At 69.9% G+C, this 55,886-nt stretch carries 56 protein-coding genes, 1 tRNA gene and 1 riboswitch (1 of these 58 cut by a window edge); of the genes, 17 read left to right on the top strand and 40 right to left on the bottom strand.

The window, feature by feature from the left end:
- Positions 1–1,151: 1,151 nt before the first annotated feature.
- Together AB0M51_RS06160 and AB0M51_RS06155 are read right to left on the bottom strand one after the other, a co-directional pair.
- Complete coding sequence (locus AB0M51_RS06160) at positions 1,152–2,363, bottom strand: class I SAM-dependent RNA methyltransferase (RefSeq protein ID WP_344196787.1); 1,212 nt, start codon at positions 2,361–2,363, stop codon at positions 1,152–1,154.
- On the bottom strand, positions 2,360–4,390 hold the full coding sequence (locus AB0M51_RS06155) for an APC family permease (protein ID WP_344196789.1): 2,031 nt from the start codon (positions 4,388–4,390) through the stop codon (positions 2,360–2,362). The genes AB0M51_RS06160 and AB0M51_RS06155 overlap by 4 nt, the downstream gene beginning before the upstream one ends.
- 92 nt (positions 4,391–4,482) lie before the next feature.
- On the opposite strand from AB0M51_RS06155, the gene AB0M51_RS06150 reads away from it, so the two are divergent.
- Positions 4,483–5,145: a TrkA family potassium uptake protein gene (locus AB0M51_RS06150; RefSeq protein ID WP_344196791.1), complete on the top strand. Its 663-nt coding sequence runs from the start codon at positions 4,483–4,485 to the stop codon at positions 5,143–5,145.
- Complete coding sequence (locus AB0M51_RS06145) at positions 5,145–5,819, top strand: TrkA family potassium uptake protein (RefSeq protein WP_344196793.1); 675 nt, start codon at positions 5,145–5,147, stop codon at positions 5,817–5,819. The genes AB0M51_RS06150 and AB0M51_RS06145 overlap by 1 nt, the downstream gene beginning before the upstream one ends.
- A 4-nt stretch (positions 5,820–5,823) precedes the next feature.
- Here AB0M51_RS06145 and AB0M51_RS06140 read toward each other — a convergent pair whose 3' ends face one another.
- The 4 genes from AB0M51_RS06140 to dut form a co-directional block, all read right to left on the bottom strand.
- The gene (locus AB0M51_RS06140; protein ID WP_344196795.1) at positions 5,824–6,546 is read right to left on the bottom strand and encodes a DUF3159 domain-containing protein; all 723 of its coding nucleotides are present in this window, start codon (positions 6,544–6,546) and stop codon (positions 5,824–5,826) included.
- Positions 6,539–6,928, bottom strand: coding sequence for an OB-fold nucleic acid binding domain-containing protein (locus AB0M51_RS06135; protein ID WP_344196797.1), 390 nt, complete (start codon positions 6,926–6,928; stop codon positions 6,539–6,541). Before AB0M51_RS06135 ends, AB0M51_RS06140 begins: the two co-directional genes overlap by 8 nt.
- 19 nt (positions 6,929–6,947) lie before the next feature.
- Positions 6,948–7,589, bottom strand: a complete 642-nt coding sequence (locus AB0M51_RS06130; RefSeq protein ID WP_344196799.1) for a DUF3710 domain-containing protein — start codon at positions 7,587–7,589, stop codon at positions 6,948–6,950.
- Positions 7,590–7,677: 88 nt separating this feature from the next.
- Positions 7,678–8,130 carry a dUTP diphosphatase gene (gene dut / locus AB0M51_RS06125; protein ID WP_344196801.1) on the bottom strand — a complete coding sequence of 151 codons (453 nt, stop codon included), beginning with the start codon at positions 8,128–8,130 and terminating at the stop codon, positions 7,678–7,680.
- A gap of 52 nt (positions 8,131–8,182) precedes the next feature.
- On the opposite strand from dut, the gene AB0M51_RS06120 reads away from it, so the two are divergent.
- Entirely contained in the window at positions 8,183–8,650 is a 468-nt protein-coding gene (locus AB0M51_RS06120) for a DUF3093 domain-containing protein (RefSeq protein ID WP_344196803.1), read from the top strand.
- Between the two features lie 31 nt (positions 8,651–8,681).
- Complete coding sequence (locus AB0M51_RS06115; RefSeq protein WP_344196805.1) at positions 8,682–9,008, top strand: DUF4235 domain-containing protein; 327 nt, start codon at positions 8,682–8,684, stop codon at positions 9,006–9,008.
- A gap of 89 nt (positions 9,009–9,097) precedes the next feature.
- On the opposite strand, the gene AB0M51_RS06110 is transcribed toward AB0M51_RS06115, so the two are convergent.
- From AB0M51_RS06110 to AB0M51_RS06100, 3 genes are all read right to left on the bottom strand, one after another.
- Positions 9,098–9,397: a DUF4193 domain-containing protein gene (locus AB0M51_RS06110; RefSeq protein WP_130379292.1), complete on the bottom strand. Its 300-nt coding sequence runs from the start codon at positions 9,395–9,397 to the stop codon at positions 9,098–9,100.
- Positions 9,398–9,692: 295 nt separating this feature from the next.
- Complete coding sequence (locus tag AB0M51_RS06105; protein ID WP_344196807.1) at positions 9,693–10,487, bottom strand: inositol monophosphatase family protein; 795 nt, start codon at positions 10,485–10,487, stop codon at positions 9,693–9,695.
- On the bottom strand, positions 10,484–11,569 hold the full coding sequence (locus AB0M51_RS06100; protein ID WP_344196809.1) for a ferrochelatase: 1,086 nt from the start codon (positions 11,567–11,569) through the stop codon (positions 10,484–10,486). Before AB0M51_RS06100 ends, AB0M51_RS06105 begins: the two co-directional genes overlap by 4 nt.
- Positions 11,570–11,617: 48 nt before the next feature.
- On the opposite strand from AB0M51_RS06100, the gene AB0M51_RS06095 reads away from it, so the two are divergent.
- Positions 11,618–12,817 carry an MFS transporter gene (locus AB0M51_RS06095; protein WP_344196811.1) on the top strand — a complete coding sequence of 400 codons (1,200 nt, stop codon included), beginning with the start codon at positions 11,618–11,620 and terminating at the stop codon, positions 12,815–12,817.
- A gap of 40 nt (positions 12,818–12,857) precedes the next feature.
- A complete protein-coding gene (locus AB0M51_RS06090) occupies positions 12,858–13,565 on the top strand; it encodes a MerR family transcriptional regulator (protein WP_344196813.1) in 708 nt (235 codons plus the stop codon).
- Here AB0M51_RS06090 and AB0M51_RS06085 read toward each other — a convergent pair.
- Positions 13,548–14,153, bottom strand: a complete 606-nt coding sequence (locus tag AB0M51_RS06085) for a trimeric intracellular cation channel family protein (protein WP_344196815.1) — start codon at positions 14,151–14,153, stop codon at positions 13,548–13,550. The genes AB0M51_RS06090 and AB0M51_RS06085 overlap by 18 nt on opposite strands.
- Before the next feature lie 56 nt (positions 14,154–14,209).
- On the opposite strand from AB0M51_RS06085, the gene AB0M51_RS06080 reads away from it, so the two are divergent.
- Complete coding sequence (locus tag AB0M51_RS06080) at positions 14,210–15,190, top strand: phosphotransferase (protein ID WP_344196817.1); 981 nt, start codon at positions 14,210–14,212, stop codon at positions 15,188–15,190.
- Positions 15,187–16,020, top strand: coding sequence for a formate dehydrogenase accessory sulfurtransferase FdhD (gene fdhD / locus AB0M51_RS06075; protein ID WP_344196819.1), 834 nt, complete (start codon positions 15,187–15,189; stop codon positions 16,018–16,020). The genes AB0M51_RS06080 and fdhD overlap by 4 nt, the downstream gene beginning before the upstream one ends.
- Here fdhD and AB0M51_RS06070 read toward each other — a convergent pair.
- Together AB0M51_RS06070 and AB0M51_RS06065 are read right to left on the bottom strand one after the other, a co-directional pair.
- Complete coding sequence (locus tag AB0M51_RS06070; protein WP_363748256.1) at positions 16,004–18,745, bottom strand: AAA family ATPase; 2,742 nt, start codon at positions 18,743–18,745, stop codon at positions 16,004–16,006. The two genes, fdhD and AB0M51_RS06070, sit on opposite strands and share 17 nt — an antisense overlap.
- A complete protein-coding gene (locus tag AB0M51_RS06065; protein ID WP_344196823.1) occupies positions 18,742–19,863 on the bottom strand; it encodes a DNA repair exonuclease in 1,122 nt (373 codons plus the stop codon). Before AB0M51_RS06065 ends, AB0M51_RS06070 begins: the two co-directional genes overlap by 4 nt.
- Positions 19,864–20,031: 168 nt before the next feature.
- On the opposite strand from AB0M51_RS06065, the gene AB0M51_RS06060 reads away from it, so the two are divergent.
- Both AB0M51_RS06060 and AB0M51_RS06055 read left to right on the top strand, forming a co-directional pair.
- Positions 20,032–20,583 (top strand): GNAT family N-acetyltransferase, encoded by a 552-nt coding sequence (locus tag AB0M51_RS06060; RefSeq protein WP_344196825.1) that lies wholly within the window; start codon positions 20,032–20,034, stop codon positions 20,581–20,583.
- Positions 20,576–21,067 carry an HAD family acid phosphatase gene (locus tag AB0M51_RS06055; protein WP_344196827.1) on the top strand — a complete coding sequence of 164 codons (492 nt, stop codon included), beginning with the start codon at positions 20,576–20,578 and terminating at the stop codon, positions 21,065–21,067. The genes AB0M51_RS06060 and AB0M51_RS06055 overlap by 8 nt, the downstream gene beginning before the upstream one ends.
- A 1-nt stretch (position 21,068) precedes the next feature.
- On the opposite strand, the gene AB0M51_RS06050 is transcribed toward AB0M51_RS06055, so the two are convergent.
- Genes AB0M51_RS06050 through AB0M51_RS06030 form a run of 5 tightly spaced genes read right to left on the bottom strand, consistent with a single transcriptional unit; the run spans position 21,069 to position 26,649 of the window.
- Positions 21,069–22,754, bottom strand: a complete 1,686-nt coding sequence (locus AB0M51_RS06050; RefSeq protein WP_344196829.1) for an ABC transporter substrate-binding protein — start codon at positions 22,752–22,754, stop codon at positions 21,069–21,071.
- Positions 22,751–23,734: an oligopeptide/dipeptide ABC transporter ATP-binding protein gene (locus AB0M51_RS06045; RefSeq protein WP_344196831.1), complete on the bottom strand. Its 984-nt coding sequence runs from the start codon at positions 23,732–23,734 to the stop codon at positions 22,751–22,753. Before AB0M51_RS06045 ends, AB0M51_RS06050 begins: the two co-directional genes overlap by 4 nt.
- Positions 23,731–24,729, bottom strand: a complete 999-nt coding sequence (locus tag AB0M51_RS06040) for an ABC transporter ATP-binding protein (RefSeq protein WP_344196833.1) — start codon at positions 24,727–24,729, stop codon at positions 23,731–23,733. Before AB0M51_RS06040 ends, AB0M51_RS06045 begins: the two co-directional genes overlap by 4 nt.
- Positions 24,722–25,720 (bottom strand): ABC transporter permease, encoded by a 999-nt coding sequence (locus AB0M51_RS06035; protein ID WP_344196835.1) that lies wholly within the window; start codon positions 25,718–25,720, stop codon positions 24,722–24,724. Before AB0M51_RS06035 ends, AB0M51_RS06040 begins: the two co-directional genes overlap by 8 nt.
- Entirely contained in the window at positions 25,720–26,649 is a 930-nt protein-coding gene (locus AB0M51_RS06030; protein ID WP_344196837.1) for an ABC transporter permease, read from the bottom strand. The genes AB0M51_RS06035 and AB0M51_RS06030 overlap by 1 nt, the downstream gene beginning before the upstream one ends.
- Before the next feature lie 146 nt (positions 26,650–26,795).
- Between AB0M51_RS06030 and AB0M51_RS06025 the strand changes: the two genes are divergently transcribed.
- From AB0M51_RS06025 to AB0M51_RS06010, 4 genes are read left to right on the top strand one after another with little or no spacing between them, the layout of a single operon-like run.
- A complete protein-coding gene (locus AB0M51_RS06025; protein WP_344196839.1) occupies positions 26,796–27,647 on the top strand; it encodes an alpha/beta hydrolase in 852 nt (283 codons plus the stop codon).
- Positions 27,647–28,357 carry a nucleotidyltransferase domain-containing protein gene (locus AB0M51_RS06020; protein WP_344196841.1) on the top strand — a complete coding sequence of 237 codons (711 nt, stop codon included), beginning with the start codon at positions 27,647–27,649 and terminating at the stop codon, positions 28,355–28,357. The genes AB0M51_RS06025 and AB0M51_RS06020 overlap by 1 nt, the downstream gene beginning before the upstream one ends.
- Before the next feature lie 10 nt (positions 28,358–28,367).
- A complete protein-coding gene (locus AB0M51_RS06015) occupies positions 28,368–29,879 on the top strand; it encodes a TldD/PmbA family protein (protein WP_344196843.1) in 1,512 nt (503 codons plus the stop codon).
- Entirely contained in the window at positions 29,876–31,276 is a 1,401-nt protein-coding gene (locus AB0M51_RS06010; RefSeq protein WP_344196845.1) for a metallopeptidase TldD-related protein, read from the top strand. The genes AB0M51_RS06015 and AB0M51_RS06010 overlap by 4 nt, the downstream gene beginning before the upstream one ends.
- Before the next feature lie 217 nt (positions 31,277–31,493).
- Here AB0M51_RS06010 and AB0M51_RS06005 read toward each other — a convergent pair whose 3' ends face one another.
- The 21 genes from AB0M51_RS06005 to AB0M51_RS05905 form a co-directional block, all read right to left on the bottom strand.
- Complete coding sequence (locus AB0M51_RS06005; protein ID WP_344196847.1) at positions 31,494–31,919, bottom strand: DUF805 domain-containing protein; 426 nt, start codon at positions 31,917–31,919, stop codon at positions 31,494–31,496.
- 119 nt (positions 31,920–32,038) lie between these two features.
- Positions 32,039–32,716 carry a class I SAM-dependent methyltransferase gene (locus tag AB0M51_RS06000; RefSeq protein ID WP_344196849.1) on the bottom strand — a complete coding sequence of 226 codons (678 nt, stop codon included), beginning with the start codon at positions 32,714–32,716 and terminating at the stop codon, positions 32,039–32,041.
- Positions 32,717–32,812: 96 nt separating this feature from the next.
- Positions 32,813–34,519 (bottom strand): IucA/IucC family protein, encoded by a 1,707-nt coding sequence (locus AB0M51_RS05995; RefSeq protein ID WP_344196851.1) that lies wholly within the window; start codon positions 34,517–34,519, stop codon positions 32,813–32,815.
- The gene (locus AB0M51_RS05990; protein WP_344196853.1) at positions 34,516–35,763 is read right to left on the bottom strand and encodes a SidA/IucD/PvdA family monooxygenase; all 1,248 of its coding nucleotides are present in this window, start codon (positions 35,761–35,763) and stop codon (positions 34,516–34,518) included. The genes AB0M51_RS05995 and AB0M51_RS05990 overlap by 4 nt, the downstream gene beginning before the upstream one ends.
- Position 35,764: 1 nt before the next feature.
- Positions 35,765–36,280 carry a GNAT family N-acetyltransferase gene (locus AB0M51_RS05985; protein WP_344196855.1) on the bottom strand — a complete coding sequence of 172 codons (516 nt, stop codon included), beginning with the start codon at positions 36,278–36,280 and terminating at the stop codon, positions 35,765–35,767.
- Positions 36,277–37,893 carry an IucA/IucC family protein gene (locus AB0M51_RS05980; protein ID WP_344196857.1) on the bottom strand — a complete coding sequence of 539 codons (1,617 nt, stop codon included), beginning with the start codon at positions 37,891–37,893 and terminating at the stop codon, positions 36,277–36,279. The genes AB0M51_RS05985 and AB0M51_RS05980 overlap by 4 nt, the downstream gene beginning before the upstream one ends.
- Positions 37,890–39,272 (bottom strand): pyridoxal-dependent decarboxylase, encoded by a 1,383-nt coding sequence (locus AB0M51_RS05975; protein ID WP_344196859.1) that lies wholly within the window; start codon positions 39,270–39,272, stop codon positions 37,890–37,892. The genes AB0M51_RS05980 and AB0M51_RS05975 overlap by 4 nt, the downstream gene beginning before the upstream one ends.
- A 208-nt stretch (positions 39,273–39,480) precedes the next feature.
- Positions 39,481–41,433: a hypothetical protein gene (locus tag AB0M51_RS05970; RefSeq protein ID WP_344196861.1), complete on the bottom strand. Its 1,953-nt coding sequence runs from the start codon at positions 41,431–41,433 to the stop codon at positions 39,481–39,483.
- A 31-nt stretch (positions 41,434–41,464) separates the two neighbouring features.
- Positions 41,465–41,535: transfer RNA gene (locus AB0M51_RS05965), tRNA-OTHER, on the bottom strand.
- A 14-nt stretch (positions 41,536–41,549) separates the two neighbouring features.
- A complete protein-coding gene (locus AB0M51_RS05960) occupies positions 41,550–42,848 on the bottom strand; it encodes a serine hydrolase domain-containing protein (protein ID WP_344196863.1) in 1,299 nt (432 codons plus the stop codon).
- Positions 42,848–45,688 (bottom strand): aminomethyl-transferring glycine dehydrogenase, encoded by a 2,841-nt coding sequence (gene gcvP / locus AB0M51_RS05955; RefSeq protein ID WP_344196865.1) that lies wholly within the window; start codon positions 45,686–45,688, stop codon positions 42,848–42,850. The genes AB0M51_RS05960 and gcvP overlap by 1 nt, the downstream gene beginning before the upstream one ends.
- Positions 45,689–45,759: 71 nt before the next feature.
- Positions 45,760–45,849: riboswitch (glycine riboswitch) on the bottom strand.
- A gap of 16 nt (positions 45,850–45,865) precedes the next feature.
- On the bottom strand, positions 45,866–46,726 hold the full coding sequence (locus AB0M51_RS05950) for a dihydrodipicolinate synthase family protein (protein WP_363748246.1): 861 nt from the start codon (positions 46,724–46,726) through the stop codon (positions 45,866–45,868).
- 47 nt (positions 46,727–46,773) lie between these two features.
- Positions 46,774–47,280 carry a MerR family transcriptional regulator gene (locus AB0M51_RS05945; protein WP_344197148.1) on the bottom strand — a complete coding sequence of 169 codons (507 nt, stop codon included), beginning with the start codon at positions 47,278–47,280 and terminating at the stop codon, positions 46,774–46,776.
- Positions 47,281–47,579: 299 nt separating this feature from the next.
- A complete protein-coding gene (locus AB0M51_RS05940; RefSeq protein ID WP_344196869.1) occupies positions 47,580–48,074 on the bottom strand; it encodes a bifunctional nuclease family protein in 495 nt (164 codons plus the stop codon).
- Between the two features lie 131 nt (positions 48,075–48,205).
- Entirely contained in the window at positions 48,206–48,892 is a 687-nt protein-coding gene (locus AB0M51_RS05935) for a MerR family transcriptional regulator (RefSeq protein ID WP_344196871.1), read from the bottom strand.
- Positions 48,879–49,415, bottom strand: coding sequence for an FHA domain-containing protein (locus AB0M51_RS05930; RefSeq protein WP_344196873.1), 537 nt, complete (start codon positions 49,413–49,415; stop codon positions 48,879–48,881). Before AB0M51_RS05930 ends, AB0M51_RS05935 begins: the two co-directional genes overlap by 14 nt.
- A 137-nt stretch (positions 49,416–49,552) precedes the next feature.
- A complete protein-coding gene (gcvH, locus tag AB0M51_RS05925) occupies positions 49,553–49,936 on the bottom strand; it encodes a glycine cleavage system protein GcvH (protein ID WP_344196875.1) in 384 nt (127 codons plus the stop codon).
- Positions 49,937–49,950: 14 nt separating this feature from the next.
- The gene (locus tag AB0M51_RS05920; RefSeq protein WP_363748243.1) at positions 49,951–50,742 is read right to left on the bottom strand and encodes a DUF881 domain-containing protein; all 792 of its coding nucleotides are present in this window, start codon (positions 50,740–50,742) and stop codon (positions 49,951–49,953) included.
- A 5-nt stretch (positions 50,743–50,747) separates the two neighbouring features.
- Positions 50,748–51,080 carry a small basic family protein gene (locus AB0M51_RS05915; protein WP_132285273.1) on the bottom strand — a complete coding sequence of 111 codons (333 nt, stop codon included), beginning with the start codon at positions 51,078–51,080 and terminating at the stop codon, positions 50,748–50,750.
- Positions 51,077–51,919 (bottom strand): DUF881 domain-containing protein, encoded by an 843-nt coding sequence (locus AB0M51_RS05910; RefSeq protein WP_344196879.1) that lies wholly within the window; start codon positions 51,917–51,919, stop codon positions 51,077–51,079. The genes AB0M51_RS05915 and AB0M51_RS05910 overlap by 4 nt, the downstream gene beginning before the upstream one ends.
- Complete coding sequence (locus AB0M51_RS05905) at positions 51,916–52,512, bottom strand: CDP-alcohol phosphatidyltransferase family protein (RefSeq protein ID WP_209699722.1); 597 nt, start codon at positions 52,510–52,512, stop codon at positions 51,916–51,918. Before AB0M51_RS05905 ends, AB0M51_RS05910 begins: the two co-directional genes overlap by 4 nt.
- Before the next feature lie 153 nt (positions 52,513–52,665).
- Between AB0M51_RS05905 and AB0M51_RS05900 the strand changes: the two genes are divergently transcribed.
- Positions 52,666–53,034 carry a YciI family protein gene (locus tag AB0M51_RS05900; RefSeq protein WP_344196882.1) on the top strand — a complete coding sequence of 123 codons (369 nt, stop codon included), beginning with the start codon at positions 52,666–52,668 and terminating at the stop codon, positions 53,032–53,034.
- Entirely contained in the window at positions 53,034–54,236 is a 1,203-nt protein-coding gene (locus tag AB0M51_RS05895; RefSeq protein WP_344196884.1) for a sigma-70 family RNA polymerase sigma factor, read from the top strand. Before AB0M51_RS05900 ends, AB0M51_RS05895 begins: the two co-directional genes overlap by 1 nt.
- Here the strand turns inward: AB0M51_RS05895 and AB0M51_RS05890 are convergent.
- The gene (locus AB0M51_RS05890) at positions 54,205–54,975 is read right to left on the bottom strand and encodes a class I SAM-dependent methyltransferase (protein ID WP_344196886.1); all 771 of its coding nucleotides are present in this window, start codon (positions 54,973–54,975) and stop codon (positions 54,205–54,207) included. The two genes, AB0M51_RS05895 and AB0M51_RS05890, sit on opposite strands and share 32 nt — an antisense overlap.
- 65 nt (positions 54,976–55,040) lie before the next feature.
- A complete protein-coding gene (locus AB0M51_RS05885; RefSeq protein ID WP_344196888.1) occupies positions 55,041–55,427 on the bottom strand; it encodes a VOC family protein in 387 nt (128 codons plus the stop codon).
- 57 nt (positions 55,428–55,484) lie between these two features.
- Here AB0M51_RS05885 and AB0M51_RS05880 point away from each other — a divergent pair, with 57 nt between their 5' ends.
- A protein-coding gene (locus tag AB0M51_RS05880; protein ID WP_344196890.1) for a GNAT family N-acetyltransferase crosses the window boundary here: on the top strand, positions 55,485–55,886 show its 5' portion. Its footprint extends 210 nt past the window's final position; only the first 402 of its 612 coding nucleotides appear in the window; its start codon is at positions 55,485–55,487; the stop codon falls past the right edge of the window.

Genomic DNA, 55,886 nt, shown 5'->3' with positions numbered 1-55,886 from the left:
GAGGACGGGAGTGTGTAGCCGCCCGGTGCCGGGTGGCGGATCGGGAGGCCGGAGCTGGGGGTGTCGTCCGGGATGTACGTCCCCGGAGCAGCCGGGTCGTACTGCTCTGCCGGTGGCGTCTCCTCCGCGGGCGCGTCGTGTTTGCGGCGCCGGAGCCAGCCCTGCCTCTTCCCCGGCGCCGGTTCGTCGGGCGCAGCCTCCGCCGGCGGGGTGGCTGGGATGGGTTGCCCGGTGAAGGGGCTGATGCCGGGCGGTACGACGTACGACTCCTCGTCGTCCGGCAGCGGGTTGTCTCCGGTCACGGGGGGTTCAACGACCGAGACCTCGGCTGTGTCAGGGTCTGCGGGGAAACTTGCCGGTTCTGCAAAGTTTCGGCTGAAGTCCTCTGCCGCTGCGATCCCGGCCGGCAGGTCCGGCTGCAGCGGTGAGCGCGGGTCGATCGCGAAATGCCCGAAGAACGCGCCCAGAGACTCGACCGACACCCCGGGCCCCCGGGCGGCCTGGATCAGCGCGACCCCATGCGGCCGGAGCTCGTCGAGGCCGCCGAGGTAGTCGGCCCATTCGGCCACCCACTCGATCATCTCGTCGGCGGCGGCCTCGTCGGAGGTGATCCACTGTCCGATCGGCGCGAACCCGTCGTCGACCGGCTGCCACGGATCACCCGGGTACGACGCCCGCGCCCAGGTCGCGTTGAACGCGCCGTACACGAACCCGAGCTCTCCCGCGGTCTGCCGCTGCCGCACCTCCGGCTGCCCGATCCAGTCCGGCGAACCGGCGAGCAGGTCTTCGCCGGCCGTCTGGCTGTGCTGCGTGTGGAACCCCCACAGCACGGCCCGCCCGTCGGCGAGCCGGGTCATCCGGAGCACGGACGCCGTCTCGTCCTGGTGGTGGTACCCGTCGGCGTCGGCGTACCACCGCCGGTCGAAGCCCGTGGCATGGGCGACCGCGGCGAGTGCGGTCCAGCGGGCGCGCAACTCCTCCGGGTCGTCCAGGTCAACGAGCGGCATCAGGTCTCCAAGCGCATTTGGAATCCAGGCCCAGACGCTACCCGAGCCCTCCCTGACTGGCCACTTACCGGTCATGGGGCCTCCCGTACTGGACTGAGGAGCGCAGGGAGCGTAGCGACCGGAGCGACGAGGGAAGGACGGGAGTTACAGCCCCATGACCCGCCGCGACGGAGTCGCGGCATCAGCACTGTCCACAGGCTCGAGTACGGCGACGCACTCGATGTGGTGGGTCATCCCGAACAGGTCGAACGCGCGCAGCGACGCGATCCCGTACCCGAGCCGCCCGAACGTCTTCAGGTCCCGCGCCAGCGCCGCCGGATCGCACGCCACGTACGCCACCCGGCGCGGCCCGAGCGCGGCGATCCGCCGTACGACGTCCTTCCCGGCACCGGTCCGCGGCGGGTCGAGGACGACCAGGTCGACATGTTCGAGGCCCTGACCGGCGGCCGCGTTCAGCACCCGGTCGACGTCACCGTTCTCCAGCGTGACCCCGTCGAGGTCGTGCAGGTTCCGCCGGGCGTTCCGGACGGCGTCCTTGTCGCCCTCGATCGCCAGCACCGCACAACCGGCCTCGGCCAGGAACGCCGCGAACAGCCCCACACCGGAGTACAGATCGAGGGCGGTCTCACCAGCAGCAGGCTCCAACCCGCTCAGTACGGCGTCCACGAGCATCTCCGGCGCCGCCGGGTGCACCTGCCAGAACCCGCCGGCCTCCACCAGGAACCGCCGGTCGCGGACGACCTCGACCAGCCGCTCCCCCGGATCCTGATCCGTTTGTACGGCGGTCTTCCCCTCGGACGAGACCACGGCCTGCACCGAGGACACTCCCGGCCACCGCGTGTCCAGTACGGCGGGCGTCCCCGGGTGCGCGATCAGGCACCGGTCGATCGGCACCAGGTCGTGCGAGCGGTGCGCGTACATCCCGGGCCGCCCGTCCACGACGGCGTACCGCATCCGCGTCCGCCAGCCGAGCCCGTCGTCACCGGGCGACTCCATCACGACGGTCCGCTCGATGCCGCCGATCCGGCGCAACGTGTCCGACACGACGGTCGCCTTCAGCCGGCGCTGCTCCACGATGTTCGCGTGCTGGAAGTCACAGCCGCCGCACAGGCCGGGCCCGGCGTACGGGCACGGCGGGTCGATCCGCTGCGGCGACGGTGTGAGCACCGAGACCGCATCGGCCCGCAGGTACTTGGCGGTCTGCTCCGTGATCCGGGCGTGCACCAGCTCGCCCGGCAGTGCGTGCCGGACGAACACCACCTGCCCCTCGTGCCGGGCGACACAGTGTCCCCCGTGCGCGACTGGCCCTACCTCCAGCTCGACTACCGCCCCGACCAGACTGTTTTGGTCTGTCACCGATCTCCTGACGCCTTGCGGGCACCGCGCCGTACCTGGCCGGCCACCCGTTCCACCCGGTCCTGCCGCTCCTCGGCCCCCTGCGACGAGAGCAGTTGATAAGGAACTGACGTAACCATGACACCAGGTGTGAACAAGAGCCGCCCCTTGAGGCGGAGTGCGCTCTGGTTGTGCAGCAGGTGCTCCCACCAGTGCCCGACGACGTACTCCGGGATGTAGACCATCACCACGTCCCGCGGCGACTGCCTCCGGATGTCGCGGACGTACTGCAGGATCGGCCGGGTGATCTCCCGGTACGGCGAGGCCAGCCGCTTGAGCGGGACCGGGATGCCACGGGCGTCCCACTCGGCCTGCAGTGCGTCGGACTCGTCCCGGTCGACGTCGACGGTGACGGCCTCCAGCGTGTACGGGCGGGCCGCCTTGGCGAACGCCAGCGCCCGGAGGGTCGGCCGGTGCAGCTTGGAGACCAGAATGATCGAGTGCACCCGGGACGGCAGCATCAGCGGCTCGTCGTCCTCGGCGGACATCTGCCGGCGGACCGTCTCGTAGTGCCGGTGGATGCCCTTCATCAGCAGGAACAGGACGGCCATCGCGATGATCGCGATGTAGGCGCCGAGCAGGAACTTGGTGATCAGCACGATCACCAGCACGACGCCGGTCAGCGTGAGACCGATCGTGTTGATGACCCGGGACCGGATCATCCGGGCCCGCACGGACGGGTCCTGCTCGGTCCTCAGCAGCCGGGTCCAGTGCCGGACCATGCCGGTCTGGCTGGTCGTGAACGACACGAACACGCCGACGATGTACAGCTGGATCAGCCGGGTGACCTCGGCATCGAACGCGACGATCAGCACGATCGCGAAGCCGGCCAGGATGATGATGCCGTTGCTGAACGCGAGCCGGTCACCACGGGTGTGCAGCTGCCGTGGCAGGTACCCGTCGCGGGCGAGGATCGAGCCGAGCACGGGGAACCCGTTGAAGGCCGTGTTCGCGGCCAGCACCAGGATCACCCCGGTCGACGCCGCGACCAGGTAGAAGCCGGGCGAGAAGTGATCGAAGATCCCCTTCGCCAGCTGGCCGATCACCGGGTCCTGCTGGTAGCCGGCCCCGACCGGTACGCCGTCGCGCAGCAGCTGCGTGGCCGGGTTCTCGGCGAACCGGACCTTCATCACGTTGGCCAGCGTGACCACGCTGATCACCATGGCGATCGAGATGGAGCCGAGCAGCGCCAAGGTGGTCGCGGCGTTCCGGCTCTTCGGCTTCTTGAAGGCAGGTACGCCGTTGCTGATCGCCTCGACACCGGTCAGCGCCGCACAGCCCGAGGAGAACGCCCGCAGGATCAGGAAGCCCATCGCGAGCCCACCGGCGCCGTGCGCGAACTGGTTCTCGGCCGCGATGTCGAATCCGGCGCTGGACGCCTGCGGCAGGTGACCGAACAGCAGCCGGCCGAAGCCCCAGGCCGCCATCCCGAGGATCGTGAACATGAAGATGTACGTCGGGATCGCGAACGCCGCCCCCGACTCGCGGACCCCGCGCAGGTTCATCGTGGTGAGGAACAGGACCGCGACCACGGCGGCCTCCGCCTCGTGTCCGGCCAGCGCCGGGATCGCCGACGCCGCGTACTGAGCGGCCGACGAGATCGACACCGCGACGGTGAGGACGTAGTCCACCAGCAGCGCGCTGGCCACCGTGAGTCCCGCGGTCGGCCCGAGGTTCTCGGTGGCGACCTCGTAGTCGCCGCCGCCCGACGGGTAGGCGTGGACGTTCTGCCGGTACGACAGCACCACGACCACCAGCACCACCGCCACGGCCAGCGAGATCTTCCACGAGATCGTCAGCGCGGCCAGGCCGGCGATCGACAGCGTCAGGAAGATCTCGTCGGGGGCGTACGCGACCGACGACAGCGCGTCGCTCGCGAACACCGGGAGGGCGATGCGCTTCGGCAGCAGGGTCTCACCCAACTGGGTGCTGCGCAGTTTGCGACCGAGCAGCAGCCGTTTGCCGATATCGCCTAGAGCGGGAGTCACACCGGTGATGTTAGATGGCTGAGAGGACCGTGTAGCGTCTACCTCTGCCGAAACCGACTCAGCGGCCCTACCGGGCAGGGAGTGATCACGGAGTGCACGTCGTCATCATGGGATGCGGCCGCGTCGGGTCGATGCTCGCCCGCGGTCTGGAGAAACGCGGCCACACGGTCGCGATCATCGACCAGTCGGCCGACGCGTTCCGGCGTCTGAGTCCCGCCTTCACCGGCCGGACGATCGTCGGGATGGGCTTCGACCGGGAGATTCTGATCGAGGCCGGAATCGAGGACGCCGAGGCGTTCGCGGCCGTCTCGAACGGCGACAACTCGAACATCCTGGCCGCCCGGGTGGCGCGCGAGACGTTCGGCATCGGGAACGTGGTCGCCCGGATCTACGACCCGGGCCGCGCCGAGGTGTACCAGCGGCTCGGCATCCCCACCGTCGGCACGGTCCGCTGGACCGTCGACCAGATGATGCGCCGGCTGCTCCCGGAAGGCTCCGAGCCCGAATGGCGGGATCCTTCCGGTACGGTCCGGCTGGCCGAGGTCCACGTCCACGCGGACTGGATCGGCCGGGTCGCCCTCGACATCGAGAAGGCCACCGGCGCCCGGGTCGCGTTCCTGACCCGGCTCGGCGAGGGCCTGCTGCCCAAGGCCGACACCGTCATCCAGGAAGGCGACCTGGTCCACGTCGTGATGCTGGAGCGGGACGCCGCGACGATCGAGTCCCAACTCGGCACCAAGCCTGAGGAGCTGTGATGCGGGTCGCCATCGCCGGAGCCGGGAACGTCGGTCGTTCGATCGCCGGCGAACTCCTGGAGAACGGCCACGAGGTACTACTGATCGACAAGGACCCGCGCGCGATCAAGGCCGAGTCCGTGCCGCGCGCCGAATGGCTGCTGGCCGACGCCTGCGAGCTGTCGTCGCTGGAGGAGGCAGCGCTGCAGCGCTGCCAGGTCGCGATCGCCAGCACCGGCGACGACAAGGTCAACCTGGTCGTCTCGCTGCTCGCCAAGACCGAGTTCGGCGTTCCCCGAACCGTTGCCCGGGTCAACCATCCGCGCAACGAGTGGATGTTCAACGAGGCCTGGGGCGTGGACGTCTCGGTGTCCACGCCGCGGATCATGTCCGCCCTGGTCGAGGAAGCCGTCTCGGTCGGCGACCTGGTCCGGCTGTTCACCTTCCGCCAGGGCGACGCGAACCTCGTCGAGCTCACCCTCCCCGAGGACTCCCCGATGATCGGCCAGCGCGTCGGCGACGTCGACTGGCCCCTCGACACGGCCCTGGTGGTCATCCTCCGCGAAGGCCGCGTCCTTCGCCCCGACCCCGAAGGCACCCTCGAGCTCAACGACGAGCTCCTGTTCGTCGCCGCCGACGAAACCGAGGAGCAGCTGGAAGCGATCCTCTCCCCCCACCACCTACGCGGCGAGTAGCTACCTAGGGCGCGGTGGGTGGGCGGGTCGAGGACTGCGCGGGTTCCTCGGGCTTGACCTCGGGGCGGGTGCCGCGGAGCAGGTGGGCGAAGTTGTCCTTGACCTCGTCCCACTTCTCCGCCGGCATCGAGGCGCGCAGTACGGCGTACGCGGCCCACAGCGTGACGGCGTAGAACGGGAGGCCAAGGCCGATCTTGGCGATACCCAGGGCGTTGACGTTGTGGGCGATGTAGAGCGGGACCATGATCACCAGGCGGATACCGACCTGGCTGGCGAAGACGATCGTGACCCGGTTCAGGCCGCGGAACAGGTCGGGGTCCTTACGCCAACCGAGCCACGTCTGGGTGATGACGCCGTACAGCAGGCCGAACAGCGGGTACCGGGTGACGATCGTGACCAGGTACAGCAGGCCGTAGCCGGCGTTCAGCAGGATGCCGGGCAGGAACGCGTCCTGGGCCTGGCCGGTGTGGTGCGCGGTCCAGGCCGAGATCAGCACGCCGATGAACCCGGCGATCACGCTCGCGACCGGCTTGCGCCGGATCAGCCGGTACAGCGCCACGACGCCGGCGGCCGAGATCGCGACGATCAGCGCGAGCTTGAGGTTGTGGTCGCTGAACCCGTACACCAACGTGAACGCGATCCACGGCAGGCCGACGTCGACCATCATGCCGACCCAGCTGCCGATGCCCTTCGACGCAGGCGGGGCGGCTGGAGCGGGCTCAGCCATGGGCTTCTTGGGGCCGGAGCTCGTAGCGCGGGTTGAACATCACCCGGTCGCCGTCGACGACGCCGATCCGGCCGGAGGCGATCAGCTCCGAGCCGGCGTGGATACCGCCGATCTTGCGGCGGCCGAGCCAGATCAGCTTGACCGTGCCGGTTCCGTCGTACAACTCACCCTCCAGTGCCGGTACGCCGCCGCGCGGGCTGAACGTGATGGTCCGCAGTGTCCCGTACAGCGTGACGAGCTCCCGGTCGTGGCAGCCGGTGATGGAACGCGCACCGCAGTCCTGCGCGAAGTCCTGGAGGACTTCCGCGTCCTGCTGGTCGCGGTCCCCGGCCAGGCCGCGGAAGGCGCGCTTCCACATCCCCGCGGGTTTGTTGCTGCCCATGATGTCGAGTGTAGTCCGGTCAGGCCTGCTCGGTGTCGTTCGGCTGGGCGCCCTCGGGCAGCCGCAGCGGCAGCGACTCGCGGACCGCCATCGGCTCGGTCCCGCGGACCACGACCACGTTCCGCAGGGTCTCCTCCATCGGTGCTGCGGCGTCCGGCTCGACGGCGGCGCGACCCAGGACGGTACCGCGGAGCAGCCAGCGCGGGCCGTCGACGCCGATCACCCGGGACGTCTGGCTGAAGACCTGTCCCTCCGGGTCCTCGACCGGGACCACCAGCACAAGTTCGGTACCGAACGGGCCGTCGGTCTCGGTCGCGGTCCCGCCCATCCGGGCGGCCTCGTCCATGATCTCCTGGCGTACTTCGTCCCAGATGCCGCTGGTCTTCGGCGCCGCGAACGCCCGCAGCTCGAGGGCGGAGTCGTCCAGCATCAGCAGCACGGCCTGGACGACGCCGCTCTGCTCGTCGACCTGCAGCCCCAGCTCCATCCCGGGCATCCCGGTGACCTGCAGCGCACCCAGGTCGATCCGGTCGCCGGACTCCAGGTCGGAGTCCTCGACCTCGGTCGAGTCGAACGGGCCTTCGGCACGAAGGTCCGGCGTCTCCTCGACGGTCTCGCTCGTCTCGGGCTCGTCGTTCTTGCCCTTACGGCGGAAGATCACAGCTGTTGCCTACTTCCTCGATGTTGGTCCGGGCGCTGGTGCCGCGCCGTAGTCTCGCGCATCCGGCAGGTCAAACCGGTGCACCTGATCAGCGTGTCACATCTCCGAAACCGCCGGTCGACCCGTGCCCCTGGTCGCCGCGCGCGGAGCCCGGCAGCGTGGTCACCTCGACGAACCGGGCCTTCTCCACCTGCTGGACGATCAGCTGCGCGATCCGGTCGCCGCGCCGGACGGTCACCTCGGCGTGCGGGTCGAGGTTGATCAGGTTGACCTTGATCTCCCCGCGGTACCCGGCGTCCACGGTGCCGGGCGCGTTGACGATCGAGACGCCGTGCTTGGCGGCCAGGCCGGAGCGCGGGTGCACGAACGCGGCGTACCCGTCCTGCAGCGCGATCGCGATGCCGGTGCCGACCAGGCCGCGCTCCCCCGGCTTCAGGGTCAGGTCGGCGGCCGCCACCAGGTCCGCGCCGGCGTCGCCGGGGTGCGCGTAGGAGGGCAGCGGGAGGTCAGGGTCGAGTCGCTGGATCAGTACCTCGGTCACGAGAGGCGACCCTATCGAGCAGTCTGTACGGTCCACATGCCAGGCTGGTCCCGTGGGCCTGGAACAAGAGACGTATCGCGAGAGTCTGCGGGTGCCGGTGTCGTGGTGGATCATCGCCGTCGCCACCGTGATCACCTTGTTCGTCATCGTCGCCGTGCCGGCCGGAACGCTCGCCGGCGCGATCGTCGGCGGACTCTCCGCGGTCATGCTGCTGGCGTTGTTCCTCCGGTACGGCGGGGCGCGGGTCGAGGTCGACGCGCGGAAGTTCCGCGCCGGGCGGGCCGAGATCGACCGGTCCTACCTCGGGGACGTGGAGGCGCTGACCGGTGACGCGGCGCGGACCGCGTTCGGGCGGGAGTGCGACCCGAAGGCGTACCTGGTCCTGCGCAGCTACCTCCCGGGCGCGGTCCGGGTGCAGATCACCGACCCGGGCGACCCGGCGCCGTACTGGCTGATCGCCACGCGGCACCCCGATCGGCTTGCTGCGGCGCTGAGTGGGCACAGCGTGGGAAGATCCTGACTGTCAGCAGTCTGTACGAGGAGGGTTTGCAGTGGTCGGAGCGAAGATCGGCTGGAAGCTGGTGCAGGCCGCGTTCACCATCGTGGTTGGCCTGGCCGCGAGCAAGGCGGTCAGCACGGCCTGGAAGCTGGGATCCGGCGGGAAGCCGCCGAAGGACGGCCAGGGCGAGTACCTGGAGGTCATGACCTGGGCTGCCGCGAGTGCCGCGGCCGCCGCGGCCGCGAAGCTGTTCGCGGAGCGCCGCGCCGCCGCGTACTACCTGAAGTCCACGGGCCACGCGCCGCCCGGCTACGTGCAGGACTCCAAGGCGCGGCTGATCAAGGGCACCGACACCGGTCTGGTCAAGAAAGAAGACTGAACAGGAGTCGACGCACAACAGCGGGACCTTCCCACCGGAGTGGGACGGTCCCGCTGTGCGTTGTGACGAAGTAGGGCGCCGCGACGGCTTCAGGCTGCGCAGTCGCGGCAGATCAGCTGCCCGTTCTTCGTTTCGGCGAGCTGGCTGCGGTGGTGAACCAGGAAGCAGCTCGAACAGGTGAACTCGTCGGCCTGCCGCGGGAGGACCCGGACCGCCAGCTCCTCGTGACTCAGGTCCGCGCCGGGCAGCTCGAAGCTCTCCGCGGCCTCGGCCTCGTCCTCGTCGACCTTGCCGGAGTTCTTGTCGTGACGCCGAGTCTTCAGCTCCTCGATCGACTCTTCGGAAGCGTCCTCGTCCGTCTTGCGCGGGGCGTCGTAATCAGTCGCCATGGTGTTTCCCTGCCCTCTTCGTACCCGTGGTGTTGCCTGCTGAGCCCTTGAACGGGTGGAGCGGCCGAGAAATTCCGCGTCGGAGCACCGCGCCGAATCTTCGTCCCCCGAAACCCTTGACAGCCAGGCCGGGATCGGCAATCACCGTTCCCGAGGACGGGATTGTGCCCTATAAAGGTCCGCAATGCACGACTGGGTCCAGGGTGTGGCCCGCGTGTCGCAACAAATGTCAGGACCGAACACAGGAATGCTCGTTAGTGCGCGGTACTGCGCAGAAACGAGCACTCAGGAGACTCTAAGCGCGCAATGGGTCCGCTTCGGCCAGCAAGTCATGGAACGGGCCGAAGAGCGCCGGAGCGGCCGCGATCGACATCTCGGGCGACACCGGAGCACCATGCAGGCCACCGACGGTCGCGCCGGCCTCGGACGCGATCAGGGCGCCCGCGCCGTAGTCCCACGGGTTCAGCCCGCGCTCGAACACCGCGTCCAGCCGGCCGCACGCCACGTAGCACAGGTCGATCGCGCCGACCCCGATCCGGCGGATGTCGCGGACCTTGGTGATCAGGTGCTGGATGACCTCGGCCTGCACCTGCCGGCGCGCCGGGTCGTACCCGAAGCCGGTGCCGACCAGCGCCTTCGCGAGCTCGGTCTCGCCGGACACCCGGATCGGGCTGCCGTCGGCGAACGCACCGCCACCGAGAGTCGCGGTGAACACCTCGCCCTTCGGCGCGTCCACCACCACGCCGGCGACCGTCCTGCCGTCCAGCTCGACGGCGATCGAGACGGCGTACGTCGGGAGGTCGTACAGGTAGTTGACCGTGCCGTCGATCGGGTCGACGACCCAGCGCACCCCGCTGGTGCCGACCACGTCGTCGCCCTCCTCACCCAGGAACGAGTCGTCCGGCCGGGCCTTCAGCACCCGGGCCCGGATCAGCTCCTCGGACTCGCGGTCGACCGCGGTCACCACGTCGGTGACCGTGCTCTTGGTGTCGGCGACGGTGATCGTGCCGCGGCGGCGTTCGACGATCAGCCGCGCCGCCTCCTCCGCCACGTCGACGGCGAGCTTCAGCAACTCTTCCGGGGAAGTCATGCGTGGTCCTCAACTCGAGCAGGTCGGCGCAACGGTGGGCAGCAGTCGTGGCGGCAGTCGTCCCAGCCCGGGCCGAGTGCGCCCAGGCAGGGCCGGTCGGGCTGCTCGCCGCGTTCGGCGGCGGCCCGCTCGACCACGAGGTCGCGGAGCATCGTGACGAACTTGGGGTCGGTCCCCGGGGTCGCGGCACGCGCCATCGGCAGGTCGAGCTTCTTGGCGGTGTTCGCGGCCTCGGTGTCGAGGTCGTAGATGACCTCCATGTGGTCGCTGACGAACCCGATCGGTACGACGGCCACGCCGGGCACATGCTCGGCCGCCAGCACCTCGAGGTGCTCGTTCACGTCCGGCTCCAGCCAGGGCACCTGCGGCGGGCCGGACCGCGAGCAGTAGACGAGGTCGGTCCGGCGGAACTGTCCGGTCCGACGCTCCACCTCCGCGGTGATCGAGGCGGCCACGTCGTTGTGCCAGTCGAGGTACCCGTTGCCGTCCGGGCCGCTGGTGGCGTTCATCGCGGTCGGGATCGAGTGCGTCACATACGCGATCGCGGAGCCGTCCGGGAGCTTGCTCAGCGCCTCGGCGGTGGACTCCACGAACGCTCCGACGAAGCCCGGGTGGTTCGCGTAGTGCCGGAGCTTGTCGAAACGCGGCGCGTCCGGGACCTCGCGGGCGGCGTCCTCCAGATTCTCCCGGTACTGCCGGCAGCCGGAGTACGACGGGTAGGCGGACGTGACGATCACCACGGCCCGGCGTACCCCGTCGGCCGCCATCTCGCGCACCGTGTCGGTCAGGTACGGCGCCCAGTTGCGGTTGCCCCAGTAGAGCGGCAGGTCCAGCCCGATCTCGTCGAACGACTCCCGCAGCGCGGCGAGCAGTGCCCGGTTCTGGTCGTTGATCGGGCTCTTGCCGCCGAACGCGTAGTAGTGCTCGCCGACCTCCTTCAACCGCTCGTCCGGGATCCCGCGGCCGCGGGTCACGTTCTGCAGGAACGGGAGCACGTCCTCGGGCTTCTCCGGGCCACCGAAGGAGAGCAGCAGGACGGCGTCGTACGGGGCTGTGTCGATCGGAGCTGCAGCTGGCGACATATTCCAAGCTTCTCAGACGCGGATGACCTAAGCTGCTCCCGGTCTCTCATGCTCAAGCCCTACTTCCATCTCATGCGCCGTCCCGGCGCCGGTGCGTTTTTCGCGGCCGGCATCCTCGGGCGGATGCCGATCTCGATGATCGGCCTCGGAATCGTCATCCTGATCGCCCGGGAGAGCGGCTCGTACGGTCTGGCCGGCGCGGTGTCCGGCGTGGCCGTGATCGCGGGCGCGCTGACCGGCCCGATCCAGGGCCGGCTGGTCGACCGCTTCGGTCAGCGCGGGCTGATCCTGATCGGGTCGGTCGCCTGTACGGTCGGCCTCGCCGGACTGCTCGTCGCCGTCCGTGCCGGTGCGGCCACCTGGGTGCTGTACGTGCTGTCTTTTGTTGCCGGCGGCACCCGTCCGCAGGTCGGGTCGTTCGTCCGGGCGCGCTGGACCCACCTGCTCGGCCGCGGCCGAGCGCTGCAGACCGCGTTCGCCCTCGAGGCGGTCGGTGACGAGGTCGTCTTCATCGTCGGCCCGGTCCTGGTCACCACGCTCGCGACCCAGGCCAGCCCGTACGCCGCCTTGTCCGCGGCCGGTGTACTAGGCCTGGCAGGCGGGATCTGGTTGGCGATGCTGCGCGCGTCCGACCCGCCCGGCCGCGGGAAGTCGAACGGTGCCGAACAGGCGCCGCTCCCCTGGTTGTCGATCATGCTGCTGAGCCTGATCGGGCTCGGCCTCGGGGCGACGCTCGGCGGCGCGGAGGTGATCACCGTCGCGTTCACCACCGAGAAAGGCAAGGCCGGGCTGGCCGGTGTCGTGCTGGCGATCTGGGCGTTCGGCAGTCTGCTGGCCGGGCTCTGGTACGGCTCGGTGCACTGGCGCGCCCCCGTCGAGCGGCGGCTGCTGCTCGGCACGATCGCGCTGGCGATCACACTGGCACCGCTTCCCTGGGTCAACAGCATCCCGCTGCTCGGCGTCGTGCTGTTCTGCTGCGGTATGACGATCGCGCCGACCATGGTCGCGGTCACCGCGTGCGTCGAGGAGTGGGTACCGCCGGAGCGGCTGACCGAGGCGATCACCTGGACCGTCACCGGCATCCTGCTCGGCGTCGCGCCGGGCAACGCGGCCGCCGGGCACGCGGTCGACATCTGGGGTCCGTCGAACGCGTACTGGGTCCCGTTCGGGGTCGGGATCGCGTGCGCGATCGTCGCGGCGATCTCAACCACCTTCGCACGGCCGAAAGAGCGATTCGCCCACAACTAGGCTTGTATCTCCTGTTAGGGGAGGTGTTTGGGTGTCAGGCATGGACCATTCGATCGGTGCGCTGGCCCGGCTCGGGGGTGTCTCGGTGAAGACCGTTCGGCACTACTCCGAGCTCGGCCTGCTCGCGTCCTGCCGGACCTCGGCAGGCCACCGGCGGTACGACGAGAGTGCCGTCGCCCGGCTGCGCCTGATCCGGACGCTGCGGGCACTCGACCTCGACCTGCCGACGATCAGCGCCGTGCTGCGGCAGGAGCGGTCGATCGCCGAGGTCGCCGCCACGCACGCGAACGCACTCGCGATCCAGCTCCGCACGCTGCAACGGCAGCACGCACTGCTGACGGTCCTGGTCCAGCACCCCGACCTGGAGGACCTGCACCTGATGACCGAGCAATCCGCACAGGACCGCCGCGCGCTGATCACCGACTTCCTCGAGGAGACACTGCACGGCGTCCCTCCGGCTGTCCACCAGAACCTCACCCCCGTGCTGCCGGACGACGCCACCCCGGAGCAGGTGTCCGCCTGGCTCGAGCTGACCGCGCTGATCACCGACGAGGGCTTCCGTACGACGCTCCGCAACCTCGCGAGTGGATACCACGCGCTGGCGGCCGGCAACCCGCTGCGCCCCGACCCGGAGTACCGCAGCAGCCTGATCGCGCTCCGCCGGCACGTCGACGCACGCTGGGACCGCTACGTCGAGTTGGTTGCCGTGATCAACGGCTGGACGCCGCCGTCACGGATTGCGGGGTAACGGCGCGTTCCAGCCGCGGCGGATCGCGAGCAGCCGGATCCCGAAGCACGTCAGAGCGGCGGTGATCGGGACCCACAACGCGTGGTACTCCAGCCACGCCGCGACGACCACGATGCCGGCTCCGACCAGTGCGGGGATCGCGTAGATCTCCGAACGCAGTACGACGGGGACGCGGCCGCTGAGCACGTCCCGGAGGACTCCCCCGCCGATGCCGGACAGCATGCCGAGCAGGGCGGCCGAGATCGGGGACAGGCCGAAGTCGATCGCCTTCAGGGCACCGGTGACGCAGAACAGCGCGAGGCCTGCGGCGTCGAAGATGTTCACCAACCGCTCGACGCGGCCGATCCCGGGATGCAGGAAGAACGTGATCAGGCCGGCCGCGATCGGCACGACCAGGTACCGCCAGTCGCGGAGCGCGGCCGGAGGCGTCTGGCCGATCAGCACGTCGCGGATGAACCCGCCGCCCAGGCCGGTGACGAGCGCGAGCACCTGGATGCCGAAGACATCGAGCTTCTTCCGTACGCCGACCAGCGCGCCGGTGATCCCGAACACGAAGATCCCGACCAGGTCGAGCACATGCAACACCATGGGCCGAACGCTAATCGAAAGGCGCCGCCGCTCTGTCGCTTCTATCGTTGGTGGACATGAGCCGCGCTCCCGACGTCGACTACTTCGCCACTTCGGCCCGTCCTGCGTGGGACACGTTGCCGCCGGCCTTGCACGAGGCGCTCGCGGAGGCGCTCGGCCGGCGGATCGTCGACGTGGCGGCTCCGGTGTCGTCCGGGTTCACCGGAGGGTTCGCGGCGCGGGCCCAGCTGACGGACGGGCGGCGGGTGTTCATCAAGGCGGCGCCCGAGGGAATGCATGCGTACGACGCTTACCAGCGCGAGGCCGAGGTGGTCCCACAGCTTCCGGCGCTGGTGCGTGCACCGGCCATCGTTGCGACAGCGCTGGCGGACGGCTGGTTCGCCGTGGTTTCCGAGTGGGTGGACGGGCGGATGCCAGGTGCACCGTGGACCGAGACCGACTTCGAGTTGGTGACTGCTGCCTGTGAAGCGACGGCCGACGCGATGCGTCCGAGTCCGTTGGCAGGGCTGGACGGCTTCACGGCCCTTGTCGGGGACGAGGTGACCGTCCCGGCGCAGGTGCTGGCCGGTGCGCGGGAGCTGCCGCGGGGTCTGCCTCAGTGGGTGCCCGGGATCCTGTCCGAGTTGGCCGAGTTGGTGCAACTGGCTCCCGAGGTGCTGGTCGGTGACACCGCGTCGCACTCCGACCTGCGCCCGGACAACCTGCTGATCGACGACTTCGGCACCTGCTGGACGATCGACTGGAACTGGCTGACGCTCGGCCCGCGCTGGCTGGACTGGGTCGGCCTCCTGCCGCTCGCGCAGTACCACGGCATCGACACGTTCGGCGCACTCGCCCGCAGTTCGCTGACGGCCGGCGTACCGGACGAGCACCTCGACTGCTTCGTGGCCGTCATCGCTGCGTACATGATCAAGAACACCGACGCGCCGCCGCCGCCCGGGTGCACGCCGGCGCTGCGCGAGCACCAGCGGCTGTCCGCGTGGACGTTCCTCGACTGGCTGGCCGTCCGGCGCGGGTGGCATACCGTAGACGTATGACCAAGGCGCCCACCAGCAGGTTCAAGGTCGAAGTGCTCGACGGTGACCGTACGTCACGGCGTGAGGACGTCGTCAGCACCGAGGAGCCGCTCGAGCTGCGGCTGGAATGGCCCGGCCGGCCGCCCGAGCCGCTGGTGGTCACGATGCGGACGCCGGGCTCCGACTTCGAGCTGGCCGCCGGGTTCTGCCTCGGCGAGGGGTTCGCGGTCCGCCCGGACGCGATCCGGACCGTTGCCTACTGCACCGATGTCACCCTGACCCGGGAGCAGCAGTTCAACACCGTCACGGTCAGCTTCGACGGTCCCCCGGACCGCGAGCCTCCGCAGCGGTACGGCGTCACCTCGGCGGCCTGCGGGGTGTGCGGTCAGCAGAGTCTCGACGAGCTCGCGGAACGCCAGTACGACCCGGTCGACCCGGTCGAGGTGCCGCTGGACGTCGTACGGCGGTTGCCTGAGCTGCTCCGCGAGGGGCAGCCGATGTTCAACCGGACCGGCGGCCTGCACGCTGCCGGCCTGTTCACCGCGGACGGCCGGAAGGTCATCGTGAAGGAGGACATCGGCCGGCACAACGCCGTCGACAAGGTCGTCGGCTGGACCGTCCTGAACCGGCACTCCCGCAAGGGCCTGGTGCTCGCGGTCAGCGGCCGCGCCGGGTACGAGATCGTGCAGAAGGCGGTCGCTGCCGGACTCGGCATGATCGTCGCGGTCGGCGCCCCGTCCAGTCTGGCCGTCGATCTCGCCCGGCAGTTCGGGATCACGCTGGCCGGGTTCACCCGCGGTGAGCGCTGCGTCGTCTACTCGGCGCCGGAGCGGATCATCCGTCCAGCGTGATGAACGTCGCCTTCGGGACGTACTCGTAGCGGTCCGGCATGCAGGTCAGGATGATCACCTGGCCGTGGTCGCCGGCGCGGCCGAGCAGCGCGCCCATGTCCCGCAACCGGGCCTTGTCGGACCAGCCGAGCGCGTCGTCGAAGATCACCGGGACGCTGCCCTCGCCGGTGCTGACCAGGTGACTGATCGCGAGCCGGGTGATGATGGCCAACTGCTCCTGCGCACCCGTCGACAACGCCTCGACAGGCAGCCGTACGCCGTCCAGTTCGCGCTCCGCGACGGCCAGGTCGTCGTCCAGCCAGACCCGGAACGACGGCCCGTACACGCTCCGCCCGAGCGCCTCGATCCGGCTCTGCAACGGCTCGGAGTACTTCGTCTGCGCCGCGGCCCGGTGCCGGCTCAGCGTCTCGTACACCCGGCGCGCCGCTTCGGCCCGGCGGAGCAGGCTCTCGTACTCGGTGCGGACGGCGGCCAGCTCCAGCTCGGCCAGGTCGCGCCGCGTCGCCAGCCCGTCCCGGCCGGACTGCTCCAGCCGGCCTTCCGTCGTACGGAGGGCGTCGCGCAACCGGTCGCGCTCGTCCTGCAGGCGTTTGGCGACGTCGAGCGCGGCGGCGAGCTCGTCGGCGACCTGGTCCGCGCCGGCTGCATCCGCCTGCTCCTGGACGGCGGTCAGCTCCTCGAGCACCGCCTCGACTTCGGCGGTTGCCTCGGCTTCGGCCGCAGCCACAGCCTCGTCGTCGAGCACCCCGCGCGCGGCCTCCAGCGACTCCAGCGCCGCGGTCAGCCGCTCACCGGCGAGCTCCGATCGGGCGCGCGCGTTCTGCGCCTCCGAGCGATCCTCGTCGGCGGCCTTCCGGGCCTGGGCCGCGGCGAACTCCGCGTCGGCGAGGAGCCGCTCGGCCTCCGCGAGTCCGTCGCGAGCGTTCTCCAGCGCTCGCTGTGCACCCGCGAGATCGTCCGGCTCCGGCTCGTCCACTTCGAAGCCGTCGAACAGCGTGTCGTGCGGTGACGCGAACTCCTCGAACAACGACATCTGTCCAGGCACGCCCTCGACCGCGGGCTGCTTGCCGGACTCCTCTTCGTCGGTCCCCAGCCGCGCGGTCAGCACCGCGATCCGCTCCCCCGGATCCCCTCCGGCGGTCAGCGACTTCTCCGTCCGGCGCGCCTCGTGCAGCTCCGCCGCCGCCGTGTCGGCCTTCCGCAGCAGGTCCCGCGCCGCGGCGACGTCCTTCACGCCGGCCTTCTTCAGCAGGTCCTTCTCCCGGCGGACGGCGTCATCGACCCGCGAGCGCAGCGTGGCCGCCTCGCCGCCGGCCCGAACGGTCACCTCGACCTGCCCCGGTACGCCGACCACCAGCTCGCCGGACACCAGCAGCTCGGTCGACTCGTCGAATCCGAGGTCCGCCGGTACGTCGCCCTCCAGGCCGGTCCCGGACAGCTCCACCGGCTCCGCGCCGAGCCGCCGTACGGTCACCTCGGGTACGCCGGCCGCGAGCGCGGCGCGGGCCTCGACGACCGCCGCCCGGGCGTCCTCGAGCGCGGCCACCAGCGCGTCGTCGACCTTGATCCGGTCCAGGATCGTGCCAGCGGCGGCGATCCGGGCACGGACCTCGACCAGCTCGGTCTGCTGCCCGATCAGCCGGTCCAGCTCGGCGCGGTCCACCAGCTCCGAGACCCGGCGCTCGGCCGCCTGGACCTCGGTACGCCGGACGTCCTTGAGCTCGACGACCTCCGCGAGGGCGGCCTCCGCGGCCTGCACCAGCTCGGCCGCCGTCTTCGCGACCAGCTCCGCGTCGGACCGGCGCGCGGCGTGCTCGGCCTCGAACTTGGTGAACCGCTCGACCTCCTCGAGCAGGCGCTCACGGTCGAGGCGGGTGCGGGTGTGGTTCTCCAGCCGGGCCCTTGCGGTCTCGGCACGGGACCTGACCGAGTCGCGGCGCAGCAGGATCTCGTCGGTCGCCTGCTTGCGTTCGCGCAACACCTCGACGCCGGACAGGTGGTCCGTCAGCCGGATCGACACGTCCTCCAGGTCGAGGTTCAGCCGCTCGGCGCGCCGGATGTCCGACTGCACCTCGTCCATCGCCTGCAGCGCCTGCTTGGCCGCGAGTTCGGCGGCCGCGACCGCCTTCGCGGAGCGCGCGAAGTCACCGGTCGGCTTGCCGCGCGGCGTCCAGTACCGCAGGTACTCGTGCTCGACCGCGGTCACCAGTGGCATCGACGCACCGTCGACCGGCGTACCCGACTCGGCGGTCACCGCGGTGATCAGCGGCTCCGCGTCGGCCGGTGTTGGCAGCACCAACGACTGCCCCTGGCTGACCATCAGCGTCTGCCAGAGCACCGGGTCGACGTTCTCGTGGAACAGCCGCTCGGCCTCGTTGTGCGCCTCCCGCCCGGTCCAGGACCGGCGGCGGCCGTCCGGCTCGACGATGGTCAGCTCGGTCGAGCGGTTCTTCAGCCAGCGTTTCGCGTAGGTCAGCTCGCGGCCGCCGAGGCTCAGCTCGACGGTCACCTCCGGGCCGACGTCCTGGCCGGCCGGCTGGATGTCCCGGATCCGCGTCGACTTCGAGTCGTCGGGCAGGTCGAAGATCAGCCCGAAAGCCTCGACCAGGCTGGACTTCCCGACCTCGTTGTCACCGACCACCACGGTGGTGCCGAGCGCGCGGAACCGGACACTACGGTCCTTGACGCCACGGAAGTCCCGTAGCGCCAAGCTGTGTAATCTCATCCCGCGTCCCGCGCCAATCGATGCATCAACGAGAGCGCGGCCCCGGCGTCCTCGTCTCCGCCGGCCAGCGCCTGCCGCAGTTCCTCCATCGCGGCGCGAGCCGGGCCGCTGAGTTGCAGCGACTCCAGGTCCGCCGCGTCCGGTGCGGGGCGCACCGTCCAGAACTTGGCCCACCGCTCGACGCTCGCGAACACCTCGCCCTGGGCGTCGATGATGCTGTCCAGCCGGGCCAGCAGCGGGAGCGACAGCGAGCCGTCGCCGGCCAGCCGTACGTACGTCCGCTCCTTGTCCGGGAGCTCCGCGAACCAGTCCTCGAGCGCGGTGATCGACTCCTCGTCGAACAGCTCGACGCGGTGGTCGACCATGTGCCAGGCGCCGACCCGGACCGGTTCCACCTCGATGCCTTCGCCGATGGTCACCTTGAGCACGTTGCCGGGCGCGTCCTCCTCGGGCGACGTGACCTCCTGCGTGCCGGAGAACCAGATCCGGTCCGTGACGCGCGTCGTCGAGTGCCGGTCGCCGAGGCCGACGTACTGGAGACGGCCGTCCGCGACCGCGGCTTCCAGGGCGGTCTGGTCGATCGGCGGCACTTCGGACATCCCGCCGGAGAGGCTGGTCAGCTGCCCGTGGGCGAGCAGGATCCGGATGCCGCCGGGGTCCGGCGCGAGGTCGGCGTACGCGGGCGCGGCAGGGTCCGAGAGCGGGCGGCGGGAGCGCCACGGGGCGCCGACGATCTCCACACCGGGCAAGATCCGGAACGGCGTCGTTTCGGTCAGTACCGTGACGTGCTCCGGGGCATGCGCGAGCCACTGACTCGACGTCCAGAGCGAGCCCGGCTCGAGGGCGTCGTGGTTGCCCGGGAGTAGCACGACCGGGACCGGGATCCGTTTGAGCGCCTCGCAGGCGCGCAGGATGGTCTGCCGCTCGACCTGGTTGTGCTCGAACACGTCCCCGGTGACGACCACGAACGCCGCGCCGGTCTGCTCGGCGACCTCGCCGATCCGTGCGACAGCATCGAGCCGCGCCTGACCCCACCGGGCCTGGCCGTCCGGCCCCAGGAACCGGCGCATCATTCCCAGCTGCCAGTCCGAGCTGTGCAGAAACGTGATCGAGTCCATTGCGGGAAGAACGCTAACCCGAGCCACCGACAGTCGCACACTCAACACACAGGATCGCCCCACACCGCCCACACTCCGGACACCAACACCGTCTTTGAGAAGCCACCGGCCATCCCATCGGCCCGGAAATGACTGGTGGGTTCTCAAAGACGGGTGAGAGAGTCGGGCGTGGGCGCATATCTGGAGACGGAGCGGTTGCGGTTGCGGCGGTTCAGCGCGAGCGATGCCGGGTTGCTGGTGCGGCTGGACGCGGATCCGGAGGTGATGCGGTTCCTGACCGGTGCGCCGACGCCGCGCGGCGAGGTCGAGAACGTCGTACTGCCGGAGATTCTGCAGGTGTACGCCGAGCATCCGGAGCTCGGGACCTTCGCGGCCGAGGACGCCGACGGTTTCGTCGGGTGGTTCGGGATGCAGCCGACCGCGGATCCGGCGACTGTCGGCGTCGGGTACCGGCTGCTGCGGACCGCCTGGGGCAAGGGGTACGCGACCGAGGGCACGAGGGCCCTGATCACGCACGCGTTCACCCAGCTCGGGATGACGCGTGTCGAGGCCGACACGATGGCGGTCAACCACCGCTCGCGGGCGGTGATGCGGCGCTCCGGCCTCCGCTTCGAGAAGGTCTTCCACGTGCACTTCGACGACCCGCTGCCCGGCACCGAGTTCGGCGAGGTGCTGTACTCCGTCGACCGCACGACCTGGGAAGCTGGGCACCATGGATGATCGACCGTACGCCGTCCTCGACATCGACGCGACCTTGTCCGACACCAGCAAGCGGATCCACTGGATCGAGAAGCGGCCGAAGGACTGGGACTCGTTCTTCGAGCACGCGAAGGACGACGCGGTCCTCGAGGAAGGACTCGCGGTCGCGACCACGCTCGCCGCGGACCATGTGATCGTGTACCTGACCGGCCGCCCGGAGCGCACCCGGCGCGAGACCGAGAAGTGGCTGAAGGACAACGGCTTCCCGGACGGCAAGGTCTACATGCGCGGCAACACCGACCGCCGCCCGTCGATGCTGATGAAGCTCGGCCGGCTGAAACGCCTCGCCGAGCAGCGCCCGGTCGCGGTCCTGGTCGACGACGACGCCACGGTGATCGCGGCCGCGAAGAAGGCCGGCTACACGGTGCTGAGGGCCGACTGGGGACTCGACCCCGAGTCCCAGCCGACCCTCTTCGACGCCCAGGAATCCGAAGGGCGGACCTGAGCTACTTGCTCAACCCGACAATGAGAACGTTCGGGTACGGCGGGTACGGCGGCAGGTAGAAGTTCTGCACGTTCGAGCCGTGCAGGAACGCGTTGCGGGCGTAGATCAGCGGGACGATCGGTGCGTCCTGCATGATCTGCTTGTCGATCGCGCCCCACATGCCGGCCGCCTTCGAGCGGTCCGACTCGGCGGTCGCCGCGGCGATCGCGGAGTCGACGGCCGGGTTCGAGTAGCGGGAGATGTTGTACCCGCCGTTGCCGATCTCCGAGGACGCGAACAGCGGCTGGATGTTGCCGATCGCGCTCGGGAAGTCCGGCAGCCAACTGGACACGGTCAGGTCGAAGTCGGCCTTGTTCCCGGTGATCAGGTCGGTCAGCGGGGTGTTGTCCATGGGCTTGATCGTGACGTTGATCCCGGCCCGCTTCAGCCCCTGCTGGATCGCCTGCGCAACGGACACGCCGATCACACCGCTGGACGTGTTGTCGGCGGCCAGCACGAGGTTCAGGTTGCTGACACCGGCGGCCTGCAGCATCTGCTTGGCCTTGTCGGGGTCACCGGCCGGCGGCGCCTGGTACAGGTCGTACTTGTTGTATCCGTCCATCCCCGGCGTGATCAGCGTCGACGCGATCTCGCCGCCGTACTCCGGTCCACCGACCGCGACCTGCACGGCCTGCTTGTCGACGGCGTACTGGATCGCCTTGCGTACGGCGGGATTCGACAGCGCGGGCCGCTTCGTGTTCATCGCCAGGTACGCCAGCGCACCGGACGGCGAGGTGGCGACGCGGGCCTTCACGGCCGGGTTGCCGGTGATCGTCGGGATCAGCGCGGCGGGGACCGAGACGCCCGTCGCGGCGGCGTTCTTGTCGTCGCCGGAGTCAGCGATCAGCCGCTGGTTGACCACGTCGGGCTGCAGACCCATGTCGGTGACGATCGAGTCCGGCAGACCGGTCCGGGCCTGGTCGGTCGACTTGTCCCAGTTCGGGTTCCGGGTCAGCACGAGCTTCGAGCCGGGCGTGTACGACTGCACCTGGTACGGCCCGCTGGCCATCGGCTTCTCGCCGTAGTGCGCCGGGTCGGTGTCGGCCTTCTTCGGTACCGGCGAGAACGCGGGCATGCTGACGATCCACGGCCAGTCGCCGTACGGCTTGTTCAGCTTGAAGACGATCGTGGTGTCGTCGGGTGTCTCGATCGAGGCCAGCTCGCCGCCCTTGTACGGACCGGCGTACTTGTCGCCGCCGACCAGCAGCGACTTGTGGTAGCCGAGGCCGCCGGACAGCTCCGGCGCGAACGACCGCTCGACGCCGTACTTGATGTCGGCGGCAACGATCGGTGAACCGTCGGCGTACTTGAGGCCGGACTTCAGCTTGTACGTCCAGGTCTTGCCGCCGTCGCTGACCTGTCCGGTGTCGGTGGCCAGGTCCGGGACCAGCTCGGCCGCCTTGTCCGGCGACGTCTTCCAGGAGGTCAGGCCGCGCAGCACCAGGTGGATCGTGCTGGTGCCGAGGTTCTGGCTCTTGGCCGGGTCGAGGCTGATCTCCTTCGCGGTGCTGAGCACGTGGAAGGTCCCGCCCTGCTGCGCGGCCGCCGTACTGCCGGCGCTCGGCGTGGACTTGTTGTTGGCGTTGCAGGCCGCGGCCGCCAGCGCCAGCACAGCGGCGACCGCCACTGCGCGGGATATGCGTTTCATTGGGTCCTCTCCAGGGATGGGGGCTCAGGGAAGTAGCAGGCGGCCCGATGTTCGGTCGAACCCTCGACGGGTTCCAGCACCGGTCGTTTCGTCGCGCAGACGTCCTCGGCCTTGTAACAGCGGGTCCGGAACGGGCATCCGGACGGCGGGTCGATGGGTGTCGGTACGTCGCCGGTCAGCACGATCCGATCCCGGACCACCCCCGGCTCCGGCACCGGTACGGCGGACAGCAACGCCTTCGTGTACGGATGCGCCGGCGACTGGTACACCTGTGCCGCGGGGCCTTCCTCCACGATCGTGCCGAGGTACATGACCGCGATCCGGTCGGCCACCTGCCGTACGACGGCCAGGTCGTGGGCGACCAGCACGTACGACAGGCCGAGCTCGTCGCGCAGGTCCGCCAGCAGGTTCAGGACCTGTGCCTGCACCGACACGTCGAGCGCGGACACCGGCTCGTCGCAGACCAGTAGGTCCGGTTTCACCGACAGCGCGCGGGCGATCCCGATCCGCTGCCGCTGCCCGCCGGAGAACTCGTGCGGGTACCGCTCCAGGTGCTGCTCGGAGAGCCCGACCTGCTCGAGCAGTTCGACCAACTGGCCGCGCGTCGGGCGGATCCCCTGCGCGCGGAACGGCGTACTGAGGATGGCGCCGACCGACTGCCGCGGGTTGAGCGAGGCCTGCGGGTCCTGGAACACCATCTGGATCTGCCGGCGGATCGGCCGCAGCCGACGGCCCTTGATCCTGGTGACGTCCTTGCCGCCGATCTCCACCCGGCCCGCGGTCGGGTCGAGCAGCCGGGTCGCGACCCGGGCGAGCGTGGACTTGCCGGAGCCGGACTCGCCGACCAGGCCGACGGTCTCGCCCTTGCGGACGACGAGGTTCACGCCGTCGACCGCGCGGACCGCCTGCGCCTTCTGCCACGGCACGCCGCGAAGCCCGAAGTACTTCTTCACGTCCTTGAGGTTGAGCAACTCGGTCACAAGATCACCTCAGGACGGCGGCCCAGATGGCAGGCCGCCTCATGATCGCCCTCACCTGGGCGGGGCGTGAGCTCGGGACGCTCGGTGACGCACCGCTCCCCCACCAGATGCGTGTACGCGCAGCGCGGCTGGAACGGGCATCCGGTCGTGATCGAACCGGGCGTCGGCGGGCTCCCGGGGATCGTGGTCAGCCGCGGCTTCGGCGGTACGTCGACCCGCGGCATCGCGCCCAGCAGGCCGAGGCTGTACGGATGCGCGGCCCGGAAGAACAGGTCCCGGACGGTGCCGCGCTCGGCCGCGCGGCCGGCGTACATCACGAGGACGTCATCCGCGACCTCCGCGACCACGCCGAGATCGTGCGAGATCAGGACCAGCGCCGTACCGAACTCCTCCTGGACGTCGTCGAGCAGGTGCATGATCTGTGCCTGCACGGTCACGTCGAGTGCGGTCGTCGGCTCGTCCGCGATCAGCACTCTCGGGTCGTTCACCAGAGCCATAGCAATCACGACCCGCTGCCGCATTCCCCCGGAGAACTCGTGCGGGTAGCTCTCCGCCCGCCGCGCCGCGTCCGGGATGCCGACCTTGTCCAGCATCTCGACGGCCCGGGTCCGCGCGACCTTCTTCGAGACGTCGTGGTGCAGCCGGTACGCCTCGGCGACCTGCCAGCCGACGCTGTAGTACGGGTTGAGGGCCGAGAGCGCGTCCTGGAAGACCATCGCGATGTCGTTGCCGCGGATCTTGCGCAGGTCGTCGTTCGGCAGTCCGGTCAGCTCGCGGCCGTCGAGCAGTACCTCGCCGGTGACGTCGGCGTTCGACGGCAGCAGGCCCATCACGGCGGCCGAGCTGACGCTCTTCCCGGAGCCGGACTCGCCCACGATCGCGAGGGTCTTGCCCGGCGCTACCGCGAAGTCGATGCCGTCGACGGCCGGCACCGGACCGTTCTCGGTAGCGAATGTGACGTGCAGGTCATGCACTTCCAGCACTGGCTCAGCCATGGCTCACCCTCGGGTCGAGCACACCGTGCACTATGTCCACCACCAGGTTCGCGAGGATGATCAGGAACGCCGAGAACAACGTGACCCCGACGACCACGGCCACGTCCAGCTGGCCCACGGCGCTGATCAGCAGGTCGCCGAGACCCTGCATGCTGAACACCTTCTCGGTCAGGATCGCACCACCGAGCAGGCTGCCGAGGTCGAGGCCGAACAACGTGATCACCGGCACCAGGACCCCGCGCAGACCGTGGGTGATCACCACCCGCCGCTCGCCGGCGCCCTTCGCGCGGGCCGTGGTGATGTAGTCGAGGTTCAGCTCCTCGAGCATCTGCGAACGGGTCAGCCGGATGTACGACGCGGCGTTCAGGATCGCGAGCACGATCCACGGCGTGACCAGGTGCCAGGCCCAGTCGACGGGGCTCTCGGTGAGCGGGACGTACCCGCTGACCGGGACCATGTTCAGCCAGAAGCCGAACACCAGGATCGCCAGCAGCCCGAGCAGGAACGACGGCGTCGAGACCCCGAGCAGCGCGACCCCGACCGACAGCCGGTCGAGGATGCGGCCCCGGTTCAGCGCCGCGACCACGCCGAGCGAGACACCGAGCAGCAGCCACAGGACAGCGGCGCCGAGCGCGATCGAGGCGGTGATCGGCAGCCGGTCCAGGATCAGCGTGGTCACCGGACGCCCGAGCGGGAACGAGTACCCGAAGCACGGGGCGCTGCAGTGCACCGCCGCGGTGCCGTCACCGAACGTACGGCCCGCGAAGATGCCCTTCAGGAAGTTCAGGTACTGCTGCAACGTGCTCTGGTCGAACTGCATGAAGTGCCGCGCCTGCGCCAGACGGTCCGGCGTACAGGGCTTGCCGCAGGCGAGGTGCGCCGGGTCGGCCGGGATCGCGTAGAACACCAGGTAGACCGCGAGGCTGAGCGCCAGCATCACGAGCAGCGCGGCGAACAGCCGGCGGGTGACGAACCAGAGGAGATCGGGCATCAGTTCGCCCTCCGCAGCCGCACGTCGAACGCGTCCCGGACACCGTCGCCGAGCAACGTGAAGCCGAGCACCGCGAGGAACAGCATCGCGCCCGGGAACAGCAGGAACCACGGATCGGCGCCGGTGTACACCCACGCGATCGAGTCCGAGATCGACCGGCCGAGACTCGGTGTCGGCGGTGGTACGCCGACGCCCAGGAAGGACAGCGCCGCCTCCGCACCGACGTACCCGGGGATCGCCAGCGTGGCGATCACCAGCACCGGGCCGAGCAGGTTCGGCAGCAGTTCGCGGGTGATCACCATCCAGCCGGTCGAGCCGACGCTGCGGGCCGCCTCGACGAACTCGCGGGTGACCAGCGAGCGGGCCTGGTTGCGGATCAGCCGCGCCAGGCCGGCCCAGCCGAAGACGCTCAGCACCCCGATCAGCAGCACGGTCCGCGGCACCTTCGCCGGCACAATGATGCCCAGGGCAATCATGAAGACGAGCTGCGGGAACCCGAACAGGAAGTCCAGCAGCCGGGACACGATCGCGTCGTACCAGCCGCCGAAGTACGCCGCGCTGATGCCGAGCAGGGTGCCGACCACCGTGGTGATCAGCGTGACCGTGATCGCGATCACCAGCGACGTCCGGAGGCCGAGGACCACGATCGAGAACAGGTCCCGTCCGGTCAGCGGCTCCACCCCGAACCAGTGCGTCCCGCTGATCCCGCCGGCCGCACCGCGCGGCGCGTTGCCGCGGGCCGGGTCGAGCAGGTCGATGTGGTACGTCGTCGCATCCTGACCGGCCAGCCTGACCAGCAGCGGCGCGGCGGCGGCGATCAGGATCAGCAACAGCACCACGACGAACCCGACCCGTGCACTGCGGTCGCGCCGCGCCCGGCGCATCGCTTGCCGGGTGGGCGATACGGTCCCGGCGACCGAGGTACTCACAAGCACTCCCGACTGGTCAAATAGTTACAGCCGACAAAACCTAGGCCGCATCCTCCCACCACCGTCGACGCATCTCGAATCCCGAGAATGTCGAGTCGGAAACTCTGGCTTCGGTTAGCTGCTGCCTGCTGGTTACGCTCCGCTGCATGGAAGGCTTTGTGCGGATCGGGGACCGGATCGTGCTCTACAACATCTACGGCACCGAGGGCGGCGTACCGGTGATCTCGTTCGGCGGTTCGCCGAGCACTCGGTGGAAGCGGCCGGACGCGGTTGCTGCGATCGACGCGGCCGGTGTGCGGCTGGTGCAGGCCGACCGGCCCGGGTACGGCGGGTCGACCCGGCAGCCCGGGCGTACGGTCGCGTCCGTCGTACCGGATGTCGTAGCGCTGGCGGACGAGCTCGGGTGGGAAGGGTTCGCGGTCACCGGCGGATCCGGAGGCGGACCGCATGCGCTGGCGTGCGCTGCTCTGCTGCCGGACCGGGTCACGCGCTGTGCGGTGACCGGGAGCATCTCACCGCCAATCGTGGACGGTCCCGAGCCGACCGAGGATGAGGAAGCGGCCGACCCGCGCCGCAACCGCACCTCCTGGAAGGCACTTCACGGCGATCTGCGGCCCGGTATGGAGGAAGCCGCCCGCTCGATCATGAGCGCCGTCGAAGCAGGCGGACCCGAGCTCCCGCCGGATCCCGGCGCCGCCCCGGGGCCGCCGGCCCGCGAGGACTCCGCCGCGATGGCGCGGCTCGCTGCCACGTTCGTGACCAGCCACGACGGCTGGGAGGACGACCTGATCGCGTTCGCCAAGCCCTGGGGCTTCGACCTCGGCGACATCGCCGTTCCGGTCACCCTCTGGCACGGCTCCGCCGACGAGCGCGCCGGCAAGTACGCCGACCACCTCGCGGCCGCGATCCCGCACGCCGAACGCCGCTGCTACGTCGGCGGCCACATCCCGCCGGCAAATGCGTACCGCGAACTCCTCCGGTGGCTGACACTGTCCTGATGGACCTCGCACGCGAACTCGTACTGGAGCTGTACCCGGACGCCCGAGCCGCCTGGCTCGGCGGCAGCGTGGTGCGCGGCGACGCGAGCCCGACGTCCGACCTGGACATCACGGTCCTGCAGGACGGCCCGGTCTTGCGGAAGTCGATCGAGTACGGCGGATGGCCGGTCGAGCTGTTCGTGCACACCGAGAAGTCGCTGCGGTACTTCGCCGACAAGGACCAGGCCCGCCGCCAGCCGACGATGATGCGCCTCGTCGGGGAGTCCGTCGTCCTCGTGGACACCGACGGGTCCGGCGCACGACTGCAGCAGGAGTTCCTCGCCGAGGTGGCGGCGGGACCCGAACCGTTGACCGCGGATGAGCTCAGTCTGCTGCGGTACACGATCACTGACCTGCTGGAGGACTTCGCGAGTGCGGTCGGTGACGTACGGCTGGCGGTTGCGACTGTGCTGTGGCAGCAAGCCGCCCAGCTGCTCCTGACAGGCTCGGGTCACTGGTCCGGCACGGGCAAGGGCCTGCTCCGGGAAGTGGCGGCTTACGACAGTGTGCACGGCAGCGACTACGCGGAAGCGTTGTTGGGCGGTGTGCGCGCTGAAGACTCGCGGTTGGTCGCTGTGGTGGACAGAATCCTCGCTGACCACGGTGGTCGGTTGTTCGCGGGGTTCGTCATTCTGCCTACACCGCAGGAGATTGTCGGGTTCCGTGTATAAGGTCGGGGACGTGCCCGATATCGATGCAGCGTTTCTTGCTCTTCCCCGGCAGGAGCTGGCCGCGGCCGCCCTGCAACGTGCTCGCGACCTCGGTGCGAGCTTCGCCGAGTTCCGGCTGGAGCGGATCCGTTCGGAGTCCATCTCCCTGCGCGACAGCGTGCTGGAGAGCGCCAAGGACGACGAGGATCTCGGTCTCGCGGTGCGGGTGATCCATGACGGGACCTGGGGCTTCGCCGCCGGCGTGGCGCTCACCGCGGACGAGGCGGTGCTGCTCGCCGAGCAGGCGGTGAACATGGCGCAGGTGTCCCGCCCGATCAACGCCGAGACGATCGAGCTCGCGGACGAGCCGGTGTACGACGACGTCACCTGGATCTCGTCGTACGAGATCGACCCGTTCACTGTCCCGCGCGCCGAGAAGGTCGCGCTGCTCACCGACTACAGTGACCGCCTGCTCAAGGCCGACGGCGTCGCGCACGTCGGTGTCCGCGTCGCCACGATCCACGAGTGCAAGTACTACGCGAACTCCGCCGGTACGTCGTACACCCAGCAGCGCGTCCGGATCGGCCCGTCCATCACCGCGCACGGCGTCGCCGAGGACCGCTTCGACTCGATGTCGTCGACCGCTCCGCCGGCCGGCCGCGGCTGGGAGTACATGACCGGCACCGGCTGGAACTGGGACGACGAGCTCGCCCGGATCCCCGGCTGGCTGGCCGAGAAGCTGGCCGCGCCGAGTGTCGAGGCCGGCACCTACGACGTGGTCATCGACCCGTCCAACCTGTGGCTGACGATCCACGAGTCGATCGGCCACGCCACCGAGCTCGACCGCGCCCTCGGCTACGAGGCGAACTACGCGGGCACGAGCTTCGCCACCCTCGACCAGCTCGGCACGCTGAAGTACGGCTCGCCGGTCATGCACGTCACCGGCGACCGCACCGCGGAGAACGGCCTGTCCACGGTCGGGTACGACGACGAGGGCGTCGCCGGCCAGCAGTGGGACCTGGTCAAGGACGGCATCCTGGTCGGCTACCAGGTCGACCGCCGGATGGCGAAGAAGAACGAGGAAGTCCTCGGTACGCCGCGCTCCAACGGCTGCGCGTACGCCGACTCCTCGGGCCACATCCCGATCCAGCGAATGGCCAACGTCTCCCTGCAACCCGCCGCGGACGGCCCCTCCACCGAGGAGCTGATCAGCCGGGTGCGGAACGGGATCTACATCGTCGGCGACAAGTCCTGGTCGATCGACATGCAGCGGTACAACTTCCAGTTCACCGGTCAGCGGTTCTACAAGATCACCGACGGCAAGCTCGACGGCCAGCTCCGCGACGTCGCGTACCAGGCGACCACGACCGACTTCTGGGGCTCGATGGAGGCCGTCGGCGGCCCGCAGACGTACGTCCTCGGCGGTGCGCTGAACTGCGGCAAGGCCGAGCCCTCGCAGTCCGGGGCGGTCAGCCACGGCTGCCCGTCCGCGCTGTTCCGCGGAGTCCGCATTCTCAACACCACCCAGGAGGCCGGCCGGTGACCGCCGTACAGCTCACTCCGCAGGACACCGTCGAGCGGGGCCTGGCCCTGGCTGCGGCCGAGGGCGCCGACGGCTGCGTCGTACTCGTCGCCGAGACGTCCAGCACCAACCTGCGCTGGGCGAACAACACCCTGACCACGAACGGCGCGATGCGCGGGTCGAGCGTGACCGTGATCGCCACGGTCGGCTCCGGCGAGGGTACGGCGGCCGGCGTCGTCGGCCGCTCGTCCGTCACCGAGGACACGCTCCGCGAGATCGTCTCGGCCGCGATCGCCACCGCCCGCGCCGCGGCTCCCGCCGAGGACGCGCGCCCACTGGTCGACGGTACGGCGTCAGCGGACTGGTCGCTCGAGCCGGACGAGACGACGGTCGGTGTGTACGAGAAGTTCGCTCCGTCGCTCGGGGAGTCGCTCAAGCAGGCGGCCGCCGCGCAGCGCCGGCTGTACGGGTTCGCGAACCATGAGGTCGTCACGCTGTACGTCGGCTCGTCGACGGGGCTGCGGTTGCGTCAGGCCCTTCCCCGTGGATACGTGTCCTCGACCGGGAAGGTCGACGCGCATTCGGCCTGGGTCGGTACGGCGACCCGTGACTTCACCGACGTCGACGCGCTCGCGTTGGACTCCGAGCTGACCCGTCGCCTCGGCTGGGCGTCGCGGACCGTCTCGGTGGACGCCGGCCGGCACCCGACGATCCTGCCGCCGGCCGCGGTCGCGGACCTGACGACGTACCTGTACTGGGTGCTCGACGGCCGGGACGCGTTCGACGGGCAGACGGTGTTCTCGAAGTCCGGCGGCGGGACCCGGATCGGCGAGACGCTGTCGTCGCAGCCGGTGAACCTGCACTCGGATCCGGCGCTCGCGGGACTCGAGGCGTTCGCGTTCGCGGTGTCCCGGTCGTCGGGCGGCTCGTCGAGCGTGTTCGACAACGGCCTCACGCTGGCGGCCACCGACTGGATCCGCGGCGGCAAGCTCGAGCACCTGATGACCAGCCGCTACACCGCGGACCTGATCGGCGCACCGGCGGCCACGCCCGACATCGACAACTACGTGCTCTCGGTGGACGGCGCGAGCGGGACGACCGACGACCTGGTGGCCGGCCTCGACCACGGGCTGCTGCTCACCTGCCTGTGGTACATCCGGGTCGTCGAGCCGCAGACACTGCTGCTCACCGGCCTGACCCGCGACGGCGTCTACCTGGTCGAGAACGGCGAGGTCACCGGCGCGGTCAACAACTTCCGGTTCAACGAGAGCCCGGTCGACCTGCTGGCCCGCTTCACCGCGGCCGGCGCGACCGTGCCGTCGTTCTCCCGCGAGTGGGGCGACTACTTCTCCCGGACCGCGACACCGCCGCTGCTGATCCCGGACTACAACATGTCCAGCGTCAGCCAGGCCAGCTAGGGCATGTCTCCTGATCCCACGTCGTAGCGAGGAGGTGCTCGGTGCGGTAGCTCGGCGCGCGGGGGCGAAGGGGTCGATGCGGAGCATCGTTCCCTTTGCACCCGTGCGGCGAGATGCCGTGCCGAGTGCCCCGCAGTAGGCGTGGGATTAGGAGACATGCCCTAGGGCATGCAGAACGCCCCGCCGGAACCACCGGCGGGGCGTTCTTCGTACTGCGTCAGACGGTCGGGTAACCCGGCTCCGCCGGACCCGCCTGGCCCGGGCCGCCGAACCGCTCGGCCGCCTTCGGGTCCGGTCCGTACTGGTTCTGGCCCGCGGTGCCCTCGCCGGCCGCCAGCACAATGAACCAGATGAACCCGACACACGGAATCAGGTTGATCAGGATCCACCAGCCGGACCGGTTGGTGTCGTGCATCCGCCGGATCGCCACGCCGATCGACGGCAGCAGGACCGCCAGGCTGTAGATCGTCGACAACCAGCCCGACGAGCTGCCCTTGCCGAAGTCCAGCCCGAGGATCTTGTCCAGGATCGACAAGATGATCGAGACGATCACGTTGAACAGCACGAACATCCAGTACTCCTTGCGACGGGCCCGCCCGTCGAACACGGCGTACTTCTTGAGGACGTCGATGTACCACTGCATTGCTATCTCCGATGGTCGAAGGTGAGACGCGGTTCAGAAGCCTGTCGGAACCTGCTGGGAACGTCAATCCGGCTTTTCGCTTTGGTGATCACACTGCAATCTCACACCTAGAGCCGACTTCAGCTTTCGGGCGTGGCTTTCGTCATCGTCACGCGCAGCATCAGCCGCTGCTCCTCCTGGTACGGCGTGACCTCGTCGAGGCTCCAGTTCTCGCCGAGTTCACCGATCAGTTCCTGGTCGAAGAACCGCCCGACGAACCCGTCGTGCCCGGACAGTCCGTCCTCCAGTTGCTGCCAGTGCTGCGCGCACGGGTCGTCCGCGGACCAGACGGCATACACGAAGACCCCGCCCGGGCGGAGCACCCGGTGGATCTCGGCGACCAGCGCCCGCAGCTCGGAGGGCGAGAACGCCATGTTCAGCAACAGATTCGCGAACACCGCGTTCACCGTCGCGTCGGCCGGCGGCAACGGATCCCGTACGTCGTGCAGCGCCGCCGTCACGCGGTCGTCGAGCCCCTCCCGCTGCGCCGCATGCCGCAACTGGTCGAGCGCCGTCTCACTGAAGTCGGTCGCGTGCACGCTGAACCCTCGCCGGGCCAGGAAAAACGCGTCCCGCCCGTGCCCCGCGCCCAGCTCCAGCACATCGACGATCCCCGCCGCCGCGAACAACTCGACCGCCTGCCGCACCGCCGCTGACGGCTCCGCCCCGTGCAACTCCGCCCGCCGCGCGTACGCCGCGTCCCACCGCTCCTGCTGAGCCCTCGCGAGCTCGACATTCCCAGTATTCCCAGTGTGCATTGTGGTGCTCCCCGTGGTCGTCACACCGACCTGGCCGATCGACAGACCGCGCCAGCCTACGACACAACCCTCGGAGAAGCACCCGAGTCGCACGATCTACAACCGGGGAGCCGTGTGGAGAGGGTTCGGAATCGAGCCTGTGGACGGGATCGGCGGACGGGTGTCGAGGTCGGCGTACCCGAGCGTGAGCCGGTACCCGTTGAGGGGGTAGCGCAGGAAGGACGGTCCGGTCAGCGCGGTCGCGCTCAGGCGGTCGGCATGGTGAGGGTTCGTCCGGCTGTAGAGGTCCACTTCCGCGCGGACCAGGCCCCAGAAGGTCTCCTCGGGGACGAGGGAGTGGGAGGCGAGGGGGTTGAGGACGCCCAGGAGGAGGGCGTCGACGAGGTACTGGCGGAGGACGGGCCAGGGTTTTCTGGGCAGGACCCGGGCGTGGGAGTCGGGTTCGGGGCCGCGGGCAACGATGGGGGCGGTGGAGAGGTTGATGTCGTCGACGAGGTCCTTGACGACCAGGCGGGCCGGGAGGCCTTCGGGGGTGCAGATCACGGCGAGGTTCTCGCCGTGGGGGTTGACGGTGATGCCGTAGTGGTGGAGGAGATGGAGCAGCGGGCGCAGGAGGGTGGCGATCAGGTGGGCGAGCCAGGTCTGCGGGTCGGTGCCGGCGCGGGCGATCGCAGCCTCGGTGAAGCCGGGATGCAGGACGGCGGCCAGCGGCCAGACGGTTTCGCCGTCGCGGAGGCGGGGGTCGACGGGGTCGCGCCAGATGCAGCCGAGGGTTTCGGTCCACTGGTACGGGATGCCGGGGTGGGTGCCGAGTTGTGGGTGCGGGACGGTGACGGAGGCGACCTCGCCGAGGAGCTCGGTGCCGAGGTCGCGGAACACGTCGTCGCGGGCCCAGAGGCCGCGCAGCCACTGGGTGATCATCGGGGCGGCCAGGGTGCAATGCTCCGGGATGCCGCGGTAGACCGAGGTGTTGAGGATCTTCAGCGGGAGCTTGACCTGGTAGCGCGAAGGCTTCGAGATGTTCACCATCGTGCGGATCGACTGTGTGGGCAGGTACTCGTCGGGGCTCTCCCCCAGTACGACGATCTCGCCCGTTGCGAGCTCCCGCGCCCACTGCGTCCGTACGACGTGATCCAGCTGCCACGGGTGGCACGGCAGCCACACGTACGCGTCCGGGTCGTCCAGCCGTGAACGGAACGCCTCCAGCGTCTCAGGATCCAGCTCCCGCTCCAGTACGCCGTACTCCGAGAGGTCCGGCGTACCGCGGAACTCGGCGAGACCACGCCGTACGGCCAGCCACACCAGGTGCAGCGGAGTACGGGCCTCGGAGGCGTACCGCTCGCTGTCGGCGGCTGAGAAGCCCAGGCGGCCCTTGTTGGCGACCAGGAGCGGGTGCCCGGTCAGGTGACCTTCCAGGCGGCTGTGGTGCACCTCCAGTAGCTCAGCAGCCGGTACTGCGGTAGAAGCCATCCGTACGTCGGCCGCGAGCGTGCTGGTCAGCTCAGCCACGTACCCGGCCGCCGTGGACCCGTCCACGCCCAGGACGTCGGCTGCGTCGACGAAGAACTGGATCGGGTCGGTAGCCGGCTCGCTCTCGTCGTTCCCGAGGATGCCGGCCGTGGTACGCCGGATGGACGCCGGATCGACCCGCCAGCTTCCGAAACCGCCACGGGTCGCCGCGAACGTGTACGACACCGCACCGAACGAAAGGCTGTTCTCGACCGGTTCCAGCAACCCCTCCGTGCAGAACTGGGAGATCAGCTTCGCCAGCAGCTCCGACGAGCACCGCGTCCAGGTACTCATCCGGGAATCGCAAACGTCGTGTAAGCGGTGGACTTGGGGAGCCTGAACACCTCACGACCGGCGATGCTGTTCAGGATGCCCGCGTTGCGGACGGCACCGATGCCAAGGTCCGGTGCGGCGACGCCGTGGCTGTGCAGATCCGCGTTGGCCACAAAAACGCGCCCGTCCAACGCACCACGCACACTGTGGTCGCGGTTGATCACCCAGCGGCCGGCAGCGTCGTGGTCCATCTTGTCCTGCAAGGAATCCATGAAAGGGAGCGCCCGATTCCGGTAGCCAGTAGCCGCCACCACAGCGTCAGTAGTGTGCTGGAAGGTCTTCCCGCTGTCTGAGTGCAGCAGCGTCAGCTCCAGACCGTCAGCACGCGCCACAGCCGACACCACGGCCACACCACACAAAAGCTCTGCTCCCAGATCCCTTGTGTACAAGACGTCGTGGATGTCGTCCAGGGTCTCCGCCGAGATGCCCTTGTAGTGCCGCCACTGCTCCTTCACCAGCCGGTCGCGTACCGGTTCGTCCAAGGCGTGGAAGTAGTCGACGTATGACGGTGTCGTCATCTCCAGCACCAGCTTGGAGTAGTCCAGCGGCGCGAACGACGGCGTACGGGTCAGCCACGATACAGCGGGACCGTCGGCGCGCAGGAGGTCCAGCGCGCACTCAGCACCCGACTGGCCCGAGCCGACCACCGTCACGCGCCCTGCACGCAGCAGGTCGTCCCGACGGAACAGATAGTCCGCCGAGTGCAAGAACCGCTCAGCAGGCAGCCCTGCCAGTGCTGCTGGTACGAAGGGCTCCGTGCCGACACCAACCACGAGGTGACGCGCCTCGAAGTGCTCGACAGCGTCCCCACGCTCCACGGTCAGCTCGAACGCGGACCCGTTCCACTCTGCCGACCGTACGTGGTGCCCGAAGTGCAGCGAGTCCAACTGCGCGGCACACCAGCGCAGGTACGCCTCGTACTCGCGCCGCGTCGGGTGGAACTTCTCCCGCACGTAGAACTGATACAGCCGATCGTTGTCCTTCAAGTAGGACAGAAACGACAGATGGTGCGCCGGCTCCACCAGGCTGACGAGGTCCGCCAGGAACGACACCTGCAGCATCGCGTCCTCGAACATCAGCCCCCGGTGCCAGGTGAACTCCGGCCGACTGTCAAGGACAGCCAGGCGTACGTCGTCCACGCCGTCCGCCAGCGCGGCCAGCCCGAGGTTGAACGGCCCGCAGCCGATCGCGATCACGTCGTACATGTCATGCCTCCCGCACGGCCCGGGTACGGACCATCAGTACTGCTGTCTTCTCGGGCAGCTGCAGCTCCCCGTACTGGACGAACCCTGCCGCCGCGAAGGCGCGGACGGAGGGCGTGTTCTCGATGTCCGGCTCCGCGACGACCCGTGTGCACGAAGGCTCGGACCGCAGCACTGTGTCCACGACCTCCCGGAGCAGTTGCCGCCCGAGCCCGCGCCCGGTCCGGGTGCCGTCGCCGATCGCGATGTGGACACCCCAGTCCCCGACATCGAACGGGTAGTACTCGGCCAGCCGGTCATGCCGGACGCGGTACAGCTCGACGTACGCGAACTCCTCCGTGTCCAGGGACACCAGGCACGGCCGGGAGTGCTCGCCCGCCGTCTGTTGCTCGATCTCCTGCGCCCAACGCTCCACCGACCAGCCCTGGTGCCACCACCGCCGCACGTGCGGCTGCGCCATCCACAGCGCGATCCGCGGCGCGTCGGACGGGTCGGCCGGGCGCAGTACGAACGACGTCACCGCAGCGGGTTCGGGATGTCGAGGTACACCGACTGCGCGTCCAACGGCGCGACGACCTCGTCGATGCCGCGCAGCCGGGTCAGCATGTTCGCCTTGCAGGGCAGGGTTTCCGCGTCGAGCCACCGGCGCGCGAGGCGGTCGCCGTCGGGGCCGGCCGCCTGCAACAGCGGCAGCGCGTACGTGAGCCGATCGCGGACGACGGACAGCAGCTCGTCCTCGTCGGCGATCCCGTCCGCGGCCAGGCAGCCGACGACTGCGAGCGCCTGGTTGTGCAGCAGGTAGTAGGTCAGTCGATCGTCGACAATCGGATCGTCGACCACCGCCAGCGTCGAGTCCTGCAGCCCGGTGACCGCGAGCAGGCCGCGCAGGTACGACGAGGCCAGGTAGTACCCCTGGTTGTCGCGATATGCGCCGCCCTTGATCCGCCCGGCACCGTCCAGCCGTACGAGCGTGTTCTGCTGGTGCGCCTCCAGCCCGATGCCCGTCTCGGCGTACAGGTGCAGCATCGGCACGAGCACGTGGTCGATGTACGACGCTGTCCAGCCCGCGGGGTCCTCGGCGGCGAAGGCACTCAGCCGGCTCACGCCACCCGGACGCGGCGCGACCAGGCCCGCGAGACAGGCGTAGCTGTTGACGTCGGCCGGCACCTCCCGGACCGCGACGTCGAGACCGGTGAGCGCCGGTCCGCCTTCGTCGAGCGCGACCCACGCCGGATCGCGGACGATATTGAACCGCGGGTGCGCGGTCGCCGTTCCCGCGTTGTACGCCGCGTCCAGCAGCCGGTTGATCTCGAGGCCGCGGCGCAGCTCGGTCGACGTCGACTCGCGCCGCGAGTTCGTGATCCGCAGACCGAGCGACAGCTTCAGCATCACCGGCAGATCCGGGTGGAAAACGGTCCGCAGACTCGACGTCGGGTACCACTGCGCGCCGTGCGGACCCAACGCCTTCACCCGGCCGGCGCTGATCAGCGAAGCGACCCGAGGCCGCTCCACCAGCGACGCCGCCTGCCACGGGTGGGCCGGGACCAGCACCCGGCCAGGCGACGGCGTGATACCGGCCAGCGCGCCCATCAGCTGCACAGCGTCCAGTCCCTGCAGCGAGGGCGCGCCGGCCACCTGGTCCGACGACACCAACTCGGCGTCGGCTTCGAACCAGTGCACTGCGAAACGGCCGCCGAGCTCCGGCGAGTACGCCGCCAGCTCGTCGCCGCTCAGCCCGTCCCGGCTCTTCGGCGCCGGGTGGTTCAGGTGCCCGAACAGCAACGCCTGCTCGGTCTCGAGGAAACGTCCCGGCCCGCGTTCACCGTCGGCGTGCTCGACGAACAACGCGACGTTGCGTACCGACTCCGCGGTCCGCGCCGCCAGATCGTCGACCTCCGCCGGTTCGGCGCCGGCCGACAGCACCCGCACCAGTTCCTCCGGCGCCGGCGGAACGCCGTCCAGCAGCACGTCGGAGAACTGGTGCAACCCGGTCCGCGAGGCGTGCTCGACGCGCGCCGTCACGGTCGATTGTCCAATGTCGAATGTCAACAATCCGACGGCGACCGGTACCGCCGACTCCCGCGTGTAGCACCGCAGGATCGCGTTCAGATGTGCGGCGACTGCAGTACTCACGCGGCTCCTTCGCCGGTCAGGACGTCGAGTCCGGTGGCCACGACCTGGTCGAGCAGGTCCTCGAGGTCCGTCACGGTGGCATTCGGGTTCAGCAACGTGAGCTTCAGCGCGACCGTCCCGGAGCCGGGTAGCCTGGTCCGGCCGATCAGCACCCGCCCGGAGGTCAGCAGCCGGCGCCGCACCTCACCCTGGAGTTCGTCCGACACTCCTTGACCCGCGAACCGGAACAACACGGTCGTCAACGTCACCGGCGCGAGCAGCTCCAGGTTGCTGTCGGCAACAATCCGCGCCGCGGCCGCGTGCGCCAGCTCGTGGCAGGTGTCCAGCATCGCGCCCAGCCCGGCCCGGCCGTACGCCGTCAGCGTGGTCGCGACCTTCACCGCGTCCGGCCGCCGGGTGGTCTGCAGGCTGCGACCGAGCAGGCCGTCCAGCCCGGAGTCGATGTCGTCGGAAGGGTTCAGGTAGTCCACCGAGCGGTCGAACGCCGCGAACCGGTCCCGGTCGGCCACCAGCAGCACGCTGGTCGCCGCCGGCTGCCAGCCGATCTTGTGCAGGTCCAGCGTCACCGAGTCCGCCAGCGCCACGTCCGCGAGCAACGGCGCCAGCCGGTCCGAGAACAGCGCCCCGAATCCGTACGCCGCGTCGACATGCAGCCAGGCGCCGTACTCCCGGGCCAGCGAGGCGATCGGAGCGATCGGATCGACCGACCCGAAGTCCGTCGTACCGGCGGTCGCGATCACGGCCACCGGCGTACGGCCGGGCTTCGCCAGCTCGGCCGCGAGGACGTCGGTGCGCATCCGGAAGTTCTCGTCGGCCGCGATCGTGATCGCGGCCTCCTCACCGAGCCCGAGAGCGGCACAGGCGCGCTGGACGGAGAAGTGCGCGAGTTCGGAGCAGAACACCACCGGGCGGTCGAGCCCCTGCAGACCGTTCCGCCGTACGTCGACACCGGCCGCGGCGGCGGCGCTGTCGCGGGCGATCAGCACAGCGAGCAGGTTCGAGATCGAGCCGCCGGGCGTCAGTACGCCGTCAGCCTGCGGACCGAAACCGGCCAGCGTGGCCAGGGCCCGGACCACCCACTGCTCGATCGCGAGGGTCGCGGGGCCCGAGTCGTAGGTGTCCAGCGAGGCGTTCGAAGCCGAGGCCAACGCGTCCGCGTCGACAGCGACCTGCAGGACCGGCGGCTGCAGGTGGGCGGCCGCATGCGGGTGGCTGAGGTCGATCCCGTGCTCGTCGAGCAGACCCGCGACCAGGTCGAGCGCGGCAGAATCCCCCACGCCGGTCGACGGGACGCGCGGTTCACCGAGCGCTTCGGCGGCACGCCGCAGTACCGTTCCCGGAGACCCGTGCGGCAACGGTCCACGCTCGCGGTCCGCCACGGTCGAAGCCAGCGGCCAACGGGGGGCAAAAGGATCGCGGACAAGTGCTGTCGGTCCTGTCGATGCTGTCACGGCGGTCAGCCGCGCGGGCTGCGACATCCAGTTCTCCCGGGAAGTTGTCGAGTAAGGCAACCCTTACTAAGGCAGCCCTAACTTTCGTCGGGAGTACAGACCGTGTCAACTCACGTACCCGCGGGAGTGGTGATCCTCACGCTCCCAGCAGGCGTCGCCCGCCGTTCGGCGTGCGGCCGTGGCGGTCGAAACGCGCACCGGCCGCGACATCGAGCAGCCCGGTCACAGCAGCTTCGAAGGGCGTCGGCCGGGGCAACCTGCTCAGCGTCCGGCCCGAATCGCAGTAACTCAGGTAGAAGATCGCCTGGCGCCACGCAGCCGCGGCCCGCGGCCCCTTGGACGACGCCGGCTGCCGAAGTACCCAGTCGAACGCTCGATCCGCCAGGTCCGGCCCGGCCTCCCGGAGCCAGCCGGTCAGGTCGAGCGCATCGACCAGTGCGGCGAGGTTGCCGGCGGTGAGGATCTGCTCCTGCTCCAGTACGCTCCCGCCCGTAGCCGCCGCCCGTCGGGTGCACGTGTCGGCGAAGTCGGACGTCGTCCGGCGCCGACGGATCCGCGATTCGCCGGTCGGCCAGGACGACGGAAGGTCGTAGTACCTCGCGTACAGCGTCTCAGCAAGTACGCGGCTCGCGACGGCCGCCGCCGCCCGCTGCTCAGCGCTGGACGGGTCGGCCGCCGCCAGCGGCAGAGCGAGCCCGGCCTGCAGTGCCAGCGTGCGGAACTCGCAGATCAGCGCGTTCGGCAGGACAGCCTGCGGGAACGCCCGGAGCGCAACGGTCGTCGCCTCGCGGAGCGCCTGTACGGCGGACCGCTGTGCCTGCTCGCTCTGGTCACGGTACGGCGCGATCGCGTCGACCCACGGCAACTCATCGAACCGCACCAGCTTCGGCCGCCGCCGGAACGCCGCCCTGGTCTGCGTGTAGACCATCGCCAGCGCCCGATCCCCGATATTTGCCGTCCGCAACTGTGCGGTGAGCTGCGGAAGAACCTCGGCGAGCACCTCGCCGCAGCCCACGACGCCGCGCGACACCAGCTCACCGATCGGTGCCTCGAGCGCCCGCGCCGCCTTCGCCAGCAGGTGTTCGGGCATCGCCGTACCGGCCGCCGCCGGCGCCTCCGTGCAGTCGACGACACCCGCGATCGGCTCGAGCGCCGGGAGCCCGTCCTCCCGCGGGAACGCGTCGAGGCGCGCGCTCAGCACGTGCGCCAAGGTCGCGTACGCCGGTTGCGCCCCCAGCTCGCGTTGCGTCTTGCGCAACGCCTCGCGCGCAGCGGATCCCGGCGTACCGTGGGCGCTGATCGTGTTCGCCAGCGCGCGCCGGATCCAGCCGACCGCGCGCCCGTCGAGCGCGGAACTGTCGTCCGGGCAGAGCTCCAGCGCCACTCGGAGCCGGGTGAAGTTGCTCTTCCAATGGCGCTGCCGATGGAGCTCACTCGCGAGCTTGTAGTCCTCCAGCCAGCGTTGCCGCCGCTCCACCCAGTCGTCCGGCCACACCCGGCACGGCCAGCCGCCGTTGACCACGCCATCGATCAGGTGGGGCAGATCCCCGTCGACGGTGTCACACCAGAGCGCGACCAGCCGGTCGTACAGCGGGTTCCATACCTGGAACGTTTCGCGCATCGCCGCGATCGGTGGGCGTACCGTTGCCTGCCGCAACTGAGAGCGTACGTCGTCGACCGTGCACCGGTGGAGCACTGCTCCCGACGGCGCCGGACTGTACGACGGCGTGAATCGCAACCGGTGCATCAGCGGGCGGAGCGCCGCGACCAGGTCGAGCGCGGCCGCGTGGTGGTCGTGTTCGAGCAGCCAGGCGACCACCAGCATCGCGGCGTGCTCCGGTACGTCGATGCGGTAGCACCCGGTCCGCAGCACCTGCCCGAGCTCCGCGAGTCCCTCGTCACCGAGGTACCAGAGGTTCAACCGCTCACGATCGGACTCCCCCGGCGCATCCGCGGGCACCCTCGCCAACTCGTCGAGCACCCCGCGCCACGCGTCCACCCGCACCGCCGCGCGCCGCCGTACCGCAGGGTCCTCGGCCACGAGCGCCCGCTGCAACGCGTGGTGCAGCCGACCCGTCGCATACCCCATGCCGAACCCCCGTCCGTCGGACAGCGCTCAGACATGGAGGCAGGATTCGAACCTGCGCCCTCCCGGTAGTAGCCGGGCGATCTACCCCTGATCTACTCCATGCGGTGCCTTCCAGACTACCGTCCGTAAGGAGTTCTGGTAAGGACAAACGTGGCGATGGTCAGGTGGTCGATGGTTTCGCCGTGCCGGTGGACGTGGAGCGTTTCGCCGGCCAGGTAGCCGTCGCGGCCCTGGTAGTGGTCGGGGCCAAGGGATGCGAGGCGGGTGGTGAGGCCGCCGGAGAGTTGCAGGATGCCGCCGGAGACCGAGATCGTCAGCGGCGTGTTGCCCCAGTACCAGTGGCCCAGCAGCTCGGTGCCTTGGGCAAGCGGCGGCTCGGGCACCCACTCCTGGGTGACCGGCGGTTCGTACGTCGCCAGGATCCGGATCAGGTCCGGCGCCAGCGACGCCACCCGCCCGTACGTCCCGTTGCCGAGCGTGACCGCGCCGACCCGGCGGACCCGGTCCACGAACAGCCCGGCGAGGAAGCCCGGCATCGACCCGGTGTGCCCGATCAGCAGGTGCGGGTCGTCCGCGATCAGCCGCAGCCCGAGCCCGTACGACGCGGTCAGCCCCTCACGCGGGTCCGCCGCGACCGGCGTCGCCATCTCCTCCACCGAGTCCCGGCTGAGGATCTCGTGCACCGGGTCGATCCAGAACGCCGCGTACCGGGCCAGGTCCTCGATCGTGCTCCACAGCTGCCCGGCAGGCGCCATCGCACCCGAGTCGTACGCCGGCTCCGGGTCCAGCTGCCCGCTGAACGGGTGCACCGAGAACCCGTCCGCGGCCGGCGCCTCCGGGAAGTACGTCGTACGCCGCATCTCCAGCGGCCCGAGAATCCGCTGCTGGACCAGCTCCAGCCAGGCCGTCCCGCGGAGCCGGGCGACGATCTCGCCGAGCAGTCCGTAGCCGAGGTTCGAGTAGTGGTGCCGCCGATCCGCCGGGCCGACCGCCTGCGCGTCGTCCATCGCCGCGGTCAGCTCGTCGAACGACACACCCGGGTTCCGCTCCCACCAAGGGCCCTCGGGCTCGGCGTTCATCCCGCCGCTGTGCGCGAGCAACTGCCGGATCGTCCGGTCCCCGAACGCGATCCCCGGCAGATGCTTGCCGACGGCATCGTTCAGCGACAGCAACCCGTCGTCCCGGCACTGCATGACCAGCACCGCCGTCAACGTCTTGGTGATCGACCCGATCCGGTACTGAACGTCCGCCCCCGGCAACCCACCGTCCGCGGTCGCGAACCGCCCCCGGGCCCCCGTCCACACCAACGACCCGTCCCGCAGCACCCCGGCGTTCACCGACGGCACCTTCGTCTCCCCCTGCGCCGCCGCAACCTCGGCGTACAGGGCTGCGGCGGTGTCAGAGCGCAGGGTCATTACTCGAAGGCCTCCGGGGCTGGGCAGGAGCAGATGAGGTTGCGGTCGCCGTAGGCGCCGTCGATGCGGCGGACCGGCGGCCAGTACTTCGAGGTGCGGTCCACCGAGCGCGGGAACGCGGCCTCCTCGCGAGTGTAAGCGTGTTCCCACTTGTCGTTGATCACCGACTCGGCGGTGTGCGGGGCGTTCACCAGCGGGTTGTCGGCGGCCGGCCACTCGCCCGCGGCGACCCGGTCGATCTCGTGCCGGATCGCGATCATCGCGTCGCAGAACCGGTCGAGCTCGCCCAGGTCCTCGGACTCGGTCGGCTCGACCATCAGCGTGCCGGCCACCGGGAACGACATCGTCGGCGCGTGGAAACCGTAGTCGATCAGCCGCTTCGCGACGTCGTCGACGGTGATGCCGGTCTCCTTGGTCATCGGGCGCAGGTCGAGGATGCACTCGTGCGCCACCAGGCCGTTCTCACCGGTGTAGAGCACCGGGAACGCGCCCTCGAGGCGCTTGGCCACGTAGTTCGCGGTCAGTACGGCGGCCTTGGTCGCCTCGGTCAGACCCTCCGCGCCCATCATCCGGATGTACGCCCACGAGATCGCCAGCACGCCCGCCGAACCGAACGGCGCCGCGCTGATCGGGCCGACGCCCGACTCCGGACCGGCCTGGTCGAGCAGCGGGTGGTTCGGCAGGTACGGCGCCAGGTGTGCCGCGACCGCGACCGGCCCGACGCCCGGGCCGCCGCCGCCGTGCGGGATGCAGAACGTCTTGTGCAGGTTCAGATGGCTGACGTCGCCGCCGAACTCGCCCGGCTTCGCGAGCCCGAGCAGTGCGTTCAGGTTCGCGCCGTCGACGTACACCTGGCCGCCGTGATCGTGGACCACCTGGCACACCTCACGGACGCTCTCCTCGTACACGCCGTGCGTGGACGGGTACGTGATCATGATCGCGGCGAGCTTGGCGGCGTGCTCGGCGGCCTTCGCGCGCAGGTCGTCCAGGTTGATCGTGCCGTCGTCGTTGCCCTTGACAACGACGACCTTCATCCCGGCCATCACCGCGGACGCCGCGTTGGTGCCGTGCGCGGACGCCGGGATCAGGCAGACGTTGCGGTCGGTGTCGCCCTGGGCGCGGTGGTACCCGCGGATCGCGAGCAGGCCGGCCAGCTCACCCTGCGAGCCCGCGTTCGGCTGGATCGAGACCTTCGCGTACCCGGTCACCTCGGCCAGCCAGCGCTCCAGCTGCCCGATCAGCTTCACGTACCCGGCCGCGTCCTCGATCGGCGCGAACGGGTGCAGGTCCGCGAACTCCGGCCAGGTAACCGGCTCCATCTCGGTGGTCGCGTTCAGCTTCATCGTGCAGGACCCGAGCGGGATCATCCCGCGGTCCAGCGCGTAGTCCTTGTCGGACAGCTTGCGCAGGTACCGCAGCATCGCCGTCTCGGACCGGTGCGTGTTGAACACCGGGTGCGTCAGGTACTCGGTGGTCCGCGGTACGGCGAGCGCCGCGGCGCCGAGCGTGTCGTCGTACTGGCCGCCGAAGGACTGGCAGACCCGGGTCAGCGTGGCGACGTCGGTCTTCTCGTCGCAGGAGATCCCGACGTGGTCCGCGTCCACCAGCCGCAGCCAGATCCCGTTCTGCCGGGCGGCGTCGACGACGTCCGCGGCGCGGCCCGGGACCCGGGCGAGCACGGTGTCGAAGAAGTCGTTGTGCACGACCTCGACCCCGCTCGCACGCAGCGAGGCGGCCAGCTTCCCGGCGTACGCGTGCACACGCTCCGCGATCGCCCGCAGCCCCTCCGGGCCGTGGTAGACGGCGTACATCGACGCGACGACCGCCAGCAGGACCTGCGCGGTACAGATGTTCGACGTCGCCTTCTCGCGGCGGATGTGCTGCTCCCGCGTCTGCAGCGCGAGCCGGTACGCCGGGGCGCCGTCCGCGTCGACGGAGACGCCGACCAGGCGGCCGGGCAGCGACCGCTCGAGGCCGGTCCGGACGGACATGAACCCGGCGTGCGGGCCGCCGTAGAACAGCGGTACGCCGAAGCGCTGCGAGGATCCGATGACGATGTCGGCGCCCGCCTCGCCCGGCGCCTCGAGCACCGTCAGCGCGAGCAGGTCGGAGGCGACCGCGACCAGGACGTCGCGCTCGTGGGCGGCCTCGACGAGCGGCTTCAGGTCGCGGACCACGCCGTTCGAGCCCGGGTACTGCACCAGGACGCCGAAGAAGTCGCCTTCGGGCAGACCGTCGGTGGTGTCCGCGACGACGACCTCGATCCCGAGCGCCTCGGCCCGGGTCTTCACCACGGCGATCGTCTGCGCGAAGGTGTCGGCGTCGACGAGGAAGCGGTCGGACTTACTCTTCTTGTTGGACCGGTGCGCGAGCGTCATCGCCTCGGCGGCGGCCGTGCCTTCGTCGAGAAGCGACGCGTTCGCGGTCGGCAGGCCGGTCAGGTCGGAGACCACGGTCTGGAAGTTCAGCAGCGCCTCGAGGCGGCCCTGGGAGATCTCCGGCTGGTACGGCGTGTACGCGGTGTACCAGGCCGGGTTCTCGACCAGGCGGCGGACGATCACCGACGGCGTGAACGTTCCGTAGTACCCCTGGCCGATCATCGAGGTGGCGATCGTGTTCCGGCCGGCCAGTTGGCGGAGCTCGGTCAGCGCGTCCACCTCGGAGGCGGGCTCCGGCAGGTGCATCGCCTCGGTGGAGCGGATCGACGCCGGGACGGCCGCGTCCACGAGCGCGTCGACGTCGTCGTACCCGAGGAGCTGGACCATCCGGGTGATCTCGTCCGGGCGCGGGCCGATGTGCCGGTCCGCGAACGTCGCGGAAAGCTGAGGGGTGTCGTTCACTAGAGGCTCCGATGCTGACTGTCGCTGCCGGTGGCCTCCCCCTCTGTCACGCGCGAACGCTCCAGAGTCGCCTGTGACACTCGGTCCATGGGCCTGAGAGGTTCCGGGGAGGAATTGCCCCTTCGGCGCCCGATGACACGGGTCTCTCCCGAGTGCGGTGAACGGCTGGTCTCGAGGCTACCAGGAATCCCGGAACAGTTCGGGCAGCAGGTTCCGCGCGGCCGGGCGTGCCGCCGCCACCTGGTCCTCGGTCGCCGCCTGCATCGGCCAGCGCACCCGCGTCCCGGCATCCGCCCAGCCGCCGACCGCGGCAAGGAACTTGTCCAGCGCCGGATTCGACAGACCGGCCTGCTGCAGCGGTACGACGTGCGCCGCGAAGAACTCGGCGATCCGCTGCTCGACGTCGAGGTCGTGCGCGGTGGCGACCGCACCGTTCGGGGAGAGCGCTGCCACGTTCGAGTAGCTGCCGTGTGCGCCGAGTAGCGACATACTCGCCAGGAAATGACCCGGTACGAAGATCGCCAGCCCCGACTGCAGGGCCTGGTCGAACCACGCTCTGTCACCGCCGGCCGTCTTCAGTCCGATCAGACTCGGCACTGCCGCTGCCAACTGGCACAACTGCTGCGGCGAGACAGCGGTCTTCGCATGCGGCGGGTTGTACAACACCAGCGGCACGTCCCCCGCCACGTCAGCCACCCGCTGCAGGAAGGTCAGCAACTCGGTGGGATTCAGAGGCAACCAGTCCGGGGCAATGACCTGGATGGCTCCGGGCGCGAACTTCGCGGCTCGCTCGACGCGGTCCAGCTGCACCTGCGCCGACGGATGACTGGCACCGATCTGGAACGGCTTCGCCACCGCGGCCAGGATGCTGTTCACCCGGTCGAACTCGTCCTCGGTGAGGGTCTGGAACTCCCCCGCCGTCCCGTGCGCATACACCCCGGCAACTGAAGTCTCACCCAGAGCCTGGGCCTGAGACTCCAACCGCCGGAAGTCGATCGAGTCGTCCGCATTCAGCGGTAACAACAAAGTCGCCCACACACCGCGGAGCGTGTCTGCAGTGAGTGGGCGCACAGCGGAAAGCTACGTCAGCCGGTCATCCGGGCGCGACGCCGCGCGGCGAGTTCGTCACCCGCGTGGCCGTCGGAACCCTCGTCGTCGTGGCCGTCGGCACGCTCGGTCGGCAGCTCGGACAGCGAGCCCTCGACCTCCCGCCAGACGCCGCCGAGCGCGATCCCGAACACGCCCTGGCCGCCGGCCAGCAGATCGATGACCTCGTCGGGCGAGGTGCACATGTACACGGACGCGCCGTCGCTCATCAGCGTGATCTGGGTCAGGTCGTCGAAGCCGCGCTTGCTCAGGTGCGCGATCGCGGTCCGGATCTGCTGCAGCGAGATCCCGGCGTCCAGCAGCCGCTTGATCACTTTCAGCAACAGCACGTCACGGAAGCCGTACAGCCGCTGCGTCCCGGAGCCCGTCGCCGGACGGACCGACGGAGAGACCAGGCCGGTGCGGGCCCAGTAGTCGAGCTGCCGGTACGTGATCCCGGCCGCGGCGCAGGCCGTCGGACCCCGGAACCCGACGTCCTCCGGCATCGGCCGCAGGTCGTCGTCGAACAGCAGACCCTGAACGCCGGCAGTCTCAGCCGCCTCGGCGTGCGCGTCGGAAGCCGACTGCGTCAGATCCGTGTCCCCGGTGCGTGTCACGCCTGAGCCTCCCTGGATACCGACTGGAACGAGCCATCTCCGTGGAGTCACAGCACCCCACGACTTCTTCACGGTAAGCCGCCGCCCGAGGCGGGTCAACGACAACCGCACCGAGCCGCGAGCGTGTCGCGACCGCCGTACGAATCGTTACCTAGCAGCTCTTGTCCGGGTGACTCGTCCGACCGCGGTCAGCTCTTGTCGAAGTCCTCCGGGGTCACCTGGTCCAGGAACTCCCGGAACCGCTCGACCTCCTCTTCCTCCTGCACCTCGTCGGTACCGTTGGTTTCACTCTCCGGGACCGGGATCCCGGCCTCGGCGAGGATCTCCTCGGTGCAGAACACCGGCGTGCCGGTGCGCAGCGCGATCGCGATCGAGTCCGACGGCCGCGCCGAGATCTCGGTCTGGTCGTCGAACACCAGGATCGCCTCGAAGATGCCGTCGGTCAGGTTCACGATCCGGACCTGGCTGAGCGTGTGCCCGAGCACCCGGATGGTCTCCGCGAACAGGTCGTGGGTCAGCGGCCGGGGCGGCTCCATGCCCTGCTGGGCGAACGCGATCGCACTCGCCTCGGCCGCTCCGATCCAGATCGGCAGGTACCGCTCACCTCCGACCTCCCGGAGCAGCACGATCGGCTGACTCGAGGGCATCTCCACCCGGACTCCGACCACGTCGACTTCGCGCACGCCACCAGCCTACTCCGAGCCGAAGCCCCGGGCAGGCCCGCGGGGTTCGGCCAGTGGACAACCCCGTGGACGAGCCAGCAACGAGCCGGCGACGAGCCAGGCCACAAGTCACGCGCGAGTCAGGAGGCGAGCTAGGAGCGCGGCAGCCGTGAGCGGACCAGCGCTGTGTGCAGCCGCACAGTCAGCGCGGCCAGCTCCGCGGTCTGCTCGGTCCGCCGCGGCCCGGTGACCTGCTCGATCAGGCCGACCTCGCGGTCCGCCGCGGTCCGGAACGCCCGCAGGTGCCGGGGCTCCAGGCCGTACGCCGCCAGCTCGGCCGCGACCTTCGCGATCACGATCGCGTCCCCGCCGTAGTGGTTGCCGGTGGCCACCACCAGGCCGTGGCTCTCCAGCTCGTCGAGCAACGCCGCCGGTACGCCGGCCGCGGTCCGCAGCTCGTCCCGGGTCAGCCGCAGTTCGGTGCCGGTGGCATCGAAGTCGTCGGCGACCGGCTGACCGGGGGTCTGCGGCAACGACGTCGGCGCGACCGGCGGACCCGCCGCGGCGGGCCGCAGACCGCGATCGATCGCGCCGAGGTGTTCCTTGATCACCTTGAGCGGCAGGTACTGGTCGCGCTGCGCGGTCAGTACGTACCGCAGCCGGTCGACGTCCGCGGCGCTGAACTTCCGGTACCCGGACGCGGTCCGGGCCGGCGTCACGAGTCCCTCCGCCTCCAGGAAACGGATCTTGGAGATCGTGACGTCGGCGAACTCGGCCTGCAGAAGCTGCAGCACCTCACCGATGCCGCGGCTGCCGCCGGACGGCTCAGGCTTGGCCACTGGCGTAGTACACCAGCCGGTACTTGCCGATCTGGACCTCGTCGCCGTTGTTCAGCTGGACCTCGTCGATCCGGTCCCGGTTCACGTACGTACCGTTCAGGCTGCCGACGTCGCGGACCTTCACGCCGTACGCGTCGCGGCGGAACTCGGCGTGCCGGCGGGACACCGTCACGTCGTCCAGGAAGATGTCGCTGTCCGGGTGCCGGCCGGCGGTGACCACGTCGACGTCGAGCAGGAACCGGCTGCCCGCGTTCGGCCCGCGCTGGACGATCAGCAGGGCGGCACCGGCCGGCAGCGCGCCGACGGCGGCCTGGTCGTCGGCGGTCAGCGGCTCACCGGTCTGCTCCGGCTCGGGCTCGGCGCCGATCGGGGTCAGCATCGCGGTGTCGGTAACGCCCGGCTGGCCGGGCTGGGACGCCGGAGCTGCCGCCGGGCGGTCCGCGCCAGGCAGCATCGCTCCGCACTGCGAGCAGAACCGGCTGCCCTCGGAGTTCTCGTGCCCGCACTGGTTGCAGAACGGCATGCTGTGATCCTCCCGATCGCCGGTGGTCCGGCGACGTTTTCGATAGACCCCGTATTGACAGTGTGACGTGCTGGAACAAGCTGAGGGACCTCAACCCTCGACCGGCGGTTGAGGCCCGTAACGCTATCAGTCTGTCGTCAGCTCTGGTCGAGCTGGCCCTGGTAGGCGTCCGCGTCCATCAGCGCGGTCACCTCGGCGGCGTCCTCGACGTCGATGTCGAGCAGCCAGCCCTCGCCGTACGGGTCGCTGTTCACCAGGTCCGGCTGGTCGGCCAGCGCCTCGTTGACGGCGGTCACGGTGCCGTTCACCGGGGCGAACAGGTCGCTGACGCTCTTCGTCGACTCCAGCTCCCCACAGGCGTCGCCGGCCCGCACCGCACTGCCGACCTCCGGCAGCTGCACGTACACGATGTCACCGAGCTGGTCCTGCGCGAAGTCGGTGATGCCGACCCGCACGGGCCCGTCCTCGCCGGCCTTCACCCACTCGTGCTCGGCCGTGTACTTCAGGTCTTCGGGGTACACCTTTGTCCTCGTTTCTACTTCGTCGGGCTGGGCGCCGGGCGAGCGTAACGATGCTCGTCCGCGGCGTGCAAGGCAGTGATCGACAGGCTGCTTTCCTCGTTGACCTCGGCGGTGCCGCCGATCTGCGGACCGGTCACCTCACTCACCAGTCCGCCCGGGAAGTTGGCCGCCTCGGCCAGGTTGTGGGACTCCCCGATCGCCTCGATGACGTACGGCGAGGTCAGCTTCTGGCCGTCGGCCTGGATCCCCGGCGGGTCGTCCACGAAGTCCGTACTGGCCACCACGCGGACCGATCCGTTGAGCTGGATCGCCTCGGCACCGGCGTCACGCAGTTCCTCGATCGCGTCCAGCAGGTTGCTCGAGGTCATCTTGCCCTGCGGGTCGTTCAGCGTGATCCGGACCCCCTGGCCGACGGCGGGCATGGTGCCGGCCAGGATGCCGAGCGTACGGATCTGGGCCTCGGCCTGCTCGCGCGCGGTCTGCGCCTTGTCGGCGCTGGAGGACAGCGAGTTCTTCCGTTCCTCCAGGTCGGCGATCTCGCTCTCCAGCCGGCGGGTGTTCTGGCCGAGGCCGTCGAGGATCGCGACCAGGTCCTCGCGGCGGGCGTTCTGGTAGCCGTCGTCGGCACGGTTCACCCGGACCTGGACGACCGCGACGCAGCCGACCAGCGCCAGTACGATCGCCACGATCGCCTGCCCGCGGGAGGGCTTGAAACCGGCCTTCAACCGGCGCAGCGCGAGGTTCGGCGTCCTGGGCTTCGGGGCCGGCATCGGGGTCGGCTGGTCGGGTTCGGTCTCGTCGGTCATCTCGATCAGGCCCGGAAGATGTGCCGCCGGATCGCGGCCATGTTGGTGAAGATACGGATACCCAGCACGACGACCACACCGGTCGACAGCTGCGAGCCGACGCCGAGCTGGTCGCCCAGGTAGACGATCAGCGCCGCGATCAGCACGTTGGACACGAACGAGACGACGAACACCTTGTCGTCGAAGATCCCGTCCAGGAACGCCCGGAGGGCGCCGAACACCGCGTCCAGCGCGGCCACTACCGCGATCGGCAGGTACGGCTGCGCCCACTCCGGGACGTCGGGTGCGACCAGCAGGCCGACCACGACCCCGATCACGAGACCGAGTACGGCGATCATCTCGGCCTCACCTTCGCATAGCGCAACGCGATCGTCGCATCGGCCGGCACCAGCAAGGAATCCTCCGTCGTGATCGTGCTCCGGACACCGAAGTTGCTGACCAGGTACTGCACCCACTGCCCTCCGGAACTCTGTGCGAACCGGGCCGGCATCGTCGCGGTGTCGCCGATCGCGAGCACCGTGTACGGCGGGGTCAGCGAACTGTAGTCGACCGTGATGGCACTGCCGGCGCCGCGGATCGCGGTCAGCGCCGTGAGCCGGTGGCCGTTCACCGAGATCGCCTCGGCGCCGGCCGTCCACAGGCCGTTGACCAGCTGCTGCAGGTCGACGTCGAGCAGCCGGCCTTCCTTGGCGTCGGCGTTCTTCGCGTCGTCGATGACGGCCTTGATCCCGGGCCCGGTGACGGCGATCGCACCGGTCTGCAGCTCGAGGTCGTCGAGCTTCTGCTGCAGCGCCGCGCCCGCACTGTCGTTGCTCAGCCCGCTGGCCTGCAGCCCGCGCACCTCGCCGGACAGCTGGGCCTGGTGGTTGCGCAGATCGGTCAGCCGGTCGTTGGCCTGGTTGATCCGGTCGATCAGTTCCTTGCGCTGTTTCTCCGCCTCGGGCGCGCTGCGGTAGTTCTGCGCGGCGGCGATCGCGAGCAGGAAGCCGAGCACCGCCGCGGCCAGCACGAGCAGCACCCGGTGCCGCGACCTGGCCTGGTTGCCGCCCTGTTTCGACCGGGTCCTGGCGGCGACGGCGTACCCCTCGTCGATCGGGTGCGCCATCAGGTTGTTCAGCAGTGACATCGACGCGTCGACGCGCCGAGGAGTCGTCTGCTGAGGGGCTTGCTGGGTCACCCGGCCGAGTCCTTGATCGGTTTCACCGTCTGGACCAGGTGCCGCAGCTGGGCGAAATACAGCGCGCCGGCCCAGTAGTACAGACCGGTCCCCCAGATCGCGAACGCCCAGCCGATCACCCGGGCCAGTAGGTTCAGCGTAGTGTCGCCGTCGCCGAGAAGCAGCAGCGGGAACGCGTACAGCAGGCAGAACGTGGCGGACTTGCCGAGGAAGTGCACCGGCAGCGCGTTGAAGCCGCGGCGGTGCAGCGCGGGCAGGGTCAGCGTCAGCAGCACGTCCCGCAGCGGCAGCGCGATCGCCAGCCACCACGGGATGATGTCGCGCAGCGCCAGGCCGATCACGGTGGCGAAGATGTACAGCCGGTCCGCGACCGGGTCGAGCATCTGCCCGAGCCGGCTGGTCTGGTTCATCCGGCGGGCGATCTGGCCGTCCGCCCAGTCGGTGAACCCGGACACCGCCAGCACCAGCAGCGCCCAGCCGTCCGCCTTCGGCCCGAGAATCAGCCACAGGAAGAGCGGCACCCCCAGCAACCGCAGGAAACTGAGCGCGTTCGGGATCGTCCACACCCGGTCGGACACTTCCAAGTCCGGCACGCGACCCCTCCCTCTCTCCACCCTGGATACCCGTCGTAACTCTACTGGGGTGCCCCGACAGGTTTATGGGCGGCCATGCCGGGGCAGGCCCCGGCTTTCCCCAATCGATACTTTTCCCGATCGGTACCCCTCGGTGATGCTTACGCTGGGCAGATGAAGTTCCTGGTACTGATCTACGGCAACCCGGAGTCCCGCGCGGTCTGGGACTCGTTGACCGATGAACAGAAGAAGGAAGGCATGGCGGGGTACGCCGCTCTGCACGCCGAACTCGCCGGTCGTCAGGAGCTCGTCGCCTCCGAGTCGCTCGACGACCCCGCCCTGACCAAGCAGGTGCTGGTGCGCGACGGGAAGCCGCTGACCACCGACGGCCCGTTCGCCGAGGTGAAGGAACAGCTCGCCGGCTTCTACCTGCTGGACTGCGAGTCGATGGACCGCGCGGTGGAGGTCGTCGCGCAGATCCCGGAGGCACCGTTCAGCGTCGTCGAGGTCCGCCCGGTCCGTGACCTCGGCGCGTACACCTGATGCTCGAGGACCTGCTCCGCGAACAGGCGCCCCAGGTGCTGGGCGCGCTGGTCCGGCGGTACGGCGACTTCGACGCGTGCGAGGACGCCGTACAGGAGGCGCTGCTCGCGGCGTCGCTGCAGTGGCCGGCCGACGGCGTACCGGATAATCCGCGGAGCTGGCTGATCACGGTCGCGTCCCGGCGGCGGATCGAGGTACTGCGGAGCGAGGCGGCCCGTTCGCGCCGCGAGGAGACCGTGGCGTCCTGGACTCCCCCGGAGCCGGCGTCGGCGGAGGACGACTCGCTGACCCTGCTGATGCTGTGCTGCCACCCGTCATTGACGCCGCAGTCGCAGGTGGCGCTGACGCTGCGTGCCGTCGGCGGGCTGACGACCGGCGAGATCGCCCGCGCGTTTCTGGTGCCGGAGGCAACGATCGGTCAGCGGATCAGCCGGGCGAAGGCGAAGCTCCAGGGTGCCCGGTTCGCGATGCCGCCGGCGGCCGAGCAGCCCGAGCGGCTGGCCGCCGTACTGCATGTGCTGTATCTGATCTTCAACGAGGGCTACACGGCGTCGTCCGGTACGTCGCTGCACCGGGTCGAGCTGTCCACGGAGGCGATCCGGCTGACGCGTCAGCTGCTCGCTCTGTTGCCCGCCGAGGGTGAGGTGGCCGGCCTGCTGGCGCTGATGCTGCTGACGGATGCGCGGCGACCCGCACGGACCACGGCCGCGGGCGCGTTGGTGCCGCTGCCGGAGCAGGACCGGTCGTTGTGGGACGCCGCGTCGATTGCCGAGGGCACCGAACTGGTCGAGTCGACGCTGCGCTCGGCACCGGTCGGGCCGTACCAGTTGCAGGCGGCGATCGCGGCCGTGCACGACGCGGCCGCGGACGCCGACCAGACCGACTGGCGGGAGATCCTGATGCTGTACGAACTCCTGGAGTCGACGGCGCCCGGGCCGATGGTGACGCTGAACCGGATCGTCGCGGTCGCGATGGTGCACGGGCCGGACGCCGGGCTGAAGCTGCTCGCCGCGGTGGATCCGGCGCTGCGCGATCATCACCGGTTGGCGGCCGTCCGCGCGCATCTGCTCGAGCGGGCCGGCGACGACGCGGCGGCCCGGGAGGCGTACGAGCTCGCCGCGCAGCTGACCCGGAGCACGCCCGAGCAGGTCTATCTGCTCGGGCGCGCGGCTAGCTTGGGATCTTCGGCCGCCCCCAGCTGAGCTCGGCCTGGACCTTCAGCTCCAGTACACCGTCCTGCGCGTACGGGCGGACCGCCTCCTCGACGATCGCGTCGAAGTCGTCGGCCTCGTCCGGCGACATCAGGTCGCGCGCCAGGCTCGACGTCGAGTGGAACTGCTCGACGTAGTCCGCGACCCGCTGCCGGTACACGACCGGCTCGGTCCGCGCCGTGCCGTTGACGTCGAGCAGACCGCGCTCCGCGATGGCGTCGAAGACGTTGTACTTCGGATCGTGGTTCTGCTTCCTGGAGTGCTTCTGGATCGCGGTGAGCACGCCGTCCCACCAGGGCATGTCGACCGGGCCGTGCTCGATCACGACCAGTTGGGCGTTCGGCGTCAGCTGCGGGACGATCCGGGCGAACGTCTCCTCCCACGGCATCCAGTGGATGCTCGCGCCGGCGGTCACCAGTGCGTACGGGCCGTCGAGGTCGGCGGCCTCGATCGGGTTCACCTGCCAGCCGAGGTTCGGGTGGTCGCCGCCGGGGCGCTGCCGGCCGGTGTCGACCATCGGCTGCGAGAAGTCGATCGCATCGACGTGCTCGACCCGCGGCGCGAGCGGGCGGGCGATCGCGCCGTCGCCGGCGCCGATGTCGAGCACCCGGCGCGGGGGGTCGGTGATCAGGTGCACCAGGCGGTCGAACACCTCGTCGGGGTACGGCGGCCGATGCTGGTAGGCCTCCGCCACCGCCTGCTGTTTGAACGTCGCCGCAAGTTCAGTCATGTGTCGGAGCGTAGGCCGCGGTGCCCGTACGCTCGCGGTTTTCTGCTACCGGCCGATAGCCCCGTTCATTCGTCGTCCCAGACGGTCGCGCGCTGCGCGAACTCCTGCGGGTCGCTGTGGACCGGGATCACGCACAGCAGGTGGCCGCCGGGGGCGCGCAGGGTGTGGCAGCCCTGCCAGTCGGCGACCTCCACCGCACCGAGACCGGTGAGCCGGGCGACCTCGGCGGGTACGTCGTCGGTCTCGATGTCCAGGTGGTAGCGGGGCTCGTCGTCGACGGACTGGATCGCGGTCACGTAGCCGGGGACGGCGTCGTGCAGGGAGATGAACTGCGGCTCGCCGTCCGGTGACGACGTACGGACGCCAAGGGCCTTCGACCAGAACGTCGTGGCGGCGGCGACGTCCTCCTTGTGGGTGTCGATCAGGAACGTGGACACACGGCTGCGATGCATACGGAGGAATCTAGTTCCGGACGGTGGTCGTCCGGTACTGGGTTTACCGTGCTGATCATGCAGGCGATCGAGGAGACACAAGTACGCGTCGTACCTGCCAACGAGGCTTCGTGGGAGGACCTGCAGGCAGTCTTCGGTACGGCGGACGCCGGGCAGTGCCAATGCCAGCGGTTCAAGATCCGCGGGTGGATCTGGCGGGACTCGACGCTCGACGAACGGATGACCCGCCTGCAGGACCAGACCGCGTGCGGCACCCCGGACGCCCCGTCGACCACCGGCCTGATCGCGTACGTCGACGGCGAACCGGCCGGGTGGGCCGCGGTCGAACCACGCACGGCGTACCCGAAGCTCCGCACCTCCCGGGTGCCGTGGACCGACCGGAACGAGGACAAGGACGACGAGAGCGTCTGGGCCGTCACCTGCATGGTGGTCCGCAAGGGCTTCCGCGGACGAGGCCTC

This window comes from Kribbella sp. NPDC051137, assembly GCF_040682535.1.
Taxonomy (GTDB): Bacteria; Actinomycetota; Actinomycetes; order Propionibacteriales; family Kribbellaceae; genus Kribbella; species Kribbella karoonensis.
This window is presented reverse-complemented; position numbering and strand designations above follow the sequence as displayed.

Bases quoted from the DNA above. Each gene is read 5' to 3' on its own strand.
- AB0M51_RS05995 (WP_344196851.1), bottom strand. From the start codon at position 34,519: ATGAGTACCTGGACGCGGTGCTCGTCGGAGCTGCTGGCGAAGCTGATC.
- AB0M51_RS06140 (WP_344196795.1), bottom strand. From the start codon at position 6,546: ATGGCTGAGCCCGCTCCAGCCGCCCCGCCTGCGTCGAAGGGCATCGGC.
- AB0M51_RS06055 (WP_344196827.1), top strand. From the start codon at position 20,576: ATGGATGATCGACCGTACGCCGTCCTCGACATCGACGCGACCTTGTCC.
- AB0M51_RS05960 (WP_344196863.1), bottom strand. From the start codon at position 42,848: ATGACCCTGCGCTCTGACACCGCCGCAGCCCTGTACGCCGAGGTTGCG.
- AB0M51_RS06000 (WP_344196849.1), bottom strand. From the start codon at position 32,716: ATGCACACTGGGAATACTGGGAATGTCGAGCTCGCGAGGGCTCAGCAG.
- AB0M51_RS05885 (WP_344196888.1), bottom strand. From the start codon at position 55,427: ATGCATCGCAGCCGTGTGTCCACGTTCCTGATCGACACCCACAAGGAG.
- AB0M51_RS06040 (WP_344196833.1), bottom strand. From the start codon at position 24,729: ATGGCTGAGCCAGTGCTGGAAGTGCATGACCTGCACGTCACATTCGCT.
- AB0M51_RS06090 (WP_344196813.1), top strand. From the start codon at position 12,858: ATGGACCATTCGATCGGTGCGCTGGCCCGGCTCGGGGGTGTCTCGGTG.
- AB0M51_RS06020 (WP_344196841.1), top strand. From the start codon at position 27,647: ATGGACCTCGCACGCGAACTCGTACTGGAGCTGTACCCGGACGCCCGA.
- AB0M51_RS06145 (WP_344196793.1), top strand. From the start codon at position 5,145: ATGCGGGTCGCCATCGCCGGAGCCGGGAACGTCGGTCGTTCGATCGCC.
- AB0M51_RS06135 (WP_344196797.1), bottom strand. From the start codon at position 6,928: ATGGGCAGCAACAAACCCGCGGGGATGTGGAAGCGCGCCTTCCGCGGC.
- AB0M51_RS05970 (WP_344196861.1), bottom strand. From the start codon at position 41,433: ATGGGGTATGCGACGGGTCGGCTGCACCACGCGTTGCAGCGGGCGCTC.
- AB0M51_RS06095 (WP_344196811.1), top strand. From the start codon at position 11,618: ATGCTCAAGCCCTACTTCCATCTCATGCGCCGTCCCGGCGCCGGTGCG.
- AB0M51_RS06050 (WP_344196829.1), bottom strand. From the start codon at position 22,754: ATGAAACGCATATCCCGCGCAGTGGCGGTCGCCGCTGTGCTGGCGCTG.
- AB0M51_RS05900 (WP_344196882.1), top strand. From the start codon at position 52,666: ATGAAGTTCCTGGTACTGATCTACGGCAACCCGGAGTCCCGCGCGGTC.
- fdhD (WP_344196819.1), top strand. From the start codon at position 15,187: ATGACCAAGGCGCCCACCAGCAGGTTCAAGGTCGAAGTGCTCGACGGT.
- AB0M51_RS06100 (WP_344196809.1), bottom strand. From the start codon at position 11,569: ATGTCGCCAGCTGCAGCTCCGATCGACACAGCCCCGTACGACGCCGTC.
- AB0M51_RS05990 (WP_344196853.1), bottom strand. From the start codon at position 35,763: ATGTACGACGTGATCGCGATCGGCTGCGGGCCGTTCAACCTCGGGCTG.
- AB0M51_RS06005 (WP_344196847.1), bottom strand. From the start codon at position 31,919: ATGCAGTGGTACATCGACGTCCTCAAGAAGTACGCCGTGTTCGACGGG.
- AB0M51_RS05895 (WP_344196884.1), top strand. From the start codon at position 53,034: ATGCTCGAGGACCTGCTCCGCGAACAGGCGCCCCAGGTGCTGGGCGCG.
- AB0M51_RS06035 (WP_344196835.1), bottom strand. From the start codon at position 25,720: ATGCCCGATCTCCTCTGGTTCGTCACCCGCCGGCTGTTCGCCGCGCTG.
- AB0M51_RS06070 (WP_363748256.1), bottom strand. From the start codon at position 18,745: ATGAGATTACACAGCTTGGCGCTACGGGACTTCCGTGGCGTCAAGGAC.
- AB0M51_RS06065 (WP_344196823.1), bottom strand. From the start codon at position 19,863: ATGGACTCGATCACGTTTCTGCACAGCTCGGACTGGCAGCTGGGAATG.
- AB0M51_RS05915 (WP_132285273.1), bottom strand. From the start codon at position 51,080: ATGATCGCCGTACTCGGTCTCGTGATCGGGGTCGTGGTCGGCCTGCTG.
- AB0M51_RS06080 (WP_344196817.1), top strand. From the start codon at position 14,210: ATGAGCCGCGCTCCCGACGTCGACTACTTCGCCACTTCGGCCCGTCCT.
- AB0M51_RS06025 (WP_344196839.1), top strand. From the start codon at position 26,796: ATGGAAGGCTTTGTGCGGATCGGGGACCGGATCGTGCTCTACAACATC.
- AB0M51_RS06110 (WP_130379292.1), bottom strand. From the start codon at position 9,397: ATGGCGACTGATTACGACGCCCCGCGCAAGACGGACGAGGACGCTTCC.
- AB0M51_RS05920 (WP_363748243.1), bottom strand. From the start codon at position 50,742: ATGACCGACGAGACCGAACCCGACCAGCCGACCCCGATGCCGGCCCCG.
- AB0M51_RS05890 (WP_344196886.1), bottom strand. From the start codon at position 54,975: ATGACTGAACTTGCGGCGACGTTCAAACAGCAGGCGGTGGCGGAGGCC.
- AB0M51_RS06085 (WP_344196815.1), bottom strand. From the start codon at position 14,153: ATGGTGTTGCATGTGCTCGACCTGGTCGGGATCTTCGTGTTCGGGATC.
- AB0M51_RS05930 (WP_344196873.1), bottom strand. From the start codon at position 49,415: ATGCCGTTCTGCAACCAGTGCGGGCACGAGAACTCCGAGGGCAGCCGG.
- AB0M51_RS05945 (WP_344197148.1), bottom strand. From the start codon at position 47,280: ATGCCGGAGGACGTCGGGTTCCGGGGTCCGACGGCCTGCGCCGCGGCC.
- AB0M51_RS06105 (WP_344196807.1), bottom strand. From the start codon at position 10,487: ATGACTTCCCCGGAAGAGTTGCTGAAGCTCGCCGTCGACGTGGCGGAG.